At 59.2% G+C, this 57,671-nt stretch carries 46 protein-coding genes; 21 read left to right on the top strand and 25 right to left on the bottom strand.

Features of this window, described 5'->3' with window-relative positions:
• Positions 1-49 precede the first annotated feature (49 nt).
• Together BLO97_RS24695 and BLO97_RS24690 are read left to right on the top strand one after the other, a co-directional pair.
• Positions 50-1,498, top strand: coding sequence for an aldehyde dehydrogenase (locus tag BLO97_RS24695; RefSeq protein ID WP_092348666.1), 1,449 nt, complete (start codon positions 50-52; stop codon positions 1,496-1,498).
• Positions 1,499-1,639: 141 nt separating this feature from the next.
• Complete coding sequence (locus tag BLO97_RS24690; RefSeq protein ID WP_063325054.1) at positions 1,640-3,517, top strand: feruloyl-CoA synthase; 1,878 nt, start codon at positions 1,640-1,642, stop codon at positions 3,515-3,517.
• A 168-nt stretch (positions 3,518-3,685) separates the two neighbouring features.
• Here the strand turns inward: BLO97_RS24690 and BLO97_RS24685 are convergent, their stop codons facing one another.
• A complete protein-coding gene (locus BLO97_RS24685; protein WP_092142788.1) occupies positions 3,686-4,003 on the bottom strand; it encodes an ElaB/YgaM/YqjD family protein in 318 nt (105 codons plus the stop codon).
• Between the two features lie 160 nt (positions 4,004-4,163).
• Between BLO97_RS24685 and BLO97_RS24680 the strand changes: the two genes are divergently transcribed.
• Positions 4,164-4,418 carry a hypothetical protein gene (locus BLO97_RS24680; protein WP_003181187.1) on the top strand — a complete coding sequence of 85 codons (255 nt, stop codon included), beginning with the start codon at positions 4,164-4,166 and terminating at the stop codon, positions 4,416-4,418.
• 3 nt (positions 4,419-4,421) lie between these two features.
• Here the strand turns inward: BLO97_RS24680 and BLO97_RS24675 are convergent, their stop codons facing one another.
• Complete coding sequence (locus BLO97_RS24675) at positions 4,422-5,330, bottom strand: LysR family transcriptional regulator (protein WP_092348663.1); 909 nt, start codon at positions 5,328-5,330, stop codon at positions 4,422-4,424.
• A gap of 86 nt (positions 5,331-5,416) precedes the next feature.
• On the opposite strand from BLO97_RS24675, the gene BLO97_RS24670 reads away from it, so the two are divergent.
• Complete coding sequence (locus tag BLO97_RS24670) at positions 5,417-6,340, top strand: carbon-nitrogen hydrolase family protein (protein WP_092348660.1); 924 nt, start codon at positions 5,417-5,419, stop codon at positions 6,338-6,340.
• A 1-nt stretch (position 6,341) separates the two neighbouring features.
• Here BLO97_RS24670 and BLO97_RS24665 read toward each other — a convergent pair whose 3' ends face one another.
• Positions 6,342-6,812, bottom strand: a complete 471-nt coding sequence (locus BLO97_RS24665; protein WP_092348657.1) for an LEA/WHy family protein — start codon at positions 6,810-6,812, stop codon at positions 6,342-6,344.
• 307 nt (positions 6,813-7,119) lie between these two features.
• Between BLO97_RS24665 and BLO97_RS24660 the strand changes: the two genes are divergently transcribed.
• The 4 genes from BLO97_RS24660 (at position 7,120) to BLO97_RS24645 (ending at position 10,103) form a co-directional block, all read left to right on the top strand.
• Positions 7,120-7,836, top strand: coding sequence for a helix-turn-helix transcriptional regulator (locus BLO97_RS24660; RefSeq protein ID WP_072348558.1), 717 nt, complete (start codon positions 7,120-7,122; stop codon positions 7,834-7,836).
• 51 nt (positions 7,837-7,887) lie between these two features.
• Entirely contained in the window at positions 7,888-8,229 is a 342-nt protein-coding gene (locus tag BLO97_RS24655; RefSeq protein WP_072348557.1) for a nuclear transport factor 2 family protein, read from the top strand.
• 200 nt (positions 8,230-8,429) lie between these two features.
• Entirely contained in the window at positions 8,430-9,551 is a 1,122-nt protein-coding gene (zapE, locus tag BLO97_RS24650; protein WP_092142797.1) for a cell division protein ZapE, read from the top strand.
• A 57-nt stretch (positions 9,552-9,608) separates the two neighbouring features.
• Entirely contained in the window at positions 9,609-10,103 is a 495-nt protein-coding gene (locus BLO97_RS24645; RefSeq protein ID WP_072348553.1) for a GNAT family N-acetyltransferase, read from the top strand.
• A gap of 24 nt (positions 10,104-10,127) precedes the next feature.
• Here BLO97_RS24645 and BLO97_RS24640 read toward each other — a convergent pair whose 3' ends face one another.
• Both BLO97_RS24640 and BLO97_RS31730 read right to left on the bottom strand, forming a co-directional pair.
• The gene (locus BLO97_RS24640; RefSeq protein WP_092348654.1) at positions 10,128-11,867 is read right to left on the bottom strand and encodes a phosphoethanolamine transferase CptA; all 1,740 of its coding nucleotides are present in this window, start codon (positions 11,865-11,867) and stop codon (positions 10,128-10,130) included.
• A gap of 373 nt (positions 11,868-12,240) precedes the next feature.
• The gene (locus BLO97_RS31730; protein WP_170867344.1) at positions 12,241-12,414 is read right to left on the bottom strand and encodes a DUF6026 family protein; all 174 of its coding nucleotides are present in this window, start codon (positions 12,412-12,414) and stop codon (positions 12,241-12,243) included.
• Between the two features lie 250 nt (positions 12,415-12,664).
• On the opposite strand from BLO97_RS31730, the gene gnd reads away from it, so the two are divergent.
• Genes gnd through BLO97_RS24625 form a run of 3 tightly spaced genes read left to right on the top strand, consistent with a single transcriptional unit; the run spans position 12,665 to position 16,004 of the window.
• Complete coding sequence (gene gnd / locus BLO97_RS24635) at positions 12,665-13,669, top strand: phosphogluconate dehydrogenase (NAD(+)-dependent, decarboxylating) (protein WP_256572296.1); 1,005 nt, start codon at positions 12,665-12,667, stop codon at positions 13,667-13,669.
• Entirely contained in the window at positions 13,666-15,186 is a 1,521-nt protein-coding gene (gene zwf, locus BLO97_RS24630; RefSeq protein WP_092142803.1) for a glucose-6-phosphate dehydrogenase, read from the top strand. Before gnd ends, zwf begins: the two co-directional genes overlap by 4 nt.
• Positions 15,183-16,004, top strand: coding sequence for an HAD family hydrolase (locus BLO97_RS24625; RefSeq protein WP_092348651.1), 822 nt, complete (start codon positions 15,183-15,185; stop codon positions 16,002-16,004). The genes zwf and BLO97_RS24625 overlap by 4 nt, the downstream gene beginning before the upstream one ends.
• An 81-nt stretch (positions 16,005-16,085) precedes the next feature.
• Here BLO97_RS24625 and nhaA read toward each other — a convergent pair whose 3' ends face one another.
• The 3 genes from nhaA to BLO97_RS24610 form a co-directional block, all read right to left on the bottom strand.
• Positions 16,086-17,294, bottom strand: a complete 1,209-nt coding sequence (gene nhaA, locus BLO97_RS24620; RefSeq protein ID WP_092348648.1) for a Na+/H+ antiporter NhaA — start codon at positions 17,292-17,294, stop codon at positions 16,086-16,088.
• A 284-nt stretch (positions 17,295-17,578) separates the two neighbouring features.
• A complete protein-coding gene (locus BLO97_RS24615; RefSeq protein WP_092348645.1) occupies positions 17,579-18,868 on the bottom strand; it encodes a hypothetical protein in 1,290 nt (429 codons plus the stop codon).
• A gap of 183 nt (positions 18,869-19,051) precedes the next feature.
• Positions 19,052-19,318: a hypothetical protein gene (locus tag BLO97_RS24610; RefSeq protein WP_013693488.1), complete on the bottom strand. Its 267-nt coding sequence runs from the start codon at positions 19,316-19,318 to the stop codon at positions 19,052-19,054.
• A gap of 341 nt (positions 19,319-19,659) precedes the next feature.
• On the opposite strand from BLO97_RS24610, the gene BLO97_RS24605 reads away from it, so the two are divergent.
• Positions 19,660-20,985: a sigma-54 dependent transcriptional regulator gene (locus BLO97_RS24605; RefSeq protein ID WP_063320885.1), complete on the top strand. Its 1,326-nt coding sequence runs from the start codon at positions 19,660-19,662 to the stop codon at positions 20,983-20,985.
• Positions 20,986-21,053: 68 nt separating this feature from the next.
• On the opposite strand, the gene BLO97_RS24600 is transcribed toward BLO97_RS24605, so the two are convergent.
• The 9 genes from BLO97_RS24600 to BLO97_RS24560 form a co-directional block, all read right to left on the bottom strand.
• Positions 21,054-22,334 carry a transporter gene (locus tag BLO97_RS24600; RefSeq protein WP_092142814.1) on the bottom strand — a complete coding sequence of 427 codons (1,281 nt, stop codon included), beginning with the start codon at positions 22,332-22,334 and terminating at the stop codon, positions 21,054-21,056.
• Between the two features lie 46 nt (positions 22,335-22,380).
• Positions 22,381-23,127 (bottom strand): hypothetical protein, encoded by a 747-nt coding sequence (locus BLO97_RS24595; RefSeq protein ID WP_063320887.1) that lies wholly within the window; start codon positions 23,125-23,127, stop codon positions 22,381-22,383.
• 58 nt (positions 23,128-23,185) lie between these two features.
• Complete coding sequence (locus tag BLO97_RS24590) at positions 23,186-23,866, bottom strand: C39 family peptidase (protein WP_092142817.1); 681 nt, start codon at positions 23,864-23,866, stop codon at positions 23,186-23,188.
• Positions 23,867-24,102: 236 nt separating this feature from the next.
• On the bottom strand, positions 24,103-25,095 hold the full coding sequence (locus BLO97_RS24585) for a hypothetical protein (RefSeq protein WP_063320889.1): 993 nt from the start codon (positions 25,093-25,095) through the stop codon (positions 24,103-24,105).
• A gap of 59 nt (positions 25,096-25,154) precedes the next feature.
• Entirely contained in the window at positions 25,155-25,748 is a 594-nt protein-coding gene (locus BLO97_RS24580) for an adhesin (RefSeq protein ID WP_092348642.1), read from the bottom strand.
• Position 25,749: 1 nt separating this feature from the next.
• Positions 25,750-26,190 carry a hypothetical protein gene (locus BLO97_RS24575; protein WP_092348639.1) on the bottom strand — a complete coding sequence of 147 codons (441 nt, stop codon included), beginning with the start codon at positions 26,188-26,190 and terminating at the stop codon, positions 25,750-25,752.
• A 322-nt stretch (positions 26,191-26,512) separates the two neighbouring features.
• Positions 26,513-27,037 (bottom strand): AAA family ATPase, encoded by a 525-nt coding sequence (locus tag BLO97_RS24570; protein ID WP_092348673.1) that lies wholly within the window; start codon positions 27,035-27,037, stop codon positions 26,513-26,515.
• Positions 27,034-27,597, bottom strand: a complete 564-nt coding sequence (pnuC, locus tag BLO97_RS24565; RefSeq protein WP_092142826.1) for a nicotinamide riboside transporter PnuC — start codon at positions 27,595-27,597, stop codon at positions 27,034-27,036. The genes BLO97_RS24570 and pnuC overlap by 4 nt, the downstream gene beginning before the upstream one ends.
• Positions 27,598-27,854: 257 nt before the next feature.
• Positions 27,855-29,489, bottom strand: a complete 1,635-nt coding sequence (locus BLO97_RS24560) for a methyl-accepting chemotaxis protein (RefSeq protein ID WP_092142829.1) — start codon at positions 29,487-29,489, stop codon at positions 27,855-27,857.
• 274 nt (positions 29,490-29,763) lie between these two features.
• On the opposite strand from BLO97_RS24560, the gene BLO97_RS24555 reads away from it, so the two are divergent.
• Both BLO97_RS24555 and BLO97_RS24550 read left to right on the top strand, forming a co-directional pair.
• Positions 29,764-30,594, top strand: a complete 831-nt coding sequence (locus tag BLO97_RS24555) for an undecaprenyl-diphosphate phosphatase (RefSeq protein ID WP_063320894.1) — start codon at positions 29,764-29,766, stop codon at positions 30,592-30,594.
• Positions 30,591-31,010 (top strand): DUF1294 domain-containing protein, encoded by a 420-nt coding sequence (locus BLO97_RS24550; protein ID WP_092348636.1) that lies wholly within the window; start codon positions 30,591-30,593, stop codon positions 31,008-31,010. Before BLO97_RS24555 ends, BLO97_RS24550 begins: the two co-directional genes overlap by 4 nt.
• Before the next feature lie 4 nt (positions 31,011-31,014).
• Here the strand turns inward: BLO97_RS24550 and BLO97_RS24545 are convergent, their stop codons facing one another.
• Entirely contained in the window at positions 31,015-31,365 is a 351-nt protein-coding gene (locus BLO97_RS24545) for an MmcQ/YjbR family DNA-binding protein (RefSeq protein ID WP_013693486.1), read from the bottom strand.
• Positions 31,362-32,270: a LysR substrate-binding domain-containing protein gene (locus BLO97_RS24540; protein WP_072348841.1), complete on the bottom strand. Its 909-nt coding sequence runs from the start codon at positions 32,268-32,270 to the stop codon at positions 31,362-31,364. The genes BLO97_RS24545 and BLO97_RS24540 overlap by 4 nt, the downstream gene beginning before the upstream one ends.
• A 129-nt stretch (positions 32,271-32,399) precedes the next feature.
• On the opposite strand from BLO97_RS24540, the gene BLO97_RS24535 reads away from it, so the two are divergent.
• Both BLO97_RS24535 and BLO97_RS24530 read left to right on the top strand, forming a co-directional pair.
• Positions 32,400-33,008, top strand: coding sequence for an FMN-dependent NADH-azoreductase (locus BLO97_RS24535; protein WP_092142838.1), 609 nt, complete (start codon positions 32,400-32,402; stop codon positions 33,006-33,008).
• Positions 33,009-33,192: 184 nt separating this feature from the next.
• On the top strand, positions 33,193-34,230 hold the full coding sequence (locus BLO97_RS24530; RefSeq protein WP_092348633.1) for an alpha/beta hydrolase family protein: 1,038 nt from the start codon (positions 33,193-33,195) through the stop codon (positions 34,228-34,230).
• Here the strand turns inward: BLO97_RS24530 and BLO97_RS24525 are convergent.
• Positions 34,224-35,417 (bottom strand): MFS transporter, encoded by a 1,194-nt coding sequence (locus BLO97_RS24525; protein WP_175489865.1) that lies wholly within the window; start codon positions 35,415-35,417, stop codon positions 34,224-34,226. The genes BLO97_RS24530 and BLO97_RS24525 overlap by 7 nt on opposite strands.
• Positions 35,418-35,759: 342 nt before the next feature.
• Here BLO97_RS24525 and BLO97_RS24520 point away from each other — a divergent pair, with 342 nt between their 5' ends.
• The 3 genes from BLO97_RS24520 to BLO97_RS24510 all read left to right on the top strand — a co-directional run bounded on the left by BLO97_RS24520 (position 35,760) and on the right by BLO97_RS24510 (position 41,918).
• On the top strand, positions 35,760-37,751 hold the full coding sequence (locus BLO97_RS24520; RefSeq protein ID WP_092348627.1) for a hypothetical protein: 1,992 nt from the start codon (positions 35,760-35,762) through the stop codon (positions 37,749-37,751).
• Positions 37,752-37,978: 227 nt separating this feature from the next.
• Complete coding sequence (locus BLO97_RS24515; protein WP_256572292.1) at positions 37,979-40,189, top strand: autotransporter outer membrane beta-barrel domain-containing protein; 2,211 nt, start codon at positions 37,979-37,981, stop codon at positions 40,187-40,189.
• Positions 40,190-40,427: 238 nt separating this feature from the next.
• Positions 40,428-41,918, top strand: a complete 1,491-nt coding sequence (locus tag BLO97_RS24510; RefSeq protein WP_139197727.1) for a hypothetical protein — start codon at positions 40,428-40,430, stop codon at positions 41,916-41,918.
• Positions 41,919-41,962: 44 nt separating this feature from the next.
• Here BLO97_RS24510 and BLO97_RS24505 read toward each other — a convergent pair whose 3' ends face one another.
• The 5 genes from BLO97_RS24505 to BLO97_RS24485 all read right to left on the bottom strand — a co-directional run bounded on the left by BLO97_RS24505 (position 41,963) and on the right by BLO97_RS24485 (position 52,413).
• On the bottom strand, positions 41,963-43,060 hold the full coding sequence (locus tag BLO97_RS24505; RefSeq protein ID WP_170862032.1) for a fimbrial protein: 1,098 nt from the start codon (positions 43,058-43,060) through the stop codon (positions 41,963-41,965).
• Positions 43,061-43,121: 61 nt separating this feature from the next.
• Positions 43,122-45,629 carry a fimbria/pilus outer membrane usher protein gene (locus BLO97_RS24500; RefSeq protein ID WP_092348615.1) on the bottom strand — a complete coding sequence of 836 codons (2,508 nt, stop codon included), beginning with the start codon at positions 45,627-45,629 and terminating at the stop codon, positions 43,122-43,124.
• Positions 45,630-45,654: 25 nt separating this feature from the next.
• Entirely contained in the window at positions 45,655-46,416 is a 762-nt protein-coding gene (locus tag BLO97_RS24495) for a fimbrial biogenesis chaperone (protein ID WP_072348824.1), read from the bottom strand.
• A gap of 109 nt (positions 46,417-46,525) precedes the next feature.
• Positions 46,526-47,074, bottom strand: a complete 549-nt coding sequence (locus BLO97_RS24490; protein WP_063320906.1) for a fimbrial protein — start codon at positions 47,072-47,074, stop codon at positions 46,526-46,528.
• A 251-nt stretch (positions 47,075-47,325) separates the two neighbouring features.
• Positions 47,326-52,413, bottom strand: coding sequence for an RHS repeat-associated core domain-containing protein (locus BLO97_RS24485; RefSeq protein WP_170862031.1), 5,088 nt, complete (start codon positions 52,411-52,413; stop codon positions 47,326-47,328).
• 429 nt (positions 52,414-52,842) lie between these two features.
• Between BLO97_RS24485 and BLO97_RS24480 the strand changes: the two genes are divergently transcribed.
• Together BLO97_RS24480 and BLO97_RS24470 are read left to right on the top strand one after the other, a co-directional pair.
• A complete protein-coding gene (locus tag BLO97_RS24480; protein ID WP_256572291.1) occupies positions 52,843-55,329 on the top strand; it encodes a hypothetical protein in 2,487 nt (828 codons plus the stop codon).
• Positions 55,330-55,612: 283 nt separating this feature from the next.
• Positions 55,613-57,424: a hypothetical protein gene (locus BLO97_RS24470; RefSeq protein ID WP_139197726.1), complete on the top strand. Its 1,812-nt coding sequence runs from the start codon at positions 55,613-55,615 to the stop codon at positions 57,422-57,424.
• The last annotated feature ends 247 nt before the right edge of the window (positions 57,425-57,671 follow it).

The following is a 57,671-nucleotide window of genomic DNA, read 5'->3' as shown; positions in this document are numbered from 1 at the left end:
TTACACCGCTGCGATGTATTCCCGATAAAGACAATAAAGAGGAATCACCATGCTGGACGTGCCCCTGTTGATTGGCGGCCAGTCGTGCCCGGCCCGTGACGGCCGGACCTTCGAACGCTGCAACCCGGTGACGGGTGAGGTGGTGTCTCGCGTGGCCGCCGCCACTCTGGAAGATGCCGATGCCGCGGTAGCTGCTGCCCAAGCGGCGTTTCCCGCCTGGGCCGCATTGGCGCCTAACGAACGCCGGACGCGGCTGTTGCGTGCGGCCGAGCAGTTGCAGGCCCGCAGCAGTGAATTCGTCGCTGCTGCCGGCGAGACCGGTGCCATGGCCAATTGGTACGGTTTCAACGTGCACCTGGCGGCGAACATGCTGCGCGAAGCCGCTTCCATGACGACCCAGATCAATGGCGAAATCATTCCTTCGGACGTGCCTGGCAGTTTCGCCATGGCCCTGCGTCAGCCTTGCGGCGTGGTGCTGGGCATCGCCCCTTGGAACGCTCCGGTGATTCTCGCCACCCGCGCCATCGCCATGCCCCTGGCTTGCGGTAACACCGTGGTGCTCAAGGCTTCTGAAATAAGCCCGGCAGTGCACCGGCTGATCGGCCAGGTGTTGCAGGACGCAGGGCTGGGTGACGGCGTGGTCAACGTGATCTGTAACGCACCGGCGGATGCGCCGGCCATTGTCGAGCGATTGATTGCCAACCCGGCGGTGCGTCGGGTCAATTTCACCGGTTCGACCCATGTCGGACGCATCGTCGGCGAACTGTCGGCGCGCCACCTCAAGCCGGCCTTGCTGGAACTGGGTGGCAAGGCGCCGCTGCTGGTGCTGGACGACGCCGACCTGGACGCCGCGGTGCAAGCGGCGGCCTTTGGCGCTTACTTCAACCAAGGCCAGATCTGCATGTCCACCGAGCGACTGATCGTCGATGCCCGTGTGGCGGATGAGTTCATCGCCCGCTTGGCCGCCAAGATCGCCACCCTGCGCGCTGGTGATCCGGCGGCCGGCGATTCGGTACTGGGCTCGTTGGTCGACGTCAGTGCCGGCCAACGCATCAAGGGGCTGATCGACGATGCCCTGGCCAAAGGCGCAACGCTGGTCACGGGGGGGCAGTTGGAAGGCAGCATCCTGCAGCCGACGTTGCTCGACGGCGTCACTGCGCAGATGCGCCTGTACCGCGAAGAGTCCTTCGGGCCGGTGGCCGTGTTGCTGCGCGGTGACGGCGATGAAGAGCTGCTGCGCCTGGCCAACGATTCCGAGTTCGGCCTGTCGGCCGCCATTTTCAGCCGCGATACCACCCGTGCGCTGGCCTTGGCCCAGCGGGTCGAGTCGGGCATTTGCCACATCAACGGGCCGACCGTGCACGACGAGGCGCAGATGCCTTTCGGTGGGGTCAAGTCCAGCGGTTACGGCAGCTTTGGCGGCAAGGCGTCCATCGAGCATTTCACCCAGCTGCGTTGGGTGACTTTGCAGAACGGTCCCCGGCATTACCCGATCTGAAACCCGTCGCATCGCGGGCGGTCGAGCCTTGAACGCCGTCGCCCCGATGCAGGCCAGAATAATAATGACAAGGCCGCAGCCTGGTGCTGCCACGCTCCGCTCGCATCGCGACCCGAGTGTGCCTTGGTGGAGGAAATGTACGTGAGTTCCGAGTCCAGATCGTCCTCCCGACCCGAGGCCGGGCGGTATCGCCAGGTATCGATTGGTCATCCTGCCGTGGAAGTCCGGGAAGAGCGTGGCATCTTGCACATGCGCTCCCTGGAGCCCTTGGCCCCGCTGCCAGCGCGGTTGCTCGAGCGCCTGGTGCACTGGGCCAAGGTGCGCCCGGAGCAGACGTTTATCGCTGCCCGTGAAGCCGGCGGTGACTGGCGTCGAGTCAGTTATGCCCAAATGCTCGACAGTGTCCGAGCCATCGCCCAAAGCCTGCTCGGTTACGGTTTGTCAGCGGAAAAACCCTTGGCGCTGCTTTCCGGCAACGACATCGAGCACCTGCAAATGGCCCTCGGCGCGATGTACGCCGGTATTCCCTATTGCCCGGTTTCGCCGGCCTATTCATTGCTGTCCCAGGATTTCGCCAAGCTGCGTCACGTCTGCGATCTGTTGCAGCCAGGGCTGGTGTTTGTCAGTGAAGCCGCACCGTTCGAGCGCGCAATCACTGCCGTATTGCCGGCGGACGTGCCCTTGATCACAGTGCGTGGCGAGATAGCCGGCCGGTCGAGGACAAGCTTCGCCAGCCTGCTGGTCCAACCCGGCGGCGCCGAGGCCGAGCAGGCGTTCGCTGCCACCGGCCCGGACAGCATCGCCAAGTTCCTGTTTACCTCAGGCTCCACCAAGCTGCCCAAGGCGGTGATCACCACCCAGCGTATGCTTTGCGCCAATCAGCAGATGCTGCTGCAGACCTTTCCGGTGTTCGGCGAGGCGCCGCCGGTGCTGGTGGACTGGTTGCCGTGGAACCACACGTTCGGTGGCAGCCACAACGTTGGCATCGTGTTGTACAACGGCGGCACGTTCTACCTGGACGACGGCAAACCCACCGCCCAGGGCTTCGCCGAAACCCTGCGCAACCTCAAGGAAATCTCGCCTACCGCCTACCTGACCGTGCCCAAGGGCTGGGAGGAACTGGTCAACGCCCTGGAGCAGGACGATGAATTGCGCGAGCGATTCTTCAAACGCATCAGCCTGTTCTTCTTTGCGGCGGCGGGCTTGTCCCAAAGCACCTGGGACCGGCTCGACAAGGTCGCCGAACAGCATTGCGGCGAACGTATCCGCATGATGGCGGGCCTGGGCATGACCGAGGCGGCGCCGTCCTGCACCTTCACCACCGGGCCGTTGTCCATGGCTGGCTACATCGGCCTTCCAGCGCCTGGCTGCGAGGTGCGCCTGGTGCCGGTGGACGGCAAGTTCGAAGGGCGTTTTCGCGGGCCGCACATCATGCCCGGCTACTGGCGCTCGCCGCAGCAAACTGCCGAGGTATTCGACGAGGATGGTTTCTACTGTTCGGGAGATGCGATCAAGCTGGCCGACGCCAGCAATCCGCAACTGGGGCTGATGTTCGATGGGCGGATCGCCGAGGATTTCAAATTGTCTTCCGGTGTCTTCGTCAGTGTCGGGCCGTTGCGCAATCGGGCGGTGCTGGAGGGCACGCCCTACGTCCAGGACCTGGTGATTACCGCACCGGATCGCGAGTGCCTGGGGGCGCTGGTGTTCCCACGGCTTGCTGAATGCCGGCGCTTGTCAGGCCTGGGCGGGGACGCCAGTGACGCCCAGGTTCTTGCCAGCCCGACGGTGCGCCAATGGTTCGCCGACTGGCTGCGACGCCTGAACCGTGAAGCCAGCGGCAACGCCAGTCGCGTGGAATGGATCGCCTTGCTCGATGAACCGGCGTCCATCGACCGCGGTGAAATCACTGACAAGGGCTCGATCAACCAACGGGCGGTGTTGCAGTGGCGGGCGGGGAAGGTGGAGGCGTTGTATCGCGGGGAGGATGCGTCGATTTTGCGGGCGGGACCTGTGGCTTAAAGCGAGACCTTGTGGATGTGCATAAATGGCGGACTCATCCACAAACTCCTGTGGGAGCGAGCTTGCTCGCGATAGCGGTGGCTTAGTAGCAGAGAGGTTCTCTGACACACCGTCATCGCGAGCAAGCTCGCCGCTCCTCCATGAGGTTCGGGGGCTGGTTTGTGATGGTTAACGCCGTCCTAGCAACAAACCCACCACCAGCCCGAAACCGGCGGAAATCGCCACGGTCTGCCAGGGGTGGCCGCCAATATAGACTTCAGTGGCGTCGACCATGGGGCGGGTGCGCTCCCGTGCGCTGGCAACCGAATCAAGCGCTTGTTGCAGTTTCTGGGAGATCTGGTCGCGCAGGTTTTCAGCATCTTCGCCCACCAGCGAGGCACTGCTTTTGAGCAGCTTCTCCGATTCTTCGATCAACGCCTTCAGTTCGCTGAAGGCTTGATCCTTGATTTGCTCTCCATTCGCTTGCACGGTGCTTTTACGGGCCATTGAAGTACTCCTTGCTGATGATGGCATTGATCAATGGAGTGCTGCGCTTGTGCAAAAGTTGCAACGTTTGGCCTTGTCGGCGCAGCCCATCACAAATCGTGGTTAAGACGTTTCCCTGCAAGGTGTAAGATGGCGCCTATTTACGCAACAGGTAATTCCCATGAGCTTCAATCTGGCTGACAAGCCCCTGGCCGAGCGCGCCGCGCTGGAAGACGAAAAATCCCGACTTTTTGAACTGTGGCAAAACAACCTGGGCAAAGCCAAGGGCGATGCTGCCCGCTTGTTCGGCGAGCGCTCCAAACGCAAGGGCAAGTGGGCCGAGTGGGTGCGTGCCGAACTGGACGGCATGTCGCCGCCGGAGTACGCCAACATGGTACGCAGTGAAGTCAATCGACTGATGGCTGCCAACAAGTAAGCCTTAGGTGAATGTTGCCGTAATGGCCTCGCGAACCTTGAGCACTGCCGGCTCCATTTGCGTGTGGGTTCGCCATCCCAGTTCGATAGGGTAGCGGGGCAAGGCCAGGGGGCAGGGCAGCAAGGCCAGGCCGCTGAGGTCGGCGATGGCCCGGGCGGCATGGGCCGGAATCGTCGCCACGGCTTGGCTGCCCTTGAGCAGGAACGGCAACGCGGCAAAGTGGGTGGTCGAGGCACAGACTCGCCGGCTCAGGCCAAGCCCGGCCAGCCCTTCGTCGGTGATACCGATGAAACCACCTGAAGACACCAGCAGATGTTCACGGGCCACGAACGCCTCCAGGCTGAGGGATTGTTGGCCCTGCGCCAGGCTCGCCGGGTCCAGGAGGCAGGCGTAATCGCCTTCGCCCAACACCTGGCGGCTGAGCAACCGCTGGGCGAAACCGCCCGCCGTGATCGCCAGGTCAAGTTCGCGCTCCATCAGGGCCCGGCCGACGATCTGGCTGTGGGTCTGGCGGAAAATCAAGCGCAGGCCCGGCGCTCGGTCGGCCACTTCTTCGATCAAGCGTCGCCCATGGGCAATCTCGAAATCATCCGACAGGCCGACGATGACCGAGCGGCCTTCGTAATGGCTGGCATCCGGGTCGACCATCGCCAGGCTCTGGCGGCATTTATCCAGTGCTTCGCTGATCACCGGCTTGAGCTGGTTGGCCCGCAGCGTCGGCGCCAGGCCCCGGCCGGTACGCACGAATAATTGATCGTCATACAAACCGCGAAGCCTGCGCAGCGCTGCGCTGATGGCCGACTGGGTCACGCCCAGGCGTACGGCGGCGCGGCTGGCGCTGGATTCGTCATGCAGGGCTTCGAAGGTCTTGAGCAGATTGAGGTCGATGTCGGCGATATTCATAAGGTTCATATCATTTAGCAGCGTTCTGGGCTTTATTCATGATCGGCCGCTGCTTGAGAATCGGCAACACCTGATGATCAAGGAGTTGAAAAACCATGCCCAAATCCATTGTGGCTGCCCTGCAGATCGGCTCGTTGCCTGGCGGCAAGGGCGAGACCCTGGCACAGATCCTTTCCTACGAAGAAGCCATTCGCGAGGCTGGCGCGCGCCTGGTGGTGATGCCAGAAGCGCTGCTGGGTGGCTATCCCAAGGGCGAAGCGTTCGGGACTCAACTGGGTTACCGGTTGCCGGAGGGACGCGAGGCGTTTGCCCGCTATTTTGCCAATGCCATTGACGTGCCCGGCGTTGAAACCGAAGCGCTGGCCGGGCTTTCAGCGCGTACCGGGGCGAGCCTGGTGCTGGGCGTCATCGAGCGTGTCGGCAGCACCTTGTACTGCACCGCGCTGTATTTCGAACCCGATGCGGGCCTGGTGGCCCGGCACCGCAAGTTGATGCCCACCGGCACCGAGCGGCTGATCTGGGGCAAGGGCGACGGCTCGACCTTGCCCGTGATCGACAGCCAGGTCGGTCGGGTCGGCGCGGCGGTGTGCTGGGAAAACATGATGCCGCTGCTGCGCACCGCGATGTACGCCAAAGGGGTGGACGTCTGGTGTGCGCCGACGGTGGATGAGCGGGAGATGTGGCAGGTGACCATGCGTCATATCGCCCACGAAGGTCGCTGTTTTGTGGTCAGTGCCTGCCAGGTCCAGGCCTCGCCGCAGGCCCTGGGTATCGAGGTCGCGCACTGGCCGGCCGAGCGGCCGCTGATTGCCGGGGGCAGTGTGATTGTCGGCCCCATGGGCGATGTACTCGCGGGGCCGCTGAAGGACACGGCGGGGCTACTGATTGCCGAAATCGACACCGATGAGCTGGTGCGGGCGCGTTACGACTATGACGTGGTGGGGCATTACGCCAGGCCAGATGTGTTCGAGTTGGTGGTGGATGAGCGTGCCAAGCCCGGCGTGCGTTTCACGGCGTGATTCACCAGTTGGCGGCGGAGCCCGGCAGGTCGAGGGTTCCGCGGTCAACGAAGCGCAGGGTGCCGAATACGCCGCCGGCGAGCTTGCCCTTGAGCACATAGGGCAGGTTGTCCAGGCTTTGGGTCTGGCTCAGGCCCAAGGTCTGGCGCAACACCGAAAACGCCGAAATGCTCACCGGGACACTGAGGATCGCCTCGGAAAAGCGCGGGATCGAACCGCTCTGGTCACTGACCCCCGTTGCCAGCGTACGGCCGTTGACCTCCAGGTCCAGCGCCACGCCGTTGTAGTCGATCGTGGTTTCGTTGGGGTTCTGCACGCGCAGTTTCACGGCGAAACGCACCTCCAGGCCCTGGTTGGGCAAGGGTTCGATGCCGACCACATCGATGTTCAGCGGGTCCCGGTGCGGGAAGAGGGCGCAGGCACTCAGGCTGAGCAGTATCAGGAAAACGGAAAGGCCGAGGATTCTGCGCATGGATTGACTCTCAACGAATGAAAAAAACCGGAAGCGATTGAGCACGATACCCCACAGGTGCTTGTGGCGAGGGGATTTATCCCCGCTGGACTGCGAAGCAGTCCCAAAAACCTGAATCCCAAAACAGTCGGATCGGATTGAATCATCTCTTCTGGGGGCCGCTTCGCGCCCCAGCGGGGATAAATCCCCTCGCCACAATGTCCGGTTCCAGTAGGTTGCCGGGCGAGCGTCGGCGTGTGGCTCCTGACAGTTTCTGACACCAGCCTCTGCTAATCTGCGTCAACTTTTTTCTTCTGGATAGCCCATCGTGTCGCGTACCTCTCGGTTGCTCACTTTGCTGCAAGTCTTGCGGGGCAAGCGTTGCCCGGTCACCGCTGCGACATTGGCGGGAGAACTGAACGTTTCCGAGCGTACCTTGTACCGCGACATCGCCGAACTCACCGCCCTTGGTGCGCCGATCCAGGGTGAAGCGGGCATTGGTTATGTCTTGCGCAGCGGACTGTTCCTGCCGCCACTGATGTTCACCGCCGATGAAATCGAGGCCATTGTGCTGGGCTTGCGCTACGTCGATCAGCGCGCCGACGAGGTGTTGGGCAAGGCAGCCGCCGACGCCCTGGCGAAGGTCGCTGCAGTGCTGGCCCCCGATGTGCGAGACGCTTTGCGCAACCCCACGGTGCTGCCCGGCCCACCGGGTTATGGCTATCCGCAGAACACGGTGGAACTGAATGTGTACCGCCAGGCCATTCGCGCCCAGGCCAAGCTGCACATCGATTACGCCGACGTGAACAAGACCCCGAGCCAACGCTTGATCTGGCCGCTGGCCCTGGGCTTTTTCAATGAGGCGCGGGTGGTGGTGGCCTGGTGCGAATTGCGCGGCGCCTATCGGACTTTTCGCACTGACCGGATTGCCTCTGCCACCGAGCAGGGCGAGCGCTATCCGGGCCGCCGCAGCGACTTGCTGCGCGACTGGTTCGCGCTGATGAAGCTGGACGAAAGCGGACGGTTCACTCCTGACAAAAACTGACACAACGCTGTTCTAGCATGGTGCCAGATCGATAAAACAAGGAGCCGTACCATGTCCAATCCCGTCTCTTCCCTGGCCCCGGCCATCGCCGGCTACATTGCGGCGGCCAATGCCCGTGACAGTTCGGCGGTGACGCGTTTCTTCGCCGAGGATGCCAACGTATTCGATGAAGGCCAGCACCGTGTTGGCACCCAGGCCATCGCCCAATGGATGGAAGACACTGCCCGGCGCTTCCAGCCGCGTGTGGAAGTCCTCAATGTGCAGCAACGCACTGGCAAGGTGTTGGTGCAGAACCTGATCTCCGGGACATTCCCCGGCAGCCCGCTGGAGTTGCGCTACACCTTCCGGCTCGATGAGCAGGGCAAGATCAGCCGGTTGGATATCTCGATTTAGCAGTCTGCACCCTGTTATGTGAACACTATTGTGGCGAGGGGATTTATCCCCGCTGGACTGCGAAGCAGGCCCATACGGTTTGAGGCCTGGCGTCTGCTTCGCAGCCGAGCGGGGATAAATCCCCTCGCCACAGTCTGCACGGTTCTTCTGAGCGTTTCGCATGGCATACTCCCCACCTTCGTTTTCCGGACCCGGGCCGTATGACTTTCGACTCCCCCTTGAGTGCCTGGCAGCATGCCATCGAACACCACGGCTTCGTCCAGGACGAGGCCCAGGAACTGGCCATCATGACACTGGAGCAATGCCACAAGGCGTTGCACGAAGGTCGCAAGGCGATCAAGGGCGTTTATCTCTGGGGCCCGGTGGGACGTGGCAAGACCTGGCTGATGGACCGCTTTTATGAAAGCCTCAAGGTGCCGGCCCGTCGACAACACTTCCACCATTTCATGGCGTGGGTGCATCAGCGTTCGTTCCAGCTCACAGGGACGCCGGATCCTTTGCAGGCCCTGGCTCGGGAATTGAGCGCTGAAGTACGGGTGCTGTGTTTCGACGAACTGTTCGTCAACGACATTGGCGATGCAATCATCCTCGGACGCCTGTTCCAGGTGATGTTCGAGTTGGGGATGGTAATGGTCAGTACCTCCAACCTGCCGCCGGAGGAGCTCTATGCCAACGGCCACAACCGTGAGCGTTTCCTGCCGACCATCACCGCGATCAATCGATATATGCAGGTCGTGCCGGTGAACGGCTGGCAAGACCATCGCCAGCACCCAGGCCAATTACAGCAGCGTTATTGGCTGCGCGATCCCGGGCAACCTGATCCGCTGGGTGACGTCTTCAACCAGTTGACCTGCGGGCAAGCGTCGAGCAGTGCGCCGATCGAGGTCGGTCATCGCCTACTTGAACCGGTCCAGGCCAGCGACAGCGTGCTCTGGAGCCGTTACCCCGACCTGTGCGAGCAACCGTTCTCGGCGCTGGATTTCATGGCGCTGTGCGACCGCTTCAGCGTCATCCTGCTCAGTGACGTGCCGTGCCTGAGCGCCGAGCAGCGCGAAGGGCGCATTGCCCGTGGCACCGAAGACGGCGTCGAAAGGGTCGAGGCCGGTGATCGCGAATTGCCGCAGTTGTCGATCCATGACGATGGCGTACGGCGCTTCATCGCCCTGGTCGACGAATGTTATGACCGCAAGGTGCCGTTGTGCCTTTCGGCTGCGGTGCCGATGGATGAGTTGTACACCGAGGGCTATCTGCAATTCCCGTTTCGCCGTACCCTCAGCCGCCTCCAGGAAATGCAAATGCAACGTTTTGGTCAGCAAGCCTGACCTGTATCCCGCCGACGGCGTCGAGCCAGCGGCACTAACGAAGTGAGATGGAAGGTCATGGAAGAAGCCAAGGACATCCTTGTACTGCAAGCCAGCTACACCAACCCGGTCCACGCTGAAGCGATCTGCCATGTGCTCAATGGCTATGCGCAGGACCCGATGGGCGGGGGACATCCCTTGCCGGCCGAGGTGCTGCTGCACCTGCCTGAGGAACTGGCCAAGCGCCCTCATGCCTTCAGCGTGTTGGCTTTCGTCAACGGCGAACCGGCGGGGCTGGTCAATTGTTTCGAAGGTTTTTCAACCTTTGCCTGCCGGCCACTGGTGAACATCCACGACGTGGCGGTCATGAAGGATTTTCGCGGCCTCGGGTTGAGCCAGAAGATGTTGCAGAAGGTTGAGGACATCGCCCGCCAGCGTGGTTGCTGCAAGATTACCCTGGAAGTGCTGGAGGGCAATGCCGTGGCCCAGGCCAGCTATGCCAAGTTCGGCTTTGCCGCCGGCATGTTCGACCCGGCCCACGGGCCTATGGAATTCTGGATCAAGCCCCTGTAAAAGCGGGCTTCTGATGGGTTTCGGTTATTTCTGCACGACTGCGGTCGTCGGTGCCTTGGGTTGCATCAGGCTGAAGTCGATCAGGGCCTTGCGTGGGGTTTGATAGGGGTCGCCGATCAGCAGCGGCCGGGCCTTGAAGTCATCGCTGACCAGGCTCTTGCTGCGGTCCAGCTCGTCAAAACTCAAGCCTGCCAGGTCTGCCCAGCTGTGAATCAGGTGCGAGCTGCTGTAGGGACGCGACAGGTCGCCGGCAAAGTTCCAGTCATGGCTTTCGCGCCACTTGGGCGAGGCCCAGGCCATGAAGGGGATGGTGTACATCGGCGCGGTCGGCTTGCCTTCGTTACGGCCCAGTGTGTCGTGGCCGGCGGAGTCGAACACGTCTTCACCATGGTCGGACAGGTACAGCAGGAAGCCGTTGGGGTCGGTCTTGGCGTAGTCCTTGATCAGGCTGGACACGACGAAGTCGTTGTACAGCACCGCGTTATCGTAGCTGTTGTAGGTCGGGACCTGATCATCACGCACGCCTGCCGGTACGCCTTGGCGATCGGTGAACTTGTTGAAGGTCGGTGGATATCGGTACTGGTAGCTCATATGGGTGCCGAGCAGATGCACCACGATCAGCTTGCGCGGGGCGCTGTCGGCCAGGGCTTTGTTGAACGGCTCAATCACATCGCCATCGTACTGCGCGGCATTCTGATTGCGGTTGTTGTTCAGGTACACCTGCTCGTCGGCCTGCTGGGAAAACGTCGTGAGCATGGTGTTGCGCTTGGTCATGGTCTGCTGGTTGGTGATCCAGAAGGTCTTGTAGCCGGCCTGTTTCATCATGCTCACCAGCGACGGGGTGCTCAGGTACAGGTCCGGGTTCTGTTCGTCGGCGAACGTCAGCACCTGCTGCAGCGCTTCGATGGTGTAGGGGCGTGGGGTGATGACGTTATCGAACACCGACAGCTGGTCCTTGAGCTTGTCCAGCTCAGGCGTGGTTTCGCGCGGGTAACCGTAGAGGCTCATGCGCTGGCGGTTGGTGGATTCACCGATCACCAGCACCAGAGTGGCCGGTTGGTCGGCCATGGCGTCCTTGAGGTTGCGCAGTGGCGCGATCTTGCTGGCGCTGTGGAGCATGCCTTGCATGTTCTCCAACTGTTCACCGTAGCGACGATAGGCCACCAGCATCTGCCACGGGACGGCCGGCTCGATGCGATTCTCGAATTTCTCCAAGCCACCGGCGAAACTGCCGGTGCGCAGGGTTTGCTTGACCAGCGGATAACCGGCCACGGCGAGCACGATGACGGCTGCGGCGACCATGGCCTGGCCCCGGGGCAGGTACACCGGGCGCAGGCGGGTCCAGAGCCAACAGCCGACGGCGGTGTGGGCCAGGAACGCCGCCACCATCCACCAGGCAAAATACTGTGTCAGGTACTCGCCGGCTTCAGACACGTTCGATTCGAACATGATGAAGATGACGCTCTGGGAAAACTCTTGCTGGTAAATGAAGAAGTAGCCCAGGCTGGCCATGGAGCAGGCCCACAGCACCACGCCGATCAAGGCGGCGAGCACGCGCGTGCGGGCGGGGAAGAGCAGCAGGGGCGCCAACCACACCGCGCTCATCACGAACGCTTGGCGAAAGCCGGTGAAGCCGGAGGTGTCGCTCAACAGAATGAGCAGTTGGGTGATGCCAGAGAAGTACCAGAAGAACAGAAACAGCCAGCCAAGCCCGGCCCAGTCGAAACCTTTCGCAGTCGTTTTGCTGCGTTTGAACAAACTCATCAAGCGCTCCAGCCTTTGTCGACGAAGCTGTCGGCACCGGATTGGTGACCGCAGGCATACGCCGAGCAACCTTAAAGGCGGAGAGTATTACGAGTCGGTTGTGAAAACTTTGTGAGTTTTTCGGATACAAAACGCACGTGAGGTGCGAATGCACCTGTGGCAAGGGGATTTGTCTCTAGGGGCGGGACCTGTGGGAGCAAGGCTTGCCCGCGATAGCCGCGCCGCGGTCGTACCGCTGAACCGCGTTATCATTCATCGCGGGCAAGCCTTGCTCCCACAGATAGAATTCTCGCCGCAAGTGGGCACGGCAGGAATACATGGAAGTGACACTGTTTGACCAGCGTCACTTCTTCAACCGTGCCTCCGGGGACGGTTACCGAGCCAGGGACTGGTTCTGGTGGGGCAGCTGTGCGTATTGCAACTGCATGCGCAACTGCGTCACTTCATCAAGCAGTAGATCGCGTTCTTCCTTGAGTAGGCGCAATTCATCGCGACGAATGGTCACATAAAGGGTTTGGGGAGGACGTGCGGTAACGACAGGGCCCATTGCTCACCTCGCAAATGGCGTACATCAACTATAGAGATGTCGCCAGTATTTGGTCGACACCTCTACTATCGGCGCCGATTCTGATTTCTTTTGCTTGTGATTGGAACTTTTTTATTTTTCATGGTCGCTGTGTCTTCGGCCGGATCTTGAGCGTTATCCCTTGTGATCGCTCGAATTACCCGGAAACTATGCAGCAATGCTCTGGACTAACCTCCACGTGTCGTACGAGCTAAACCTTTGACTTACCTTTATTTGTAGTAGGGAGCATCAGCACATGCAACTCGGGATCATTGGACTGGGCCGCATGGGCGGCAATATTGCGCGGCGCCTGATGCTCAATGGGCACACCACCGTTGTCTATGACCGCAATGCCGCTTTTGTCGAAAACCTGCGCCAGGATGGCGCCACGGGCGTCGCGGACCTGCCGGCACTGGTCGCCGGGCTGGAGAAACCACGGGCGGTCTGGGTCATGCTGCCAGCCGGCGCGCCCACCGAAGACACCATCAACGTCCTCAGCGAGCTGTTGGAGCCGGGCGATGTAATCATTGACGGCGGTAACACGTACTACAAAGACGACATCCGTCGCGCCCAGGCCCTGTCGGAAAAAGGCCTGAGCTACATCGATGTTGGCACCTCCGGCGGCGTGTGGGGCCTGGAGCGCGGTTACTGCATGATGATTGGCGGCGATGCCGAAGTGGTGAAGCGCCTGGACCCATTGTTCGATAGCCTGGCCCCAGGCATGGGCGACATCCCGCGCACCCGTGACCGCAAATCCGACGATGACCGCGCCGAACGTGGCTACATCCACGCGGGCCCGGCCGGTTCGGGGCATTTCGTGAAGATGATCCACAACGGCATCGAATACGGAATGATGCAGGCCTTCGCCGAGGGCTTTGACATCCTCAAGACCAAATCCAGCGAAAGCCTGCCAGCGGAGCAGCGCTTCGACCTGAACCTGGCCGATATCGCCGAAGTCTGGCGGCGCGGCAGCGTGGTGTCGTCCTGGTTGCTGGACTTGACCGCCGATGCGCTGGCCAGCGATCCGAAACTGGACGGCTTTTCCGGTGAAGTCGCCGACAGTGGTGAAGGGCGCTGGACCATCGAGGCTGCCATCGAGCAAGCGGTGCCGGTTCCGGTCCTGTCCAGTTCGTTGTTTGCCCGTTTCCGCTCGCGCCAGCAAAGCACGTACGGTGACAAAATGCTCTCGGCCATGCGCTTCGGCTTTGGCGGCCACGTGGAGACGCCGAAAAAATGACCTCGATCGGCAGCAAATCCAAGGCAGAACCCGCGCCGCCGACCACGTTGTTTCTGTTCGGCGCCCATGGCGATCTGGTCAAGCGTCTGCTGATGCCGGCGCTTTACCACCTCAGTCGCGACGGTCTGCTGGGCGATGGGCTGCGCATCATCGGGGTTGACCACAACGCCATCAGCGATGTGGATTTTGCCAAGAAACTCGAGGACTTCATCCGTAACGAAGCGGCGAGCAAGGGCGGCGATGCCGACCGGGCGCTCGATCCGGTGCTGTGGGCCAAGCTGGCCAAGGGCATCAGCTACGTCCAGGGTGATTTTCTCGATGAGAGCACCTACCAGGCGCTGGCGGCGAAAATCGCCGCCAGCGGCACCGGCAACGCGGTTTTCTATCTGGCGACCGCGCCACGTTTTTTCAGTGAAGTGGTCAGCCGCCTCGGTGCGGCAGGGCTGCTTCAGGAGCAGGAAGGGGCCTTCCGTCGCGTGGTGATCGAAAAGCCGTTCGGCTCCGACCTGCACACCGCCGAAGCGCTGAACGCTTGCCTGCTCAAGGTCATGAGCGAGAAGCAGATCTATCGCATCGACCATTACCTGGGCAAGGAAACGGTGCAGAACATTCTGGTCAGCCGTTTCTCCAACAGCCTGTTCGAGGCGTTCTGGAACAACCACTACATCGACCACGTACAAATCACCGCCGCCGAAACGGTCGGCGTGGAAACCCGTGGCAGTTTTTATGAACACACCGGCGCCCTGCGGGACATGGTGCCCAATCATCTTTTCCAACTGCTGGCGATGGTGGCCATGGAGCCGCCAGCGGCGTTTGGTGCCGACGCCGTGCGTGGCGAAAAGGCCAAGGTCGTCGGCGCGATCCGGCCCTGGTCGGTGGAGCAGGCCCGGGCCAACTCGGTTCGCGGCCAGTACACAGCCGGTGAAGTCGGCGGCAAGGCGGTCAACGGTTATCGCCAGGAGGCCAACGTGGCGCCCGACAGCAGCACCGAGACCTACGTCGCCCTCAAGGTCATGATCGATAACTGGCGCTGGGTCGGCGTGCCGTTTTACCTGCGCACCGGCAAGCGCATGAGCGTGCGGGACACCGAGATCGTCATCTGCTTCAAGCCCGCGCCATACGCGCAGTTTCGCGACACTGAAGTCGACGAACTGCAACCTACGTACCTGAGAATCCAGATCCAGCCCAATGAAGGCATGTGGTTCGACCTGTTGGCCAAGCGGCCGGGGCCGGCACTCGACATGGCCAATATCGAATTGGGATTTGCCTACAAGGATTTCTTCGAAATGCAGCCATCCACGGGTTACGAAACCCTGATCTACGATTGCCTGACCGGTGACCAGACGCTGTTCCAGCGCGCTGACAACATCGAAAACGGCTGGCGCGCCGTGCAGCCGTTCCTCGATGCCTGGCAGCAGGACGCGGCATTCCAGCCCTACAAGGCCGGTGAAGATGGCCCGGCGGCCGCCGATGAATTGCTTACTCGCGACAGCCGCGTCTGGCATGGCCTCGGATGAGTGATCAGTTGAAGCATCCCATCCGCTTTTTGCTCAGTGACATGGACGGCACGTTGTTGCTGCCCGACCATAGCCTCAACCAGCGCACCATCGAAGCCGTTCGTTCATTGCGTGAAGCTGGCGTGCTGTTCAGCCTGGCCACCGGACGACCGCCCCGGGCCATGTTGCAGCAGATCGAGGCCCTGGGCGTCGACCTGCCCACGGCGGCATTCAATGGCGGTACGCTGGTGCATCCGGACGGCAGTTTCCTCGCCGTGCATTACCTGCCGCCTGAGGCCGCGCTGACCACGCTGGCGTTGTACGCTGATCAACCCGGTATCGAGGTCTGGGTATTCGCCGACGGCGACTGGCTGGTGCGTGACGCCAACGGACCGATGGTGCCAGTGGAAACCCGTGGCCTGGGTTATCCGCCGGTGCAGGTCGACAGCTTCGAACCCTACCTGGAGCGGATCGACAAGATCGTCGCCACCAGCGCCAATACGGATCTGCTGGTTGAGCTGGAGGCTCGCTTGCACCCGCTGCTCAAGGGCCAGGCCCAGGTGTCGCGTTCGCAACCGATCTACCTGGACGTGACGGCGATGCAGGCCAACAAGGGCGAAGCACTCTTGACCCTGGCGAAGTTCCTGGATGTGCCACTGGAGCAGACAGCGGCCATGGGGGACGGTGGCAACGACCCGGCGATGTTCCACCGCGCGGGCTTGTCGATTGCCATGGGGCAGGCGGAGGAGGCGATCAGGCGTCAGGCGGATGTTGTGACTGGCGCCGTGACCGAAGACGGCGCGGCCGTGGCGATCGAGCGGTACATCCTGCCGCGCTGAAATGAGGGTTTGCTGTCGTATCCAGTTCCATCCGGGTGCGCACAGGGTTGGTCGCACCCGGACATTTTCTAGACTGATGGCTCAGACTCGTAGTGCTCGAGAGTTGGCATTCATCAAAACGATGATCCCCAGAATGGCTGCGAGGGTAGACCCCAAGAGCACCCCGACTTTAACTTCATCTACCAGATGCGGCGCGCCTGGGAAGGCTAGCGCCCCTATGAACAGACTCATGGTAAAACCGATGCCACAGAGCAGGGCCACCCCATAAAGCTGAAGCCAGCTGGCTCCTTCAGGTAGCCTGGCCAAGCCGCAACGTATGATCAGTGTTGCCAGGCCGAACACCCCAAGCTGTTTGCCAAGCAACAGTCCCAGAGCAACCCCTAGCGGAACCGGATCGATCAGATTGCTCGGTGAAATCCCAGCGAGCGATACGCCTGCGTTGGCGAAACCAAAGATGGGTACAATCGCAAAAGCTACCCAGGGATGCATTTTTTCCTCAAGGTAGAGAAGCGGTGACTTACGTTCATCGACGGGATTACCCAGCGGTATAAAAAAAGCAAGAATGACGCCGGCCAACGTCGCGTGGATACCGGACTTGAGCATGAAGAACCACAGCAGTGCGCCGACAATCAAATAGGGGGGCAGTCTTCTCACTCCGCAGCGATTGAGCACTACCAGCAAGGCAGTCGTCCCCAGAGAAGCTAACAACATGTTGAAGGACAGATCGCTGGCATAAAAAAGCGCGATGATGAGCACAGCCCCAAGATCATCGAGAATCGCCAGGGCGGAAAGGAAAACTTTCAGGGATACAGGGGCGCGCTTGCCGAGCAGAGATAATACGCCTAGGGCAAACGCGATATCGGTGGCAGCCGGAATGGCCCATCCGCTCATGGTTTGCGCGTTGCCCCAATTGACCACGCTATAGATCAAGGCAGGCACCAGCATCCCACCCAGCGCTGCGAATCCAGGAAGAGAGCGCTGGCTCCAGCTTGAAAGTTGGCCCATCAACATTTCGCGCTTGATCTCAAGGCCAACCAGCAGGAAAAACACCGCCATAAGGCCGTCGTTGATCCAATGCTCGATCGACAGCCCTAGGGCATCGATTTTCAGCAGCGAAAAATAATCGGCTGACCACGGAGAATTCGCGACCGCGATTGCGGCCAGAGCTGCTCCCATCAGGACCAGGCCGCCGGCCGATTCTGCGGCGAAAAATCGGGATAGGAAAGCTCGGGCGGACGCTGACTCGCGATTGTTTTGGTTTTTGTTCACGCGCGACGGTTCTGCACTCATAGGCACGACTACTCCGCGATGGCGGCCCGACCTTCGCTAGATTTAACCTGTCCTGCCGCGGCTTGCGGTGACACCCTCGGCGCTATTCTACACAACGAGCACGCCGCAAGGTCCAGCGTTGTCGCATTCGTTGCTGAATATGACGAAACTGTTCAGGGGCTCGGGTCTATCGGATCGGCCAGTTGAGCCGGCTCGGTTTGGGCGCTGCTTGGCATTTGGTGCAGCTGATTTGGATATTGGTACAGTCGATGACACTCAGGCTAAGTTCACCCACGACAATCTGACTACGACCAATACCGCGCAATCACTGCTCGATAGTGCCCGTGGAGTGAATAACCTCCCACCAGGATTTTGCCGTCAGCCTGCACCGCCAGGGTGGTGGCCGTGTCCAGGCTGTAGCCGAGCCGAGTGCGAACCCAGCCCTTGCCCTGGCCGAAATCCGGGTCGAGGCTGGCATCCGGCAGATGTCGGGCAAGTACGAAGTCGGCCTCGATACCGCCGATCGTGGCGCCGGCGGTCACCAGTTTTCCGTCCGCTTGAAGCTGGGCGGCGGTCCACTGACTGGCAGTGCGCCCGATCGCCATGAGTTGGCACTGACCCTGGTTGCAATGACGATCCGGCTTGCCGTCGGGGCGCACTTTCAGGGACAGGCTATGCATCGGATCACGGCTGCTGCCGAACACCTGCAGATCACCGGCCGCATCCTGAACGATTTGGCTGACCATCACGCTGTGCCCCTGGGCCAGGATGGACAGGAAGCCGTTTTCGCCAAAGCTGTCATCGAGTTGGCCGCTGCTGTCATAACGGGCAATCAGGCCATGCTGGGGCAAGTCGATGGCGCCGCCGACTACAATATGGCCGTCAGCCTGGAGCACCAGGCAGCCGAGCCAGGTATTTTTCAACAAGCGTCGGACCATCACGAAACCGCGACCGTTGAATGAGGAGTCCAATGCCCCGTCGGGCAAGAGCCGGATCAGTACGCCGACATGGTCGGAGAGTTGATAGTGGTGATTGGCGAGCACAAGGATCCGGCCATCGGCCTGCACTTGCATGTCGCAAGCCTCAAGTCCCGGCACGCCGGGCGGTAGCCAGGGGTCGCGCAGCCCTTGGGAGAGATTGCCGCAAAGCCTGATGATGTGCCGGCCGGCATTGCCGAAGCTTTGAACGGCGCAACCTTGCTGGTCGAACAGCGCCAGGGCGGGAAGGGTGTGGTCGTTGCTTTCATAGTGCAGGCCGGACAGCAGGATATGCCCATTGGGCAACACGATCACCTTGCCCGCCGTCGCTTCGAAACCGTGTTCAAACGCGCCGATCACGTAGCCGCGGGTGCCGAAGTCCGGGTCAATCTCACCGTCGTGGCTGAGTCGCGCCAGCCCGAACCGACTGCCGTGGGCCGTCTCGATCCTGGCTGCCACCAGGATTTGTCCGGCATGATCGAGCGTCAATCCGGTGGTCAGGCTCGAGGTACTGTCTTCGAAATGAACCCAGGCTTTGCCGTTGGTGGCAAAGCCTGGGTCGAGTTGTCCGGCGTGGGCCATGGCCCTGGGGGACACAAACGCGAACTGATCGAGCATGCCTGCCTCTCCTTGCGTGTCGAGCAGCCCGAAAGGGCGACGACTGCATGAGGGCAACATTCAATCCCTGAATGTGACAATGCACAACTGTCATGTTCTACGGATACAGCGGCAATTCGTGCCATAACGATGGCTTTACAACCCAGAGCCAAGCCTGCAATGGATAACAGGCTTTACCGGTGGTTATTCAGGCATCGACCAGGATTGCAATGTATAGCCTTCCTGGCTCAGTTCGGCACGGGCCTGTTTCAACAGATCGGCCAGTTGGACCGGGTCGGTATAGGCGCTGCTTGGAATTTGGGTGCGGCCAATATGGGTATTGGTGCGGTCGATGACGGTCAGGCTAAGTTCACCGTTACCGTCTTGTGGAGCCCAGGCCACGCATTGGAAAGGACGGAATGCGCGGTCGGCAATCAAAAGAGCTTCGTTGATACGGAGCGGGGCGTTCATGGCGTTTTCTCTTAAGTGTGCCCAAACAAATGATGTGCCGTCGGTTGGGCGTACCGTGCGGCTGGTTACTTGTACTGATGTCCCGAACCCGCAGGCGGGTCACACATTATTTAAATAAATTTCGATTTTCTTTCAGACCAGGCTTTTGGGCTTTTGTTTGAAAGCACCCTGAAACAAACAGACTTGAGATAACTAACCAACCGCCTGCTTATAACCAGTTTGAAGCGACCTCGATAATCAATTGATACAAGGGGGCGTCAACTTCTTGCTACTGTTACATGCAGGTTTGCCAAACGACTGTTTCTAATCATATTTCCTTATTTTGACGCCAAGGATCAGTCATGATCGAAGCCAGTACGTCACGTCGTCTGCTCGTGGTTGATCCCTGCGATGATTGTCATCGCCTGTTGCCAGGTCTGCGCACCATTGGCTGGGATGTGGACAGTTGCTCCCTCGAACACGCCAGCGATCGGACGTGCGACGTCGGCCTTTTGCGGTTGCAGCCTTTTCATCTGGAGCGCCCGGAAGCGGTCAAGGAGTTGATCAGTCGTAGCGGCACCGAATGGATCGCCGTGCTCAATCAGGAAGTGTTGCGCCTGAAAAACGTCGGTGATTTCGTCTGCGAATGGTTTTTCGACTTCCATACCTTGCCCTTCGACGTGTCCAGGGTCCAGGTGACACTGGGCCGGGCGTTTGGCATGGCGCGCCTGCGGGGGCAGGGCTCGATCCACATTGATCAACCCGAACATCAACTGCTGGGCGACAGCAAGCCGATTCGCGAGCTGCGCAAATTGTTGAGCAAGCTGGCGCCCGCCGAGTCGCCGGTCTTGATTCGAGGGGAGAGCGGTACCGGCAAGGAACTGGTGGCGCGTACCCTGCATTGTCAGTCTCACCGGCGCAACAAGCCGTTCATCGCCATCAACTGCGGTGCCATCCCCGAGCACCTGATCCAGTCCGAGTTGTTCGGGCATGAGAAGGGCGCGTTCACCGGGGCTCACCAACGCAAGATCGGGCGGATCGAGGCGGCCCACGGCGGGACGTTGTTTCTCGATGAAATCGGCGACCTGCCGTTGGAGCTACAGGCCAATCTGCTGCGTTTCCTGCAGGAAAAACACATTGAGCGGGTCGGTGGCAGCCAGCCGATCGCGGTCGATGTGCGGGTCTTGGCGGCCACCCATGTGGACCTTGAGGCGGCCATCGAGCACAAGCGGTTTCGCGAGGACCTGTATTACCGCTTGAACGTGTTGCAAGTGGTGATGGCGCCGCTGCGCGAGCGTCATGGTGACCTGGCGATGCTGGCCAGCCACTTTTCCCATTTCTACAGCCAGGAAACCGGTCGCCGTCCTCGCAGTTTCAGCGACGACGCGCTGGTGGCGATGGGCATGCATGACTGGCCCGGCAATGTGCGCGAGCTGGCCAACCGCGTCCGTCGCGGTCTGGTGTTGGCCGAAGGGCGTCAAATCGAAGCCCGGGACCTCGGCCTGGCCAGCCACCAGGGCGTCGCGGCGCCGATGGGTACGCTGGAGGACTACAAGACCCGCGCCGAGCGCCAGGCCTTGAGCGATGTGCTCAACCGTCACAGCGACAACCTGAGCGTGGCCGCCAGAGTGCTGGGCGTGTCCCGGCCGACATTCTATCGCCTGCTGCACAAGCATCAGATCCGCTGACTCAAGCCCGCTCCCACAGGGGGGGCATTGCCCTTGGGATATGTGCCCGTCACATATCCCTGAGGGCATTAGAAGTAGTACGGGAATTTCAGGCTAAAGGTGAAATCTGGTGCGTCGTCGGTCAGCCCGATGGACAGGTTGGGTACGATGGTCAGGTTGTCGGACGCGGCGACGGTCATGCCGATGTTGAAGTAGCCGGCGTTGGCGTCGCTGGAGGTCACCGACTCCCAGTCGCCACCGTCCTGTTTGAGCTTGCTTTTCTTTTGGATCAGGTCAGAGACCGAGAACGACATGCTCATCTTCTCGTTCAAGGCAAAGGCGATGCCCGCGCCGAGCTGGAAGCTGTCGCCGATCCGCACCTTGCCTGGGACCTTCTGGTTGACTGTGGAGCTGATGTCGTCGAACGATTCTTCGAAGTTATGGGTGTAGGAGAGGGTGCCGAACAGCACCGCCGGATCGAAGGTCTTGACCAGCGAAAGCCCGGGCGTGATCGACCACACGCCGTTGCCGGTGGGCAGGTCATCGGGCACGAACAGGTTGGTGTTGGCCTGGGATTGACGCAGCTTGATGCCAAACGGGTCCTTGCCGGTGGGGGCCTTGACCCGCAGGGTGACCACCGCGTCTGGAGCGTTGATCGACTCATCCATGAACTTGTAGGCGATGCCGAAGTTGACGTCGCCGATGGTCGGGTCGCGGGTCACGGTTTCTTCGCTGGTGACCCCGGCCGCGCCGTTGTTCGCGCCGCCTGACTGATACGTGGATTCGCGATAGACCACCGGCACGTTGAGGTCGAACTGCCAGCGATTATCGAAGTTATAGCGGCCGGTGAGGTCCAGCGTCCAGGTGTCGGCCTTGATCCGGTCGAGGTTGATGTTGCCCAGGAAAATCGAATCCAGGGCCAGGAAGCCGTTGAGGATCAGTTGCCGCGTGTCGTAGCGTGAATAGGTCACGCCGGTCTCGAAGCTGAATTTACCGCCGCCGAAGAAGCCGCTGGCCTCGTCATAGAGATTGGAGACACTCTGGGCCGGTTGGGAATCATCGGCCAGGGATTGCCCATAGCCGCTGCCGCCGGTCGTTGTCGCGCCGCCGGCCACGGTCTGGTTGCCTTTCATGTCGGCCGGGGATTTGGCCAGGCGCTTGGGCTGTGGCGTGGCGGGTTGATCCTCCACCTGGCGAACCCGCTGTTCGAGCACCGCCAGGGCTTTCTGCTGGACCTCGTATCGTTGCTTGAGCTCAAGAAGTTCCTGTTTCAGCGCCTCGATGTCTGCATCCGGGGCCGCGTGCAACACGGCCGCCGGGAACAACGTGCTTAAACACATCACAGCGCGCAACGATACGGATCGATACATGAAATATGCCGTCCCTATTTGCCCAATGATCGGAAAACAGCGTAGTTCAATAACCGAGGTTACGGAGGCCGCGCAGTTGGGTCAGATTGCAGTCCAATGCCCCGGCACTGGGGCCGTTGTTGTTCAGCACCACGTTGAGCTGCGTCATGTTGTTGACCAGGTTGCTATTGCCCAGCAGGCGAGTGTTTTGCAGCAAGCCGCCCTGGGCCACTTGCTGCAGGGTGCCGCCCTGGTTGTGGCTGGCCTGGATCGCCATTTGCACGCCATTGCCGGTGGCGGTGACCGCGACGCTGCCGGCGGCGTTGCTGCCGCTGATGGTCTGGCCCTTGGTCAGCAGTTGGCCTTGGGAGGGGACGAGCGCAGGCGCCTGGTTGCTCTCTTTCACATTGATGTTGACGTTGTTGTAGGCCGTGTTGCCGTCGCCGGCGGCACGCACGCTCTGGGTCACGCCCTGGCTCGTGCCAAGGCCAGCACCACCGGTAATGTTGCCGCTGCCCTGTTCCGGAGCGCTGCCGTTACCGGTCTGCTTGATGGTCGAGACGTAGAATTCGGGTTTGACGGTGGCGGCCTGGATCTGCATGGTGCTGGTGGCGCCGATCAAGTCGCCGCTGGCGTTGCGCCAGGTACTGCTCATGACGATGCCGAAGCTGATGACTCGGCCAGGCATGACATAACGACCGCGCAGCTCGGCAAGCTCCTGGTCCTTGACTTCGATGGGTTTGAAGCCGGCATGGGCAAAGCCCGAGGCAGTCGCGAGCAGGCAGGCCAGCGACAGCCAGTGTGAGGTTTTCATGTGCTGCTCCCGGAGCGTCCTGCTCCTTTTTGTACTTATTGTTGGCAGTAATCGGCGATTAGAAAAAGTCGCTCTGTATGAAACCGAAGTCCATCAGTTCCGCATCCCTGACCGGGTTGAAACCGTCCAGCTTGTTACGGGCTGTCAGGGGTTGAGGAGGGCTGCGTAGTGCATTGGTCTTGTCATAGCCCGGGCCGACGATCGCAAAGACGATGCCGTTCCAGCCTTTGACGAACTCATCGTGGGCGTAGCGCTTGTGCCCCAGCACCGGGTCGCCGATGTAGACCCATTGCTTGTCGGCCCGCTGCAACACCACGAAGTGCTTGTAGCCGCGTATCTCCATCAGGACCACCACCGGGATCGTCACCGCTTCGAGTTTCTCAGGCGGTATCCGGTAGCCTCGGGCGCGCATGCCGATGGTTTCCACGTAGCGCTTCATGTCCAGCATGGAAAACCCTTGGGTGCGAACCAGGTTCTGGTCGGCATTGACCAGCATGCCTTTGATGACGTGCTCTTCATCGACGTCAAGCCAGTAGGCCTGGCGCAGCACCGTGGCCAGCGCGGCGGCGCCGCAACTGAAATCGGTTTTCTGCTCGACGATGTCGCTGAATTTGCGTTCGCGTATGCTTTGCACCGGTTTGTAGACCAGCATGCCGCCAGGCAGGGCGGCGACCGGCATCTGCGCTGCTTCGGCCACGCAGGCCAGGCAGAGCAGCAGGGAAACGGCAGTGACACGCATGATCAATACGCCTAATGAACATCCAGGGAAAAAAAGCCCCTTTGCGTGTCATGTCGTTCATTTCAAAGCGTTGAACTGAGTCCGTGGCGAGGGAGCTTGCTCCCGCTTGAGTGCGAAGCACTCATAACCAGTGGGTCTGCTTCGCAGCCCAGCGGGAGCAAGCTCCCTCGCCACAAGAATCACTCACGTCCTGAGTGGACAGCATTACCGTTGCCGGGGCTTCGTTTCATGCGCGCTTACATGCAGGCTTTGCAGCCGGCAGCGATGGACAGCGAGTTGCTCTGCTGGTTGCCCACGCCTGCCGACACGTTGGCGCCGCCGTTACCGGAGAAGCCGTTCATGGAGTTGGTCATGGTGGCGTTGTTGATCACAGGGTTTTTCCAACCGTCACGGGTCAGCACCTGCTGGGTGTTGCTGCCGGCCAGCTCGAAGGTCCCCACGGCGGAGAACTTGAACTTGTCGTCATCGTGACCGCCGCCATAGCCGCCGCCTCTGTTGTCCCAGCCGCCGTGATCGTTGTCTTCGGCGGTACCGGTACCTTTGGCCTTGAACGTGCCGGAGGCGCTGTAGGTGCTGGTGAGGGTGTCGGTCTTGTAGGTCCGCACGCCTTTGTTGTCGACCACTAGGCCGGTGGAGGACTGGTCAGCCGCGGCAGAGGCCTGTGCGACACGGCCCCCGGATACAGCGATGGCCAGGTTGTTTTTCTGTTGGTTGAAGTTCCCGGCGGTCACGTTGATGCCGATGTTGCCGGAGCCACTGTTGCCTGCATTGGTGAGCGAGGCGTTGTTTTGCGTCGAGTTGTTCTTGACGTAGTTGTTGTTATTGACCTGCGTGGCGCTGGAGGCGGCGACAGCCGAGCCGAAGATAAAGCTTTCGTCGGCGGTGGCCAGGGCGGCGGCGTTGTCCTGCTGGTTGCCGTCGCCGCCGGCAATGTTGGCGCCCATATTGCCGTTGCTGCCATTGAGCGAGTCAGTGGCTTCAGCGGTGTTTCTGGTGGCCTGGTTGGTCACCACGTTACCGTCGCTGTTCTGCTCATCCAGCACCGTAGCCCCAGCGCCGGCATTGATGGAGAGCAATTGATCCAGCGTCGGCCCTTGCTGATGGCCATTGCCGTGACCGTGACCATTGCCATGGCCATTATTGTTGTCGTTTCCTCCAGCCTGTGCCGCCATTGTCATGACCGCGGCGAGAGCGAAAACCAATGGTTTGAGTGCCATTGTAGGTTTCATGGTGTTTCTCCTTGCGTGTCGTTGGTTAAGTGTCAGTACTTTCTTATGTAGCCTCCGGGTCAATCCGCGACTCGGATGCTCAGGGTGTTAGCCATGCGGTTTCCCACCCCTGCGCTCTGGTTCACCTGGATTACCCCTCGGCTGCCGGTGAAGGCCTGGTCGCTGGTAACGACCTGGCGACTGCCGGTTGGGGCGCCAGTTGCTCCTGAGTTCGGTAGCAACGCCACGTTCTGTTGAGACAGGGCGCTGTCGTCAATGCTCTGCGGATGGGCACTGATGCCCACCCGCATGACATTGGCCATCTGGTTGTTGGCCCCGGCGGACTGGTTGACGCCCAGCACACCGTTGCCGTTGGTGAAGGAGCGGCCGCCGATACGGGCGGTGGCGGTCATGGAAGGGGCTGCCTGCGTGTCGACGCGTTGCTGCACGCGGGTGCTGGCCTGGGCGTGGCTGCCAATGGCGATGGCCCGGGTGTTGGTTTGCTGGATCTGGTCGCCGGCGGCTTGGTTGACGTTGAAGTTGCCGGTGTAATGGCTGCCGGAATCCTGCAGGTTGGCGTTACTGACCACCGCAACACCTGGATCGGCAAATACGGTGAAAGAACTGAGCAGGGAAAGCATGAACAGGGCGAGCAGAAACAGCACGGGCTTCATATCACTGACCTCCCGCCAGCCGACCCAGCGGGGCCAGGCCGGAACTCAGCGAGCGGTTGATGGTGCCGGAGATCGCGCCGCCGCCACCGTGACCGGCATTCATGCCCGGCATGCCGTTGGGATTGGTCACGACGTTCAGACCTTGCACGCCAGTATTTGGGTTGACGGTGTTGCGGATCGACGAGCCGCTGGCCACGCTGGCAAATTCGCCATCGCTCAGTTCGGTGCTGGCGGTCGCCTGGTTGATTCGTTCGGAGGGGTTGGCATTGACGGTGGTTGGATAGGGGTCTTTACCACCGTTGCGACCAATTGCGATGGGCTGCACGTCGCGGTTGAGCACAATGACGCCGTTGCCCTCGGCCTGCGCCGGCAGACTGAGCGTTGCGCTGGCGGCGCAGCCGGTTAACAGCAGGCACGTCAAACTTTTCTTGAAAGTCCCCACGGCATCGATTCCTTCTTCGGTGGGCTGGCCCTTGTCAGCGTTGCGAAGTGGGAGAGCATGTGTTGTGCCGTGTTTTGAAATGACTTGCAGTTCAAAGGGTTAGAGTTTTTTTGTATGACCCGCCGGTCGAATCTGTTTCATCCGTGAGACAACCCTGTGGCGGTTAATGGCCGTGCGCTATCGTTTGGCTATGGATCCAGGCTGTGGGAGGGGAGTGTTTCAAGAAACTAACAGTGAGGATGACAATTGTGTGAAAGGGCGCTGGGGCAGGGTTTGAGGGGGGGCAGGTGTTTCAAGAACGCAACACATCCCTCGCGATACGTCAGATTTCGAGCAGTCGGGTCACGGCGGCGAACACCTGGTCCCGACGTTGCGTCCAATCGCCTTCAATCACTTGGAAATGCCGTTGATGCCGAACCAGCCAACGCTCGATCGCTTCGAAGAAATCCATGCGTTCTGCCAGTTCGGGTTGGCAGCGCAAACCGTCGCCGGTCCATTCGACTTGCTCGGGGCTCAGCAACAAGTGCAGGTCATAATGGCGGGCCAGCAGGGCCGGCTCGAGCCAGTCCGGGCAGTCGCCGAACAGGGTCTGGCTCCAGAGGATGTTGCTCAGCAGGTGCGTGTCGAGGATCAACAGCGCCGGCCGGCGGGCACGCGCCTCATCTTCCCAGACCAATTGGCCGGAGGCGATGTCGGTGATGTCCGCCAGGCAGGTGTCGCGTTGGGTCTGCTCCATGAAATGGCGTACGTACTCATCCACCCGCACGCCACCAAAATGTTCCTGCAATTGCGCCGCCAGCCAACTCTTGCCGCTGGATTCCGGGCCGGTCAGCACCACCACTTTCATGCGCGCAGGGCCGGGTCGGCGCGCCATTCCCGCCAGCCTTGCACGGCCAACAGGGTGAACAGGGCATAGAGCGCGGCAGTCAGGTGCAAGCCTTTGTAGATGAACAGGCCGACGAAGATCACGTCCAGGGCAATCCACAGCGGCCAGCATTGCACGCGTTTCTGCGCCATCCACCACTGGGCCACGAGGCTGAAACCGGTGAGCGCGGCATCGAGCCAGGGCTGGGCGGCATCGGTCCAGTGGGCCATGGCGGCGCCCAACAGCAGGCTGCCTGCCGCACCGATAGCCAGGCCGGACAGCACTGACGCCCCACCGAGACTGCTGACCTGGCGTCCATCATGATTGTGCCCGGCACGGGTCCATTGCCACCAACCGTAGAGTTGCAGCACTGCGTAGACAACCTGCAGCAGCATGTCCGAGTACAACTTCACCTCGAAAAAAATCCAGCTGTACAGCAACACCATGACCAGGCCTATCGGCCAGCACCAGGGGTTCTGCTTGACGGTCAACCAGACAGCGATCACGCCGAGGGCTGCGGCAAACAGTTCAAGCCCGGACATGGCGGTTCCTTGGGGAATAGAAGAGGGCGGCGATTGTAAACGCTATGGCGTGGGCAGCTCCAATACCAATGTTGAATGTGCCGTCGCTATCGCGAGCAAGGATTACGTTCGTTCCCACGCTCCTGCGTGGAAATGTCGCCAGGGACGCTCCACGTTCCGCTTCTGGAGGTGACGCAGAGCGTCACGGGATGCATTCCCACGCGGAGCGTGGGAACGATCTAATCCAAAGCCCGCTCCCACAGGGGGGCTACCGATCTTTAGACCCGGAACTGCGTGAGCAACCCGTTCAACTGTTCACTCAATGCCTTGAGGCGGGTGCTTGCCTGGCTGGATTGTTCGGCGGCCATGGCCGTGCTGTGGGACAGGCCGGCGGCCTGGGTGACGTTCTGGTTGATGTCTTCCACCACATGGGCTTGTTGCAACGTGGCGCTGGCGATGGAGGCGTTCAGGTTGTTGAGATTGCGCAGGGCCTGGCCGATGGCGTTGAGGCTGGCACCGGCCAGGCCGGCCTGTTCGATGGTCAGTTGCGAAGCACGGCTGCTGTCGCCGATGACTTTCACGGCGGCTTCGGAATGGGTTTGCAGGCGCTCGATCATCGCCTGGATCTCTGCAGTGGACTTCTGAGTACGCTGGGCCAGCAACCGCACTTCATCGGCGACCACCGCGAAGCCCCGGCCCTGTTCGCCGGCGCGGGCGGCTTCGATCGCGGCGTTGAGGGCCAGCAGGTTGGTCTGCTCGGCAATGGAGCGAATTACCTCCAGCACGCTGCCAATCTGGGTGCTTTCACTCGCCAGGGTGCGGATCACTTCCACCGCCTGGTCGATGGTCTGGGACAGGCGGTCGATCTGCTGCAAGCTGCCATCGATGTTGACCTGGCCTTGCTGGGCCTGGGATTCGGCGTCGCGCATCTCATTGGCCGCGTGCTCGGCGTTCTTGGCCACGTCCTGCACGCCATAGGTCACTTCATTGATCGCGGTCGCCACCAGCTCCATTTGTTGCGACTGCTGCTGGCTGCGTTCCTGGGCCTGCGCCGCGTCGTTGCCCAATTCACTGGAGGATTGCCCCAGCGCACTGGCCGAAGCTTGCAGTTGGGTCACCACTTGCCGCAACTTGGCGGTAAAGGCGTTGAAATGCCGCGCCAGTTGAGTGACTTCGTCCTGGCCGTGGGTGTCGAGGGTGCGGGTCAGGTCACTCTCGCCGCTGGCGATGTTGGCCATGGCGTTGACCGTTTCCTGCAACGGGCCGACGATGCTGCGCACGATCAGGGTCAACAGCAGGCCCATGAGCAGGGTGATGACCAGTCCAACCACCGAGGCCTTGATCACCTGGGATTGAAACTCGGCCTGGACGTCATCCACGTACACGCCTGAGCCGATGATCCAGCCCCAGGGCTCGAACAGTTGGACGTAGGAGGTCTTGCCCACCGGGGCCTCGGCGCCCGGTTTCGGCCAGAGGTAATTGATCATGCCGGCGCCCTTGGACTTGGCGATGGCAACCATCTCGTTGAACAGCGCATAGCCGTTCGGGTCACGGATGGCCGAGAGATTCTGGCCTTCAAGCTTCGGGTTGGTCGGGTGCATGATCATGACCGGCGTCAGGTCGTTGATCCAGAAATAATCAGCCTGGTTATAGCGCAGGCCACGTACGGCGCTGAGGGCCTGCTTTTGCGCGGCGTCACGGGTAAGGGTCCCGGCAGCTTCCAGGCCTTGGTAGTAAGTCAGCACGCCGCTGGCGGTCTGTACCACATGCTGGGTTTTCTGCACCTTGGCTTGGTAGAGGTCGCTGTGGATCTGTTTAAGCATCAAGGCGCCGAGCGTGAACAACATCACGATGGCCACGACCAGGATGAGCCACAAGCGTCGGCTGATCGACACACTGCGCAAGCTATTCATACGCTGTCACTCCGGTTTTTTTATTCTTGTCATATCGACGGCCGGCACTGTAGCGCCCGGCCGCTATCGGTCATTGACCTGAGTCACAACGCGGCAGCGTTATCAGGGCTCGTCTGATAGGATTTCGGCCCCGCAGCGCAAAACCTGAGCCGGTTCTCATTTTTCATTGGTTTTTTTTGAAAGGTCGCGGTTATCGTGCACCCGCTGCGGGGGACCTGCATGACACTTGAATATTGATAAGACCTGCATGAACAGCGTCTTTTTTGGGGGATGAATGGATTTGTGGACCGCCTTTTCGGCACTGATTCTTGGCGTAGTAGAAGGCTTGACGGAGTTTCTGCCGATTTCCAGCACGGGACACCAGATCATTGTCGCTGACCTGCTCGAGTTCGGCGGTGAGCGTGCGATGGCGTTCAACATTATCATCCAGCTCGGCGCGATCCTGGCGGTGGTCTGGGAGTTTCGCCGCAAGATCTTTGACGTGGTGCTGGGCCTGCCGACGCAGCCCAGCGCCCGCCGCTTTACCGCCAACCTGCTGATCGCCTTCCTGCCCGCCGTGGTCTTGGGCGTGCTGTTCGCCGACTGGATCCACCACTACCTGTTCAACCCGGTCACGGTGGCCACCGCGTTGGTGGTGGGCGGCCTGGTGATGCTCTGGGCCGAGAAGCGCCAGCACCAGGTGCACGCCGCAACGGTGGACGAGATCTCCTGGAAAGATGCCCTGAAGGTCGGCCTGGCCCAATGCATTGCGATGATCCCAGGCACCTCCCGTTCCGGCGCGACCATCATTGGTGGCCTGCTGTTCGGGCTGTCGCGTAAAACCGCTACCGAGTTTTCGTTCTTCCTGGCGATGCCGACCATGGTTGGCGCGGCGGTCTACTCGGGCTACAAATACCGTGAACTGTTCGTCCCGGCGGATTTCCCGGTGTTCGCCATTGGCTTCGTCACCGCGTTCATTTTCGCCATGATTGCGGTCAAGGGCCTGCTGCGATTCATCGCCAGCCACAGCTACGCCGTGTTCGCCTGGTATCGAATCGCCTTCGGCCTGTTGATCCTGGCAACCTGGCAGTTCGGCTGGGTGGACTGGACCGCTGCCAAGCCATGAACCAATCACGCAGCCGCAAACACGCCGGGCGCAATGCTGAAGGCACCGTGCAGCACCTGCGGCTCAAACTGATGCTGTTTGCGCTGCTCTGTGCCTTGCCGTTGTTCGGTTCGCTCCTGTTGGGGCTGCGGGCGGTGTCGTGGGTGCCGATGGTGGCTTATGGCGGCGTCAGCGTGGTGGCATTCCTGCTGTACTGGAGCGACAAGCGCAAGGCGCGCGCCGACACCTGGCGCACCCCGGAGAATGTGCTGCATGCGGTGGAGCTGGCCGGCGGTTGGCCCGGAGCCTTGCTGGCCCAGCAGCTGTTTCGCCACAAGACTCGCAAAGTGTCGTTTCAGGTCGTGTTCTGGTTCATCGTGCTGTTGCACCAGGTGTTCTGGATCGACCAGTTGTTCCTGGGCAGCTATCTGTTCTGAATGACTAGAGCAACAAGCCCACCTGGGTGCGCTTGGGCAATTTGCTGACCACCAATTGGTGTGAGCGTTGCAGCAGGCCACGCAACTCTTCGGCCCCCAGCGGGTAGGGCACTTGCATGATGACCCACTGGGCCCGCGCCAGGTAAGGCGCGGGGTGAATGCCCGGTCGGTCGCAATGGCCCAGGAACAGATCCTTGTCGACCTTGAACGCCAGCGAGTCGCCTCGCAGGCCCTGCAGGGCGAACATCTTGTTCCCAGCAATGGAAAACACCCGCACGCCGCCCCATTTGTAGTCCTCCCTGGCGCCGGGCAGGCCCAGGCAAAACTGCGCGACATCCTCTTCGCTCAACCTCATATCGTTCTATCTCCACAGCCCTCGAAGGCTTCCACCAAATGATCGATCCATGCACGCACCGCTGGCAGCACGCCACGCCGATGCGGGTAGACCGCCTGGAGCCAGCCATCGGGCGATGACCATCCAGGCAAGAGTTCCACCAGTGTGCCGTCCTGCAATTCCTGCTCGCAATACATGCTCGGCAATAAGGTGAAGCCCAGGCCGGCGAGGGTGCAGGCCCGGCGCACAATGAAGTCGTCGATGCCCAGGCGGGCTTCCAGGCTCAGTTCCACCCGCTGCCCATCGGCGCTGACCAGGCGCAGGTGCACCTGGCGATCGGCTTCCAATGCCCCCAGCACCGGCAGTTGCTTGAGATCGTCCGGGGTTTCGATCCGCCGTCCTGCGACAAAGGCCGGGCTGGCAACCATCATCAGTCGCGCCTGGCGCAGGCGCCGGGTCATCAGCAAGGGATCCTCGTCCCCCAGATCGCGCACGCGCAACGCCACATCGATGCCTTCGCCGATCAAGTCCACCCGCCGGTTGAGCAGGGTCATATCCAGTTGCACCAAAGGGTATTTCACCAGGAAGGTTTCGATTATCGCCGGCAGGAACTGGTGGGCCAAGCCCACCGGACTCGACACCCGCAGTCGGCCGCGGGGTTCGCTGGACATGCTCGCCACTGCCTCGTCGGCCATCTCGGCCTCCAGCAACATGGCCTGGCAATGGCGCAGATAACGTTCGCCGACCGCGGTCAATTTCAATTGGCGGGTGGTGCGCTGGAGCAACCGGGCGCCGAGGCGTTCTTCCAGCTCGGCGATACGCCGCGACAACCGCGACTTGGGAATGCCCAGCGCGCGCCCAGCCGCCGCGAAACCGCCGGCTTCGACGACTTTGGCGAAGTAATACAAGTCATTGAGGTCTTGCATGTTGAACTCGATTGTCCTGTCAATGGGACAAACTATCGCATTTATGCTGACTTATCGATAATTGGTCTCATATGTAGGATGGTCGCCAATTGATCGCCCGGTTGCGGTCCTCATTTGGAGAGCATTGATATGAAACTACTGCACATCGATTCGAGCATCCTCGGTGACAACTCCGCTTCCCGCCAATTGAGCCGTCAAGTGGTTGAAGCCTGGAAAGTTGCCGAGCCAGGCATCACCGTTACTTACCGTGACCTGGCCGCCGACGCCATCAGCCATTTTTCCGCCCAGACGCTGGTTGCCGCCGGTACCAGCGCCGAATTGCGTGACGCTGCGCTCAAGTACGAAGCCGACCTTAGCACCGAGACAATGGCAGAGTTCCAGGCGGCGGATGCGCTGGTCATCGCCGCGCCAATGTACAACTTCAGCATTCCGACCCAACTCAAGGCTTGGATCGACCGCATTGCCGTGGCCGGCCAGACGTTCCGCTACACCGAAGCTGGCTTCGAAGGCCTGTGCGGTGGCAAGAAGCTGGTGATCGTTTCCACCGCGGGTGGCTTGCATGCCGGCCAGCCAAGCAGCGTGGGGCACGAGGAATACCTGAAGGTGATGTTCGGTTTCCTGGGCATCACCGACATCGAATTCGTCCGTGCGGAAGGGCTGGCCAAGGGCGATGACATGCGCAATAAGGGCATGAACGAAGCCCAGGCGCAGATCGGCGAACAGTTCGCCGCTGCGTAAAACCTGCGTAAAGGCAGCAAGCGCTTCGGGCAACCTTCGTAAAACCCTGTATTCTCGTCGTCATTGGATGGTCGGGATGCAGGGTTTTACTGCATTCGGCGCCGAGGATTCTGGCGCAGGATATGCACGGCCAAGCGTGCGAGCGACGGGGCCTTCCCGTGCGCTGGTGAAGGTGGATGATTCGATGATACGTTTTGGTGCGGCGCTGCTGCTTTGCTTGTTTGCCAGTCTCGGTCCAGTGCAGGCCGCACCGGGCCCACATCCGCATTGGAGCGCCGGTTTCCATGAGCTGAGTTTTCTCGATCCGCTGGATCAGCAACCGATGCACGCCATCGCCTTCTATCCGTCCACCGACCGGGAACAATCCAGCCTGCTGGGTGGCTACCAGATCGATGCCGCGCCGGACGCCCAGATCGCCATCGGCCGCTTCCCGCTATTGATGTTGTCCCATGGCAACACCGGCACGCCGTTGGCCCTGCATGACCTGGCCACCTCCCTGGCACGCAAGGGGTTTGTCGTGGTGGCGGTGATTCATCCCGGCGACAATGCCCAGGATCACAGCCGGCTTGGCACCCTGAGCAACCTGTACGGCCGGCCGATCCAGATTTCCGAAGCCATCACCGCCACGCTCAACGACCCGATACTGTCGCCGTTCGTCAGCGCCGGGCAGGTCGGGGTGATCGGCTATTCGGCCGGTGGTGAAACCGCGCTGATCCTGTCCGGTGCGACGCCGGACCTCAATCGCCTGCGCCGCTACTGCGTGGAACGGCCGGACGATCGTGACGCCTGCAACACTCAGGGCGAACTGATTGCCGACCGCGATGACCTGCAACCCGTGGCCGACCCCAGGGTCCGGGCGCTGCTGCTGATGGCACCGTTGAGCCTCAAATTCGGTCGTCATACGTTGGCCGATGTCCATGTGCCGGTGTTGCTGTACAGCGGCGATGGCGACAAAATCGTGGCTTTCGACAAGAATGCTGCCGCTCTGGCCCGCAAGCTGCCCAGCGCACCGGATTTCAAGACCTTGGCCGGCGCAGGCCATTTTGTCTTCCTCGCACCCTGCACCGATGAGCAGATCGCCGCGATGCCCGCGCTCTGCACGGACGCTGACGGTGTCGACCGCAAGGACATCCACCGCACCATGATTTCCGAGGCCAGTCGCTTCTTCGGCGAGGCCTTGGGCAAGCCAACCCGGGCGGGGATGAGGACAGCCGATCAATAAGGTGTGTTTATAGCTCGGCGACGCAGCAGCAGAGTCAATCCCAGTCCAGTGACGGACAACAAGGCGGCGCAGAAGAAGATCGACGAATAGCCCAGGTTCAACGCCACCGCCCCCATCAGCGGACCGGCAATCGCCAGCGCCAGGTCAAAGAACACCGCATAGGCGCTCAAGCCGGCGCCGCGACTGGTGTTCGGCACTTGCTTGATGGCCTCCACCCCCAGCGCCGGGTATACCAACGATAGCCCGAAACCGGCCAGCCCAGCACCGACCAGGGCGAACGCGGTGGACGGCGCCAGCCACAGCAATACCAGCCCGAGGGTTTCGATGCTCATGCAGGCAATGGCCGAGTTGAAGCCGCCGAAACGGGCAATGCTGGAAATGAACAGCAACCGCGCGAGGATGAAGCAGACGCCGAATACCGTCAGGCACCACGCCGCGCCGGTCCAGCCGCGACTGATATAGAACAATGTGATGAACGTGGTGAGCGTGCCGTAGCCGATCGACGCGAGGCTCAGGCCCGCCCCGAACGGCGCAATGCGCCCAAACACCGCCCAGAAAGGCAAGCGCTCGCCACGAATGACCGGCACCGACGGCTTGTTGCGAATGATCAACAGCGCCGCCCCGGCCAGCAGCGACAATGCAATACCCAGGCTGGCAAAACCCAATTCACTGACCATCACCACCCCCAACGGCGCGCCAATAGCGATGGCCCCGTACGAGGCGATGCCGTTCCAGGAGATCGAGCGGGCCGTGTGCTCCACACCCACCTGGCCCATGCACCAACTGATGGTGCCCACGCCAATCAGCCCTTGGGCCACGCCAAGCAGCAGGCGCCCAACAATCAGAATCAACAGGCTGGGCAGGGGATAGCTTTGCAGCAAGGTCGAGAGCAGCGTCAGCACGCCGCTGAGCACAATCCCCGACAGCCCGTAGACGATGGCGCGCTTGGTGCCGACGCTGTCCGACAGCCGCCCGGCCATGGGACGGCTGAGCAGGGTCGCCAAGTACTGTGAACCGATGGTCAACCCGGCCACCACCGCGCTGAAGCCCAGCTGTTCGTGCACATACCCGGGCAGCACGGCAATCGGCAGGCCGATGCAGAGAAAGGCGATGAAGGTGTAGAAAACGATGGAGACGATCTGCAGGGTGATCGACAAGGAACTGGGAGCAGAGGAGGGCGTGGGCATGGGGCTCGTTCGCGGGCGGCGGTAAGAGAGCCTCATCATGGCGCGAGGTGAGGATAAAAGAAAGCAGGCTAACTAAATGTGCTGGCACGGGATGCGGCCCGGGCTTGGCGAATAGTCCCTTGGTTTGAACCCCCGGCTTTTCTGGCGGGCAGTCGCTGCTCGGGCTCTGTAAAAGGACGACCTGTCAACTCTGACAGTATCCAAGATATGAAAGAGGGCGTTCAATCAGTCGCAGGCCCTATTGGTCGATGTGAAACGCTTCGAGATGTCCATGGGCATTGTGTGCCGAGCTTTACGGCGGTAGCTCCAATCACGACGGTCTGAATATCAGGAGAATCGGATATGGCAAGCGTGGACAAGAAAACCAGTGCGGCGCAGGCTCGTATTGACTACCTCGCGCAGCGACGTGAACAGCATTCAGGGCCCAAGGCTTTGGATCCTCCTGAGCTTCTGGCCAGGGTGGTTGATAGCACAGACGGTACGCTCCATGGCGAAGATCTGGATAGGGATCTGCAAGTCAAATTCTTGGGTTTCTCTGACTTGCCGGCACTTCCGAATGATGAGTCGATCATGTATTTGCAGTTCGCTTCGGGTGCGACGCCTGCTGAAGCAGACTATGAAGACGTTGCTGAAAGAAGCTTTTCTTATCCGGTCGACCCGCAAACCGCTTTTCCGTTTGAACTGACCCTTGAGCGCAAGCACTTTGCCATCGATGGCGTTTATACATTCAGAGCGCGTTTATATAGTTACAACTTCGCCCACGACAAGTCACTACCCACCACTCGTATTTTCGATAGCACGCCCCCCTATAACCATAAGGAGCCCGAACCGTTAACCATTACGTCTCCCATCACCGATGCTGTTTTGGCGGCTAATCCTCTTGGGGTTCCGGCGATCCTTGACGAATATGACGACCGCGCGGCAAGCGATGAATATTTTCTGTATTACGGAACACTCCCGTTGCCGGATAACCTGCCCGGTACCCCGCCTACGGTCACAGGTTTTGTACCGAATGACCTGACATTACGGATACCTGTCGACGTCATTCAGAGGGTGGGGGATGGTGGCTGCTATGCGGTGTATGCACTGCGCGACAAAGCGCAGAATCGCACTCCGCTGTCTGACCTAACCCGCTTGGGCGTGGCCTTGGGCACTTGGCCGCCCCCTGATCTTCAAAGAGTCGAAGTACCGCAAGCGACATTCAAGGGGTTCCTCGATTTTCAAGATGCTCTGGATGGCGTGGATGCAGTCGTCAAAACCTATACGGGGCGAAAGGGGACCGATTACATTGAGGTGACCTGGGGAACGACAGTGCTTCCTTTGGAAACCATGGGTTTGGCCCCAACCAAGAGCATCCGCATCGACCCCGACGTGCTGCGAAGCGAATACGGCGCTGCGACCGGGCCGATTAGTATTCAAGTAAGTTATCGCGTATTGCGAGGCACGGAGCCTTATGGTTCGGACATTGAAACAGGGATTACGGTCGTGACCAATTTTTGGCTACCGGGGCCCACGCCCACCGATCCTTGGCCTGATCCGATCAATGGTGACATCCCATTGGGTGACGTCTTTGGCGAGAATTCAACAACGCCTAACGTTTTGACCCGAGCGCACAATAATAAAAATGCCAACTTTGTATTTAAGTTGTACCCGAATGTGCAGGCGGACGAAATCGTAAAGATTTACTGGAACGGCGAGCACGTCGTCGAAGCCGATTATACGGTCTTGCCCACTGATAAAGAGGGCTATGAAAAAACGCAAGTCATTCCGTGGCCCTACATCCACAGGGGCGGCAATGGCGACGAGGTGCCGGTGTGGTACTGGATCAATTCTCCCAACTCTCCCAACCGCCAACGTTCGGACGACACGCCGGTCGAGGTGAACGCGGTCATCTTCAAGCCCGCTGCGCCGACCTTTCCCGATAAAAGTGGCCCGTTCTTGAATTGCGATTCGCTCTATGGTCCCGACTACGCCATTCGTGTGCAAGTGCCTGATCTATCGGGCCCGCCTTACAACTTGGGCATCGGGGATGTGGTGACCTTGCACTGGGTCGCGCTGGCGGGTACTGCTGGAGAAACGCCGATCGATGGGGCCGAGAAGGATGAACCGGTCACCCTGGATGACACAACCTGGCCGGTGACAGGCTTCATCTGGCTGGTAAAACCCTACGAAAAGCACCTTCTGCCCACGTATGACCCATTTGGTCCGGGGGGCAGTGAGGGGCGAGGGCGAATCACCTACTCCTATGTTGTAGATGGAGAGACGATTACTTCTGAGGAGAGCGAGGCGCGGGTGACCATGTTCCTAGGTAACGGCTCGTGCCCACTCCCTTGATCATCATCACGTATCCGGCGGTGAAGGTGCGACCCCTTTGCCGCTGGAGTTAGGTCTGTTTACTTTTGCGTGATCAAAGAAGGAGTTGTCGGTAGAGAATCAGAAAAGTCCTACATATGCCCACAGGGCTAATCTATAGACTCGCCGGCCGTATTAAGTGTTGCCCGGCGAGTTGCTAGCCTGGATATGACACTTGGAATTAACTTTCCTTCTCCAGGGAATCAAGCATGATATTTTCCAATCGCACGTTTGCATTAAACCCTATATCGCGGTGTCTTGCGCTGGCCTCCGTTGCCCCGTTTATCATGGTCTGTCAATTCACTCAGGCCCGTACATTGACGGACGAAGACCTGACCATTGGCGCTGGGGGCCGTCCCGACAATTATCAGCTGTTTGGTAACTCCACCCTGACCGCCAATGGTGCCTCCACCCAGGATATTCAGGTGGCTATCGGTGGCACGGTCAATCTAAATGGCACGACAGTCACAGGTGGATCCAGTAACGGCGTGCAGTTGGTCGATAGTGCTGCAAACATTGCCGCCAACAGCACCGTGACCAGCAACGGTATAGCGCTGGCCTTGACGGGCAATGTGTTGGGGGCCAAAGCCACGGTCACGGACAGCTCGCTCATCGGCGGCACCCGCGGCGCCTCCCTCAGTGCTGCAAGTGAGCTGACGCTGAGCAACGCCACGGTGACTGCAACGGGTGCCACGGGCACGGGTATCGTCAGTTTCGGTGGCACGGTCCAGGCCAGCAACAACACCCGAATCACGGGCGGTCAGAACGGTGTTGTCTTGCGTAATGACATCTCTTCGGTAAAGGGAAACCAGCTAACGCTGGATGCCAGCCATGTCGAAGGCCTGAATGGTGCGGCCATCGTCGTGAGCAGCGTTGCCGGACTCCCTGATCGCGAAGCGGTGATCGACGTGAGCAATGGCTCGACCCTCAAGGGCAGCGATGGTGTGATGCTGCAAGTTACGAACGATGGCATGGCGGCGCTGAATGTCGATAACAGCGTTCTGCTCGGTGATGTGGTGGCCGAAGCGGGCAGTATCGCGAAGGTGGCCTTGAGCAACTTCGCCACCTTGACCGGGCGCCTGGAGAACGTCGATACCCTGGCGGTCAACAGCTCGGGCAAATGGGTCATGGTCGAAGACAGTCAGCTAAAGAATCTGTCGATGGCAGGGGGGGAGGTTCAGTTTGGTCAGCCTGGCAGTTTCTATACCTTGTCGGTGGAGAATCTCAGCGGTAACGGCAACTTCATCATGCATGCGGATTTTTCCAACGGGCAAGCCGATTTTCTGAATATCACGGGGACAGCAACCGGTACTCATACGCTTGACGTGGCCAGTACCGGTGTGGAGCCGACGCTGGCCAACCAGCGCATCCATGTCGTCCACGCAGCCAGCGGCGATGCTGCGTTCTCGTTGATCAATGGCCGGGTAGACTTGGGTACTTATTCTTATGATTTGCTCAAGGATGGCGCCAATGACTGGTATCTCGATGGTGCGAGCAAAACCATCAGTCCTGGTACGGCGTCGGTTCTGGCGCTGTTCGATGCCTCGCGTACGGTCTGGTATGGCGAACTGAGCACGTTGCGTTCGCGCATGGGCGAAGTGCGGATGAACCAGGGGCAGTCTGGCGGCTGGATGCGGGCGTATGGCAACCGCTTCGACGTTTCCGCCGACTCCGGAATGGCCTATAGGCAGACCCAGCAGGGATTGGCTTTTGGTGTGGATACCCCCGTGCCGTCAGTTGGGGATGGACAGTGGGTGTTTGGCCTGATGGGTGGTTATAGCCGGTCCGACCTGGACCTGATTCACGGGACCTCGGGCACGGTCAACAGCTTTTATGTCGGTTCTTACGCCACTTGGCTGGACGCCGAGAGCGGTTACTACTTCGACGGCGTGCTCAAGTTCAACCGCTTCCAAAATGAGTCCAAGGTCAGTCTCAGTGACGGGGCACAGGCCAAGGGGCGGTACAACACACATGGATTGGGCACCACGCTGGAGTTTGGTCGGCATATCAAGTTGGACGACGGTTATTTCATCGAGCCTTTTGGGCAAGTCTCGGCGCTGGCGGTTCAGGGCAAACGTTACCAATTGGATAATGGCATGGCTGCCGATGGCAACCGGAGTTATTCCTTGCTGGGCAAAGTGGGTGCAAGTGCCGGTCGGGATATCGACCTGGGTAATGGGCAGATGCTTCAGCCTTACGTCAAGGCAGCGCTGGTCAACGAGTTCGCCAAAGACAATCAGGTCAAGGTCAATAGCACAAGCTTCAACAATGACCTTTCCGGTTCTCGCCTGGAGTTGGGAGGTGGCGTTGCCATGAAAGTCGCGGATAAAGTGCAAGTGCACGCCGACGTCGATTACAGCCAAGGCAAAAAGATTGATCAGCCATGGGGAGTAAACTTCGGCGTGGAATACAAGTTCTGATCAGCTTTGTTTAAAAGGTCAGCTCCGTGGATTGTTTTCACGAGACGGTATGAGGGTTAGTCAAACGAGCAAGGACCGTAACGGTCCTTGTTTCATTTTTCATGAACTCTTTTTTGGAGTCTGTCAACTGAGCAGTTCTGTTAGTACTCAACGGTTTGGTTTTGGAATCTAATGGGCTTCTCTGGACAGTAGTGGCTTTGGAGGCGTGGTTACTCATGTGTTGATAGGAGGGTCCATGATGTCAAATTCGAAAAACTCCAGTACGTTCGGCAAAAACCAAGTCCCGATTTACGATCCGCCTACGGTCGTGGCGTTGCCTAATATCGACGGAGGCGAAACCAATCTGCTGCATAAGAGCGCCCTGGTAGCGCCCTTGCCCATCACTATTCCCAAGTGGTTGAATTCCTGTCCCAAGCCCCATGAGCCGGAGTGGGTCACGCTGTATTGGGGAGACGATGATCTGGAAACAAAGACCTGGACCGCCGAGGTGCCCGACGCGGATCGGGTATTTTATGTTCCCGTCCATTTACTCATCCATGGTGTACATTCACTTTATTATTTTCTACACCTGTACAACCTGGCCGAGGCTGACTCTTTTGATCTTACCCTGACCATCGATACCCTCAAGCCGCTGCTCAACCAGACCGACGACCTTGCGCAGTTTCCTGAAGCGGTCCTGACAGGTGGGGTAACGGCCCAGTATCTAGAGCAGAACAACAATCAAGTGAAGGTCGGTATCCCCCGTTATGATGAGCAGCGGGGTGGCCCCAAGGTCGGCGATATCATTACCTTGTATTTGAACGAAAAAAACGGAACCGGAGAGCCAGATCAGCTAAAGGTCGGTGAATTGACTGTTCCGCACCCGGTACCCAACGTTCTTGAGGGCGTGTATGAGGGGCAGGCGTTTCTCGACTTTGGCGATCGTGTGGGGTATGCGCGATATCGTGTCGAAGACCGGGCGGGGAACATCAGTGAGTTGTCGGGGCGGGTTGAGCTGGATGTGAAGGCTGCACCGACACCGCGTGATCTGTCCTATCCATGGGTGAGAGAAGCCTCCGGCAACCCGCAGGCCAGTCGGCTCGATCCGAACCTTGCGGCTGTCGTTAATAATGGCGTCATTGTTGCCATCCCTCAAAACGCGATCATCTCGGATACGGAGACCGCCGCCGTACTGTTTGGTGAAGAAGGTGGTTTCGGATTCTATCGCGCTGACACACCCATCGTCACAGGAGGGCGGGAGTACCGCATTCCCAAGGAGTATGTCGCCCGAAACCTGCGAAAAAACATACCGATAATCTTCGAGGTGACCGGTCCCAATATTCCCACACCGCTTGTGTCTCAGACGCACAGCCTGACGATCTCCAGCCTGAGCGGCGGGTTGCCGGTCCTTCAGTCCACCAGTTTTAATGCGACGACGTTGAGCTTGGCCAACATTCCCGAGGGCGGGGCGGCTGTTCTCAGGCTGGGTAGCTGGAAGTACATGGCGACGTCACAGTTCCTCAGGGTCGAGATGAGGGGATTGCTGAGTGCGGGAGGCGCTCACACCGTGACGATTCTCGATGCTCAGCCTGTGACTTCGGTGGGTGAAATGCAAGCAGGACAGATACTCAAGACGGAGCTTCGCAGATTTCAAATCGGTGAAAAGCTCACCTTCATCGCGAAGGTCAGCTTTGACAATAAGCAGACCTGGCACGACTTTCCAAGCATAGATCCTCAATTAACCAACTGACCCTTGAGCATGAGGTATTACCGTTTCAGCGATGCGCCTCGCGCTCATTTGTAGGTCATGGTGAAGTTCAACGCGCCTTTGGCCACACCGGGACCGACGTGAGGCGCTAACTGGTAGAAGCGTGCGTTGAAGTCCAGCACCGTCGTGCCGGATGTAATGGGCACCAGGGGAACCTCCATACCCAGTGCGACAGGGGTCAGGCCGTCGCCCCTGAGTATCTGAACACCTACGCCCGATGCTCCAGAGTCTGCGGTCAGGCTGAAAACGCCGTTGTTTTCATCGACGGGGACGGACCCCAGAACACCATCGAGCTTGATCGTTGCGACGGCGATATTGCCATCTGACGGGTCGGCTTCGCAGGCGCTGAGCGTGATGGTAAAAGGCGCAAGGGTTGTGCCGAAGCCGGGGCCTGTGAACTCGGAGGTGTCCCAGGTCCCTAGTGGCACTGGATTGACGCTTACCGGGTTGCCCGAGATGCCGCAATGAGCCTGAATCACCGTGCCCACGGGGCCTACGCCGAACCCTTTGCCGACGCCGGTAAAGGTCCCGCTGAACAGTTCGCGGCCATCCAGTGGGTTGGGACCGGTCGGAATGGGGCCGGTTTTGATCAGGGTGGTGTAGGTCCGCAGGTTGCGCAGTGTAAAGCGTATGAACGTGGTGATCTGGTCCTGATAGCCATCGAAGGGCACGATCGGGCGATAGGTCGGTCCGCCGATGGGGATGAAGGTGTTGTTGCCGCTGCCATCGAAGGGAAAATCCAGGCGGATCAAGGCGCCCACGCCGGGAACATTGGTGTTGAATACCTTGCCGTTCACATCGAACCCGTCAACCGGCGGCAACTGGCCGGCGAACAGCGGGGCGGTTGGCTGGGCCTGGAAGTTGAGGATGGTGCCGGGGGTATCGACGCTGCAGTCCAGTTGCGAACCACCGCCGCTGGTGAAGGTGTGTTTGTTCAAGGTGCCGATGACACTTCCTACGGCAGCGTCCCGAGGGACATAAAGCGTGCCCAATTGAGGCTGGAAATTCAGGGGGCCACTTCCGGCCTCCCACCAGCAAGTATCGGCGGCGGCGAATGCGGATGAAGTCGGGCTGCCGGTGACCAGCACCAGGGATGTCAGCAGCAGTCGTGTCGATTGTTTCATGGTGTTTCCTGTGGGATCGGGCATGACAATAGGCTGTTTGCCAGTGGCTGGGTGGCGCGTGTCAATGGCATGTCAGCGCCTGAATGCGGTAGCCCTGCACCTGCTCCATCGTCTGCGGATTGACGTCCAGCCGGCATTGAGGGGCGTCGCCCGGTGCCCAGCGCACGTTAAGTTGTTGTGGCTCGGGCCCTACAGAGAGCAATACCTGGCCGGCCTGGCCCACGGTACCCAGAACAGTGCCCTGGGCATCGCTGACCTGAGCCCCGAAAGGCAGGGCCTGGCCGTTAGCCGTCTGCCCGCTGATCAGCAGGCGATTGATGGTACGCGCGGTGAAGGTGGTCTTGACCACGGCCCCGCGGCGTGGGACGACTTGCGCTGTGCCATTGTCGATCTCGATTTCAGGCCCCAAATCATCCGTTTGCAGGGACACCTGGTTCATTCGATAGGGCCGCAGGTAAGGGACCAGCGCGAAGCCTTGGGCGTTGGTTTTCACGCCTGTCGCGTTCTTGACTCCCACACCGGGGATATCCGGTACTTCAACCAAGGCCAGCGTTTCTCCCAGGTACGGGCCGGCTTCAATACCATCGGCATGAAGCAGCAATGCGCCGCTGGCGTTCAGTGAGGTCGTGCGGTAGTGGCTGCTTTGAGTGATCCCGGCGCCGACGCTGCCAGTGGTCCCTTGATAACCTAAAGCCAACTCGGCTGACTGTCGCTGTTGCGAGTCGTGGCTGATGCTGGTTCGATAGTTGAGCCGGTTCTCAAGACTGTTACCACTCAGGCTGGCCCTCTGGCTATGGCGTCCGGCGTTGTTCTGTACGTCGAACGTGGCAGTGCTCGAAGGCATGAAGTCCAGCGGCAATGATACGCTCAACCCCATTTGGCGCTGCTCGCTCATGTTGCGTTTGTCGTTATCTCTGAGCGATTGCAAGGCATAGACGTTATAGGTCACGCCTTTGTGTTGGGTATTGAAGTTGAACTGGAACTGGCGTTGGGTGTTATTCGTTTGCCAGTAATCCTGGTGCGAGAACGTCAGGTTGACGGAGCTGTGTTTCCCGATTTTCTGGTTGATTGCCGCTTCGAGACGGCTGCGTCGGCTGCCGAAAAAACGGACGTCGTGCTCGCGGTCGCGCACAGCTTCGTCGAAATCGCGGTAACCCTCGGTGGAATAGCGATAGCCAGCGAAACGCAGCTGGGTCCCGCTTTGGAATGATTTGCCGTATTTGACCGAGTAACTCTTGCCTTGCACGTCCTGGCTTGCCTGCGTATCGGAGTGACTCAGGTCCAAGGCCAGGGCGCCCAGCGCACCCAAGTCCCGGGAGGCCCCCAATGTGACGGCTCGATAAAAGTCGCTGCCCATCGCGCCGCCATATAACGTCGTGCTCCAGCCGAGCCCCCAGGCCAGCGTACCTTGCCAGAGCAGGGGGTGGTCACCCTCGCTGATGGCGTTGTAATGCCCGACTGTCGCGCTGTAACGCCAGAGACCTTCGCGCAAAAGATTGCTGAGTGTGGCGTAAGGCTGCGTGTAGCGATGAACCTGGCCATCGGCTTCGGTTAATACGATTTCCAGTTCACCGCTGCCGCCCACGGTAGTGAGATCATCGATTTCATAAGCGCCGGGGCTGACATAGGTGGAGTAGATCGGGTAACCGTTTTGCAGGACTTCGAGCTTGGCCCGCGTCTGGGCCACGCCTCGTATGACAGGGGCATACCCCTGAAGGGCATCGGGCAGCATGTCTGGGTCCGAGGCAATGATCGCGCCCTTGATGGGCAGGCTCCTGAACACATCGCCCCGGGTAAAGGTTTCACCCAGGGTCAGATTGGCTTGCAAGCCGGGAAGATCGCGCTGGGCATAGGTATAGGCGCTGCTCCACTCGCGTTGGTTCTGTTCGTTGCGGCGTAACGTCTGGTTGCTGCGCAAACGCCAGGCGCCCAGATTCAGCCCACTGTTGAGGTACAGGTCATCACTCTGGCTGGAGCCGCCTTGTTGATGATTGCTCTGCTGCGCCGACACCTGGTAATTGATAAAGGCCGCGTTGATTCCGTGATCCCAGCGCTCGGGGTCGGCATAACCTGACTGATTCCTGCGCATGGCGATCTGAGGAACCGAGAGTGACAACCACAGCTTGGCGCCTTCGAATTCGATATTGGCCCCGGGGATTACGCTGGCCAGGTCGATGCAGTCGGTGTTCAGCGCTTGGTTGTCGGCCAGGCCGTCGAGACGTACGCCCAACTCTTGAAGCAAATCGGACGATAGGCAGGGCAGCAGGTCGCCCTCGGGGCTGAGGCTGAAGTCGAGCTCACGCAGGCCAAAGGAGCGCCGGTTGATTTGAAGTTCGACCCGATAGCGCCCCGGTCCAAGGTCCTGACTTTGGCCCAGCGCACTGAGTGCCAATGCCCCGGCATCGCGGGTGTATTCCGGATGCTGGCGCAGGAAACCGGATTGGAATTCAACCGTCGCATCGGCCAGTGCGGGTGTGATATCGAGCAGTGCCGTACTGGCACCCAGGGCGACCCAGTGAGCCAGGCGTGCTTCGCCGCCGATACCCGAGCGTTTCAAGAGTCGAGTCATTAAAAGTGTCCGAGAGCGCATGGCGTCACAGTGTTGAAGGGAGCTGCACGGGGGCGGTCAAAGGCGCGCTGAAAGCGCCGTAGTCATTGACTGTGGCGAAAGTGACCTGCAAGCCGGCTGTCGGTTTGATCCGGCCCAAGGCAAATGTCTGGCGTTGCAGCGGTGCCGACATGGCCGGGTTATTCAGTTCTTCGGATTGGCGCTGGTCGCTGACTTCAAGCCGGCTGAATGAAACATGGAAGGGGGTTGGGTTGTAGACCACCAACTGCGCCGAGCCGTTGACCTGCTCAATCGACCACAGCAGATCCTTGAGGCGGGCTTGCGGGTTGTCCTTGATTTGGCTGGGGCGATAGAACAGTTTGATCCGGGTGCGCAGGGCGATATTCAGGGCGTTGGCGTGGCTGGTATCGGCCTGGGGAATTTCCTGGACGTTGAAATAGAACAGCGATTCACGGTCCGTCGGCAAGGTGTTGGGGAGTGCATTGATCTGCACTTGTTGCTCCTTGCCGGGGTTGAGCCGGAACAACGTGGGTGACGGCATGAAGGGGACGGCGGTGGTGGTGTCGTCGGCAGCGGTGTTTACCCAGGTTTGAACGGCAAATATATTCTCGCTGGGGTTGGCGATGATCAGCGAAACACTGCGTTTGTCACTGTCGAACACCACGCGGGTGCCGCTCAGGCTCAGCGCCGCCTGACTCTGGGCACTCTGGAAAAACAAGATCGACAGTGCCGCGCAGGCACCTAGAATTGACCGCGCGGCCCCAGGCTGCTTGATGAACGTGAACATAGAAAAGTACCGGTGGATCAGGCGCGGGACTGCGCCTGAGGTGCAGTGCGCTTGCGCCACGGGGAGTCCGGCTTACAAACCGGCAACTCATGGCGTGCGCGGGCGGAAATCAGATGATGTTCACAAGGAACATGATGTGCGCCGAGGCAGGTCCCGGCGTTACCGTGGCAGCGGTCGAGCGATAACGGGCATGGAAGAGCATGTCGGTTTCGCCGCCGGCGACCAGGTTGTACGCGACGGAGCTGGTGCCGGGTGCGATGGCGGCGCCTGACTTGTCGCGGATCGCGATGGATACGCCCATCGCATGGCCCGGTGTCGGGGCAACGGCAAAGTAGTCGCCGCTGCTGTCGGCGGCGCCGTTGAAGGTCGTGGTGGCGGTTTGGCCAGGGGCGATCACACAGCCTGAGCCGCCTTTGACGCGCAGGACAAAGTCCTTGCCCAGCAGTTCATCCCCGACCTGGGTGAAGTGACTGGCATCGACACTGCCCATGTAAACGGTATTGCCGATGGTGCCATCGCCTGGGTTGACGACTTCGATGGGGCAGGTACTGGCGGTGATTTCACCTTGGAAGTGGATGGTACCGGTGTTGGCAAGCGCCGCGGTGCCTGCCAGGCTGGTTGCCAGGCCAAGGCACAGGGCGAGGGAGGTTTTTTTCATGGTGGGAATCCAGTGGACGCAGTGCTCGGCATTCAAGGCGTGAGACCGGACGGGGCGCACTGCGATTTGGCCGGTGTCGATAAGGTCTCTCTGGATAAGTTTAAGAAGCGGCGTGGGGGGCGGGATATGAGAGAGTTCTCATTGTGAACGTGGGGCGTCAGGGAGGTGGGACAGAATGTTTCGGGGGGCATGCACCAACCGAGACCGAGGTGTTCTCGGTCAGGTTGGTGTTCAGGTGAGTGAGGGGGGAGTCACGCAATTCTCAAATTTTCATTGATCAACTCGATCAAAAATGTGTTCTTCAGATGTTTCGGTGCTCCGCTGGCCCCCAATATTGTTTCGAATGTTTTTTCACCGTGCATATTTCCCGCGTTAGCAGCGGCGTTAACGCTGGCTCCTTTTCTTTTTGCTGCCACTGCGACGGCGAGCTGGTCCTGCGCAGTTGCAACGGGGCTGTTCTGAGGACCGCCGGTTTTATTGAGTGTTACCCCCTCTTTAATCTGCTCTAATAAAGTTCTTTGCGGGTTGCCAAGCCCATGTGCTTGCGGCTTCGGCGAGGGAGGGGGAGCGGGAGGAGAAGGGGGCGCTGCAGTTTGTCCTGCCGAACTCACCTTGGCTGAATTGCGATAGTAAGACAGGTTACGCCTCAGTACCGCTCTGGGTATTTCCACGGGCACGGGTGTAGGTGGGAGTTCCGCGGCCCCGCTCATGACGAGCGCGTTGGACCACTTAGACGTCTGGTTTGCTAGAGCGCGTCCTATAGTGTAACCACCGACAGCGCCAACCAAGCTAATTCCCATGCCCGCGTAGTCCAATATCTGGCCCACCAGCAAAGCGTCCTCATTATCATCGGGTGTTGCCGCTTTGATCACCGTAGTAACGAACCCCAAACCTACGGCAGTCACTGATGCTACGTTAGCAATCACAGCGGCAGCCAATGCCAGGCCACTCAGACCGCCTGTGGGGACCCAGGTAATGACAGCAAAGATTGCCGCAACGACAGTCACGGCGGCGCTGATAGCGACAGTGACCCAGTTTTTACTTCGTTTGTACGCGCCCGGAACCCGATCCTCATCCGGGTGTTTCATGCGCGAGACCGAACTCACATGGCCAGTCGGGTCCTTGAAGCGAATCGGGTTACCCAGGCAATAGCAGTAGGGGTTGACGCCACCGGCACCGAAAGGGCTGAAGGAGTCCGGGCTGTGAAAGCGCATCAGCACCGGGTTGTAGGCGCGATAACCGTTGCCCAGCAGGTACCAGCCACTGCTACTTTCCCGCACCTCGCCATTGAAGGCCCGAACGCTCAATAACGGTTCTTCGCTGCTGCGCTCGCCGTAGGCGCTATAGATAGCGGCGCGTAACGCGGCACCTTGGCATTCGCCCAGTACACTGCCATTGGCATCGGTGAACAACAGCAGGTTTTTCGACGGATCACCCGGTTGGTGTTGGCCCAGGACCTGGTCTGCGGCGGTGAAGAAGTGGGTCTGTGCGGCGCTCTGGACGGTATAGCTCAGTTCGTCACCCTGGTAGAGGCGCAAGGATTTCGCCTGGGTACCCTCCTGGGAACTGATCAGGCGATCATGCCCATCGTACTGGTATTGCATGACCGGTTGCTGGCTGACGGAGCGCACTTCCAGCAGGCGGCTCTGGCTGTCGTAGCGCAGCAATTGCCCCTGCTCATCGTTACGCATGTTGCCATTATCGTCGTAGTCGAAGGTCTGTTCCTGCGTGGGGCCTCCATCGAGGCTGCGGGTCATCCTGACCAGGCGACAGGGGTCGTCGTCGGCGTAGAAGTATTCGTTGACCTCGCTGGCCCCTCCCGAAAACTGGCTCACTCGTAGGGTGATGTTGTCCAGGTCATCGAAAACGTACATTTGTTGCTCGATGGCGCGACCGGCTTCATCCTTGGGCAAATCCCGGCCCGAGCAGGTATGGACGCTCAAGCGGCCACGGTCGTCGTAGTCGAACGCCTCCAGGAGCAGGCTGTTCAGAAGGCCTGCCTCCTCGACTTGCAGATGACGTGACTTGAGCTGCCCGTCGGGATACCAGACCTGCTCGATGGTCCGTGTCGAATGCCCCGGCAATGTGATCGTCCGCAGGATTTCCTGATCCTGATCGTCATACGTCAACTCGGTGATGAGTGTGGTATTGGCGTCAGTATCAACGCTGGTGGTTTTGCTCAAGCGACTGAGAGCATCGTATTCGAATGTCGCTTCCAGGCCACCCTGAACGCTGCGCGTAACGAGTCCCGCGCTGTCGTATTCGTAGACGTTTTCGACGGTGTTGAGGTGGTTGATATCCAAGCGCTTGCGCAGTTGTCCGCCCGATGTGCTGATGTATTGGGTTTCCCAGGACAATCCCTGCTCATCGACCCATTGCTCACTGCGCACCTGGTTGGTGATGTCGTATTCGTAGTGACGCGAACCTTGCTCGTTCTGCGCCTTGACCAGACGAGCCGAGACCGGGTGGTAGTCAAAGGCGCTCTGTGCATCGGGCGAATGAATGGCGGTGGGCTGATCGGTCAGTTGCAAGTTTTTGTATTCATAGGTGATCACCGCGCCGGCGGCGGTGGTTCTCGTGTTGGGTTGCAACTGATCGTCGATGTAGCCGAGCGTTTCGCTGCGCATGCCGGTCTGGGTTTCGGTCAGGCGTTCCAGGCCGTCGAAGGTCTGGGTGCCGATCAACACGGGGGCGGGTGAACTGCCGGAGGCGGGTTTCACCCACAGTGCCGTGGGCAGTTCCGAGCGGCTATGGGTGGCATACTCGCGTGATACCACACACTGGTCCGGCAAGGTGGTGGTGACCATGCGGGACCAGGGGTCATAGCTGTAAAGCGTCTTGCGTTTGAGTTCGTCGACCTCTTGTGTGCAGTTACCCTGGCCATCGTACTGGTAAGTGCGGGTGGCAAGCACCTGGCCCTGTGCATCGAGGCTGGCTGTCTGCGCCGGTTTGTCCAGCGAGTTGATGCGGGTCTCGCTTTTGCCACTGATCATCGGAGAGTGGCGAGGGCCTTGCCGCCAGCGGGTCTCCACCAGACCGTTCCAGGGAGATGGGTGACCGACGGCGATGCCGATGGGGTTGAATTCGGTGTGGGCCTGCACACCGTCAGGGCCAGTGACACAGGACTGTTCGCCCCAGTCGTCATACTCATAGGTGGTGGTGTAGGCGAAGGAGCGTCCTTCAAAATAATCGTAGCGGGTTTCTTCGATCAGCTCGCCCAAACCGTTGTAACGAGCCTTCCAGGTTTGTTCGACGCGCGTGGGGTTGGTTTCGCTGACATTATCGCGCTCTTCATAAATCTGGCGTCCCAGTCCGTCAATTTGGGTTCGGGTGGTGATTCCACGTGTGTTGACGGCATCTCGCCCACTGAAGTGCCCCACGCCGGCAGAAGGAAAATACCGATAGGTGCGTACAGCCTTGAATTCGCTGCTTCGGGGCGCCGTGGTTTCACGAACCAGCCGTCCTAGTTTGTCGTACTCATAGCTGATTTCCATGTCGCTCGAGTGCAACAACAAGAGCTTTCCGGTCAGTGCCGAAGTTTGCTCGATATTGACTTTCTTGACACCGTCGAAATCGGTACTCAAGGTCGTGGTGAGCTGGATGGCGGGTTCGGGGAAGTCGACGCCGAAGAGTCTTTTGTAATCAGTATCAGTGTAGGTGGTGGCGCCATTGAGGCGTACAGCCTGCCGCGACAATTGACCATGACGTAAAGGGTCGTTCAGGTCAGTCCAGTATTGGTAAGTGGTGCTCTGCAACGCCTCCTCTCGTTCCTCGGGGGTGCCGGCATCATGCACTTGAACCAGAACTTGCTCGTCGAGCGTGACGGGCCTCGCGAGCGGGGTCCTGGCCAGTGGAGGTATTTCGATGTAGCGGTAGTGGGTCCGCAAGGTCGGGGCCGGCTCGTGGTCCGGTGCGGGCGTCACCGTGCTGCTCTTGACTTTGCAGACAAACCCATAAGGGTTATCGGGGAAGTCCTCTTCGCCAGAGGCGCGATAGTAGACGTTGGTGGTGGTGATGCCACTGGCCTCAACGTGGGTCAGTTCATTGCCGGAGCTGTCGTAGGTGTAGGTCTCTGTTTCTGCGCGTTGACGTGTCGGGTTGCTTTTAAGCCGCCAGCGATTGATCACCTGTGTAGGCAACTGATAGGTATTCGGTTGATCCAGCACCGAGCCGTTGCGCAAAGGGTAAACGGTTTCGGTTTCCTGGATGTTGTCACCTTGTGTCGTGGTCTGGAGTATGAGCGAGTGGAAACGGTTGAACGTGCGTTTGACACTGCGCACAGCTTTTCCCGCCAGGTAATGGGTTTCCACGGTGCTGTAGTCGTAAGTACCGCTCTGATAGATCAGCGGGTCCTTGTTGTCGGTGCCCCATTGGATCGGCAAGGTGTTGCCCAGGAAGTTCTTATCATCCGGATAGGTGTATTCGACTTGCACCTTGTCCGGGTTGTCAGGGGCGCCATCGGGATAAATCTCGTGACGGCTGACACGTGGCAGGTAGCGGCCTGACGGGCCGGGGAAGCTGTGTTCGCTGTCATAGACGATCAGTTCACTACCGCCCAACGGGTTTTCCACCTTGGTCACCACGGTGTGCCCATGTTTGATCTCGTAGTCGAATCGCCAGTAACCCCGTTGGCCGGACTCATCGGCAGGCAGGGCAATGGTGCGGGCATATTTCAGCTCGCCCGAGTCGAAAGTCATCGTATAGCGCGCCCGCGCAGGGAGCGCTTCATCGACATTGGGGTAGAGATCCAGATCCAGTTTGCCGGCGTCGCGCCGCACGCTCAACAAGGGGATTCCCGCGTCGTCGTTGACCGATTGCAGCAGCGTGTGTCCGTTGAATGAGGTATAGGCAAGGACCAGCCTGTGGCCCAGGGGGCTATAGATTTCGATCGGAACGGCGACGCGGTCGCTACCCATGCCGCGCTCTCGCAAAATTTCCACGGTGCCGGTCTTGTGCACCAGCATGAACTGTTTCTTATCTTGAAATGGCGTGTATTCGAAGAATCGGAAACTGTCGAGTTTTTTGGTCTCCATCAGCAGTTCCCCATCCACGCCATTGGCGGTCACGGTGTGGCGTTCGCCTGTGCTCGTGGATAAAACCTGCTTGTTCATATCGTATTCGGACAGCTGCACATTCCAGCCGATGCCATAGCCGCTGTCCGTTGTGTTGAGAGCGCTGAAAGCCAATGCCAGCGAAAACCCCGGGCCGCGCAAATCGTTGCCCTTGAGTTCGGGTAAGTCGAGGGATATCCGGTATTGCCCGGTACGTGGGTCAACGCCACTTTGCAGCGACTGCATGAAGTTGAATGCGTTGGAGGGAACGGAAGTATCGGCACTCATGGGGGCACACCTCAATGAGTCATCGAAAGCCATAATGAATGGCGCCTTTTAACGGCAGGGCTACGGCGAGTTGTCGATACGGTAACAGTCTGCAGAGCGCCAGTAACCTAACAGTTCTGATAGTGGTCGGCGCCATCGGTCAGGGGTAAAACGTCTTTATCGCTGCATGAAAACTCAACGAGGGTGGCGAACCGTTGGGGAAGAGTCCCTGCGTCTGTTTTTTATGTGGGCTAGCGCTTATGGCGCCTTGAACGCACTATTTTTTTGATGGAAAGACTGATTGTCGTTGAAGGACACGGTTCGGTAATCGCTTTTTGCTGTTCTGGCGATCAGATGGTTTTGTGACGTTTATCTCGATAGGAGGCGCTCAGTCGTGAGTGTGCGAGACGGCTCGGCTCACCGTTGATTTTGACATTTGAGGGTATGGCAATGGCAACTACCTATACGTTGGCAGAGCTTCTGAGCTGGATGAAGGATCAGGATCGCATGAGCAAATGGGATGCGATTGTGGCCATGGAACGCAACAAAACCAATCTGCTGCTGATTCAAAACTACATTGATAAGTTCAGTTTGGGCAGCTATATCCCGTCCATTACCGGAGCCATTGCAACAGGTGGTATTGGTGGCAGTTTTCGGGAATATATTCAAGATTTTGTAATGGATGTACCTCGTTTGTATTTCGAGGATACCGGTCTTGATAATTCGAAGGCCAATCTGCGGATGGCCGTTGTGGCCGGTCGTCAAGTCTCCATCGAAAAAGACGTGACGGTGTGGCATGTCACGCGCATCTTGGATTATGACCCGCTGGACGGGCCGAGCTTATTCCTCGACCTGTTATTGCCCGAGGTGTCGGGAGAAATTGCCGACAATGGGAATATCCGCCTGGACCTGAGCAAAAGCGATAACTTTCGCTTGACGTTTGCCGAAACCCAGACCGAACAAGAGCTGGCCGGCAGAGTTTTCAAGGCCTTGTTTAATCGATTGGATGATGAACAGCGTGTCTGGACCTTGGGCACGATTAAGCGGGGCAGCAACCCCATGATGCAACCGCGTTCTTTCGGCTTGCGCACGCAGCGGGGTGGCCAGGAGGGCGAGGGAGCGATGCTTGCCTTCGTGCGCATGGAGGGTAGACATGAGGGAGACTTTCCTGGTGCGAGCAGTGGTTTTCGTTACTTGATCCCGAATGACGCCGGAAGAGATTACTCTGCCACTGTATTGGTAGGGCGAGGCCGAGTAGTTATTGCTGAGTTGGTTCGATCGCTGGGGGAAATGATTGATCACGATGATTTTGATTATGTTTTTGATGACGATAACAGAGATATTGTCGTGACGGCTAAAGGGGGGGGGATTAAGATTCCGCGTGGGACATTTAATCATCGTTTGGAGATGACCACCCTGTTGGGTCCAATATGGGCGGATCTTGAGGTTAGTCATCCTGAATTTCTTCTGGCGGCCAGTGAACGTCTGAAGGTTGAGCTGCATGGGCAACAGATCAGCGTCCGGTGGCTATGTGCCGGGACTGTTAGAGCTAGCATGAATGTCGTAGCAACTAATTATGAGGGGCTTCAAGAGCTCATAGATATATATCCGAGCAAGAGCTTGTATTACCATTTAACCGTCACGGCGTATTACCAATTGATTGATGATGGCGCCGGTGGTACGTTGAAAAGAATAAGGTATGATGTTGAAAGCAATGTAGATCCTGAGTCGGGTGTTGATATTTTTAAGTTTGGCGATGCCGTTAAGCGTAAGTTGAGTTTGGCAGATCCAGTAGATCCTATAGCGGATTTAGTAGGCAAGCTGTTAATCTTAATGGGGCTGTTAATGGTACAGGCTGCTGAAGTTTTACTTAATTTGTTGGCGACGGATGCGTCGGGGATGATCGCGGGTGCAATCAAAGAGCAGTTCCCTACGGGCCGCGTTGTGTCGGGATTTATTGCGGAAAATCTTGCGCTTAACTACGGCGAAACCATTCAGATGCTCAATTTACAGTCCCCTTATGATGTCGGCCTGTTCGGTCGCATCAATCCCGCTCAAACAACGTTCGCCATCACCACGCCGGAACCCCGCATTGCCGCCGGCACACCGCACTATGCTTTTGAGGTTTTTCCTGAAAGAACCGGCCTGAAATGGACTGTTGGAGACCTGCAGCGTCGTGCTGTCAGCGCAGGTACGATCGATGAAAATACAGGGGTCTACACACCTCCGGCAGCGAGTCAGATCGAGGGGCGTTTCACCCGTGTACGGGTCACCGCAACCGACCCTGTTACTCAGTTCAGCAGTTCTGCCTTGGTGACGGTAGTCCGCTCGCGCTTGACGATCAATCCACTGATTCAGATTTGCGATAAAGACGAGCGTGTACCGTTAAAGCTTGGCTATCTGAAGGACGATGAGGACAGCCCTGCGCCTACGGTGGTCATCAACAATCCGGTTCCGGGGGAGAGCGGTTCTATCGAATCCAATAATGGCGTTTACACCTATGTCTCGAATAAAGAAGTCGTCGAAGGGAAAACCTATGTGATGGATGAACTCGTGGCGACTTATAAAGGGTATACGGCGTCGGTTTACATGGTGGTTACACAGACAACTCCCGCGATAACCATTCAAGTCCCTGACAGCTTGAAAGGTTTGACAGAAGTCGCTTTAAGAGCCATAGCCAATAACAGGGATATTACCGAACACGTTGAGTGGAGTATTGACTTCAACGGCCCCGGCTCATGGCACAGCGAAACCCCAGGCGTCTATAAGGTTGACGAAATGGCCCCGCAGGCTTTCGTGTTCATCAAAGCGTCCTGGGACTCGGTGGTTATAGGTGTTCTTGAAGGTCATCTACTGCTAGCGCTGCCCTTGCTCGATATTCCCGATGTGCCGCTGAGTGTTGCCGAGACTGATGGCGAGACAGGCCTGGCTTATTGATCTGTATAACGACTTGCTTGCAACCCATTTATTAAAGCTCCCCATGGGCTCGACGCCTTGGTGCAATGCAATAGCGTTGTAGTCGACATAATCGTCGGTCATGACATTGCCGCGATAGCCATAATGAACGGCGCTTTTTAACGGGAGGGCTACGGCGAGTTGTCGATACGGTAACAGACTGCAGAGCGCCGGTAACCTAACAGTTCTGATAGTGGTCGGCGCGATCGGTCAGGGGTAAAACGTCTTTATCGCTGCATGAAAACTCAACGAGGGTGTCAAACCCATGAATACAAAAGATGCCCCGCCGGCTCCCCACATTCCGCTACTCGGTCGCGATAACGTGATTGATCTGGATGTGTTGGGAACAGACGACTTGTTGACCTATGTGCAGTATCCAGGGCTTGCAATAGGTCATGGGATCGAACCCAACTGGCGAGGGCGCAGCCCGTTGGGCGAAGCGATCGATGAAACCAACTACCAGGATGTCGATGACCGTTTGGAACATGACGAGAATGGTCATCCAAGAATGCCGATAGTGATTGAGAACGCCAAACTCATCGGCCTGGATCAGGGCGAAGTGTTTTACTCCTATCGGCAATCGGATGGCGGACCGCTGGGGGAAGAGTCCCGGCGTCTGTTTTTTTATGTGGGCAAGCGCGTCGGTATCCTGAGCTTGCCTGTGGCGCAGATGAAGGAATCTCACGCATTGTGCGTGGACCCAAGCGCCATCGCCGGCCCCGCGCTCATCTCCACCGCGCCTTATCAGGCGATGGCCGAAGGTGATGAGCTTACTTTCACCTGGGTGGCCCATCGCGCTACCGGAGGGACCCCTACGACCCATACGATACGCCGGACATTGAGCGCCGATGACGTGGGTAAAACCCTGGAGTGGTCTTTGCCCAAGGCACAACTCACATTGATCCAGAACGGTGGTCATGGGGTTATGCAGTACCAGGTGCAGTACGCCGATCCACAGGATCCGCTCACGCCCGAATCAACTTCCGCCGAACAGACTATTACGGCAGTGGACACCCTTGAGCCGTTGTTGCCCGAACTGATTGTCGCGGGTGCCGACAGTGGCTCGATCGACCCGGCACGACACCCCGATGGCTTGCCCGTGCAGGTGCCACTGTATGGCAGCCGGCAGCCGGGTGACGTGGTGACGGTATATGCGCAAGGCGACACCAACCTGCTCGCTACCGCGCTGCTGGATGTGTCGGCGGTCGAGAGCGGGATTATCACGCTGGTCCTCGAACACCGCTGGTTACAGGAGAACAACGGCAAGGTTGTCGAGCTGCTTTATCACTATGCGCGGGCAGGGGCTTCGTTCAGCTCGCGCCCGTTGACGCTGATGGTTCGGCGCCCCCTTGAGCTGTATGCACCGAATGTGGATAAGGCCAATCTTTACGATGACGACGGGTCGGGCGTGGTCAAGGGGTGGGTGAATGCCGCTGATGTGCTGACCGGGGCCGTCATCGATATCCCGCAGGACTCCGTGATTGGCAACGATGACAAGGTCAGCATGATCTGGGACGGCTTTGGCGATCCGCTGGTGGTGACGACACCCTCGATCGGCAACGACAGGCGATTCAACATTCCCCGTACGGCCGTACCGATGAATGTGGGGAAACATGTTTTGATTCATTACGAGGTTCTGCCGCCAGATGAAGCCGTTCCTCACGCTTCACCGTTTTATGATCTGGAAATAAGAAACTTCGACAGTGGTTGGCCGCGGATCCAGGCGGAAAGGCCGAAACTTAGCGGTGGCTCTATCAAGTTAAGCGAGATCACCGACCCGGTCATGCTCTTTAAATTGGAAAGCTGGTATTTCATCGCAGAAGGGCAACTTCTAAAAATTCAGGCAAGCGGCGTATCGTCAGCGACAGGCCAGGTAGTGACTAATACGATGCGTGACGAAACGCAGCCCCTTACCGACGATGAATACTACGTTGGATATATATTGCCAGCGCTTGATAAGGGCTTTTTAGATTCGCTGGTAATGGCTGAAAAACTTTCTGTCTTGGTTCAGTTGAGTTACGACCAGGGCAGCACTTATAAGAAGGTGGATGAACGGCTGTTTCTTCTGGCGCCCTGAACGCACTATTTTTTTGGATGGAAAGACTGATTGTCGTTGAAGGGCACGGTTCGGTAATCGCTTTTTGCTGTTCTGGCGATCAGATGGTTTTGTGACGTTTATCTCGATAGGAAGCGCTCAGTCGTGAGTGTGCGAGACGGCTAGGCTCACCATTGATTTTGACATTTGAGGGTATGGCAATGGCAACTACCTATACGTTGGCAGAGCTTCTGAGCTGGATGAAGGATCAGGATCGCATGAGCAAATG

It is taken from the genome of Pseudomonas sp. NFACC05-1 (assembly GCF_900100135.1).
Classification (GTDB): Bacteria; Pseudomonadota; Gammaproteobacteria; order Pseudomonadales; family Pseudomonadaceae; genus Aquipseudomonas; species Aquipseudomonas fluorescens_Q.
This window is presented reverse-complemented; position numbering and strand designations above follow the sequence as displayed.

What these genes read in the sequence shown, in the direction of transcription:
- BLO97_RS24695 (WP_092348666.1), top strand. Translation starts at nt 50, where the DNA reads ATGCTGGACGTGCCCCTGTTGATTGGCGGCCAGTCGTGCCCGGCCCGT.
- BLO97_RS24685 (WP_092142788.1), bottom strand. Translation starts at nt 4,003, where the DNA reads ATGGCCCGTAAAAGCACCGTGCAAGCGAATGGAGAGCAAATCAAGGAT.
- BLO97_RS24680 (WP_003181187.1), top strand. Translation starts at nt 4,164, where the DNA reads ATGAGCTTCAATCTGGCTGACAAGCCCCTGGCCGAGCGCGCCGCGCTG.
- BLO97_RS24675 (WP_092348663.1), bottom strand. Translation starts at nt 5,330, where the DNA reads ATGAACCTTATGAATATCGCCGACATCGACCTCAATCTGCTCAAGACC.
- BLO97_RS24670 (WP_092348660.1), top strand. Translation starts at nt 5,417, where the DNA reads ATGCCCAAATCCATTGTGGCTGCCCTGCAGATCGGCTCGTTGCCTGGC.
- BLO97_RS24665 (WP_092348657.1), bottom strand. Translation starts at nt 6,812, where the DNA reads ATGCGCAGAATCCTCGGCCTTTCCGTTTTCCTGATACTGCTCAGCCTG.
- BLO97_RS24655 (WP_072348557.1), top strand. Translation starts at nt 7,888, where the DNA reads ATGTCCAATCCCGTCTCTTCCCTGGCCCCGGCCATCGCCGGCTACATT.
- zapE (WP_092142797.1), top strand. Translation starts at nt 8,430, where the DNA reads ATGACTTTCGACTCCCCCTTGAGTGCCTGGCAGCATGCCATCGAACAC.
- BLO97_RS24645 (WP_072348553.1), top strand. Translation starts at nt 9,609, where the DNA reads ATGGAAGAAGCCAAGGACATCCTTGTACTGCAAGCCAGCTACACCAAC.
- BLO97_RS24640 (WP_092348654.1), bottom strand. Translation starts at nt 11,867, where the DNA reads ATGAGTTTGTTCAAACGCAGCAAAACGACTGCGAAAGGTTTCGACTGG.
- BLO97_RS31730 (WP_170867344.1), bottom strand. Translation starts at nt 12,414, where the DNA reads ATGGGCCCTGTCGTTACCGCACGTCCTCCCCAAACCCTTTATGTGACC.
- zwf (WP_092142803.1), top strand. Translation starts at nt 13,666, where the DNA reads ATGACCTCGATCGGCAGCAAATCCAAGGCAGAACCCGCGCCGCCGACC.
- BLO97_RS24625 (WP_092348651.1), top strand. Translation starts at nt 15,183, where the DNA reads ATGAGTGATCAGTTGAAGCATCCCATCCGCTTTTTGCTCAGTGACATG.
- nhaA (WP_092348648.1), bottom strand. Translation starts at nt 17,294, where the DNA reads ATGAGTGCAGAACCGTCGCGCGTGAACAAAAACCAAAACAATCGCGAG.
- BLO97_RS24615 (WP_092348645.1), bottom strand. Translation starts at nt 18,868, where the DNA reads ATGCTCGATCAGTTCGCGTTTGTGTCCCCCAGGGCCATGGCCCACGCC.
- BLO97_RS24610 (WP_013693488.1), bottom strand. Translation starts at nt 19,318, where the DNA reads ATGAACGCCCCGCTCCGTATCAACGAAGCTCTTTTGATTGCCGACCGC.
- BLO97_RS24605 (WP_063320885.1), top strand. Translation starts at nt 19,660, where the DNA reads ATGATCGAAGCCAGTACGTCACGTCGTCTGCTCGTGGTTGATCCCTGC.
- BLO97_RS24600 (WP_092142814.1), bottom strand. Translation starts at nt 22,334, where the DNA reads ATGTATCGATCCGTATCGTTGCGCGCTGTGATGTGTTTAAGCACGTTG.
- BLO97_RS24595 (WP_063320887.1), bottom strand. Translation starts at nt 23,127, where the DNA reads ATGAAAACCTCACACTGGCTGTCGCTGGCCTGCCTGCTCGCGACTGCC.
- BLO97_RS24590 (WP_092142817.1), bottom strand. Translation starts at nt 23,866, where the DNA reads ATGCGTGTCACTGCCGTTTCCCTGCTGCTCTGCCTGGCCTGCGTGGCC.
- BLO97_RS24585 (WP_063320889.1), bottom strand. Translation starts at nt 25,095, where the DNA reads ATGAAACCTACAATGGCACTCAAACCATTGGTTTTCGCTCTCGCCGCG.
- BLO97_RS24580 (WP_092348642.1), bottom strand. Translation starts at nt 25,748, where the DNA reads ATGAAGCCCGTGCTGTTTCTGCTCGCCCTGTTCATGCTTTCCCTGCTC.
- BLO97_RS24570 (WP_092348673.1), bottom strand. Translation starts at nt 27,037, where the DNA reads ATGAAAGTGGTGGTGCTGACCGGCCCGGAATCCAGCGGCAAGAGTTGG.
- pnuC (WP_092142826.1), bottom strand. Translation starts at nt 27,597, where the DNA reads ATGTCCGGGCTTGAACTGTTTGCCGCAGCCCTCGGCGTGATCGCTGTC.
- BLO97_RS24560 (WP_092142829.1), bottom strand. Translation starts at nt 29,489, where the DNA reads ATGAATAGCTTGCGCAGTGTGTCGATCAGCCGACGCTTGTGGCTCATC.
- BLO97_RS24555 (WP_063320894.1), top strand. Translation starts at nt 29,764, where the DNA reads ATGGATTTGTGGACCGCCTTTTCGGCACTGATTCTTGGCGTAGTAGAA.
- BLO97_RS24550 (WP_092348636.1), top strand. Translation starts at nt 30,591, where the DNA reads ATGAACCAATCACGCAGCCGCAAACACGCCGGGCGCAATGCTGAAGGC.
- BLO97_RS24545 (WP_013693486.1), bottom strand. Translation starts at nt 31,365, where the DNA reads ATGAGGTTGAGCGAAGAGGATGTCGCGCAGTTTTGCCTGGGCCTGCCC.
- BLO97_RS24540 (WP_072348841.1), bottom strand. Translation starts at nt 32,270, where the DNA reads ATGCAAGACCTCAATGACTTGTATTACTTCGCCAAAGTCGTCGAAGCC.
- BLO97_RS24535 (WP_092142838.1), top strand. Translation starts at nt 32,400, where the DNA reads ATGAAACTACTGCACATCGATTCGAGCATCCTCGGTGACAACTCCGCT.
- BLO97_RS24530 (WP_092348633.1), top strand. Translation starts at nt 33,193, where the DNA reads ATGATACGTTTTGGTGCGGCGCTGCTGCTTTGCTTGTTTGCCAGTCTC.
- BLO97_RS24525 (WP_175489865.1), bottom strand. Translation starts at nt 35,417, where the DNA reads ATGCCCACGCCCTCCTCTGCTCCCAGTTCCTTGTCGATCACCCTGCAG.
- BLO97_RS24520 (WP_092348627.1), top strand. Translation starts at nt 35,760, where the DNA reads ATGGCAAGCGTGGACAAGAAAACCAGTGCGGCGCAGGCTCGTATTGAC.
- BLO97_RS24515 (WP_256572292.1), top strand. Translation starts at nt 37,979, where the DNA reads ATGATATTTTCCAATCGCACGTTTGCATTAAACCCTATATCGCGGTGT.
- BLO97_RS24510 (WP_139197727.1), top strand. Translation starts at nt 40,428, where the DNA reads ATGTCAAATTCGAAAAACTCCAGTACGTTCGGCAAAAACCAAGTCCCG.
- BLO97_RS24505 (WP_170862032.1), bottom strand. Translation starts at nt 43,060, where the DNA reads ATGAAACAATCGACACGACTGCTGCTGACATCCCTGGTGCTGGTCACC.
- BLO97_RS24500 (WP_092348615.1), bottom strand. Translation starts at nt 45,629, where the DNA reads ATGACTCGACTCTTGAAACGCTCGGGTATCGGCGGCGAAGCACGCCTG.
- BLO97_RS24495 (WP_072348824.1), bottom strand. Translation starts at nt 46,416, where the DNA reads ATGTTCACGTTCATCAAGCAGCCTGGGGCCGCGCGGTCAATTCTAGGT.
- BLO97_RS24490 (WP_063320906.1), bottom strand. Translation starts at nt 47,074, where the DNA reads ATGAAAAAAACCTCCCTCGCCCTGTGCCTTGGCCTGGCAACCAGCCTG.
- BLO97_RS24485 (WP_170862031.1), bottom strand. Translation starts at nt 52,413, where the DNA reads ATGAGTGCCGATACTTCCGTTCCCTCCAACGCATTCAACTTCATGCAG.
- BLO97_RS24480 (WP_256572291.1), top strand. Translation starts at nt 52,843, where the DNA reads ATGGCAACTACCTATACGTTGGCAGAGCTTCTGAGCTGGATGAAGGAT.
- BLO97_RS24470 (WP_139197726.1), top strand. Translation starts at nt 55,613, where the DNA reads ATGAATACAAAAGATGCCCCGCCGGCTCCCCACATTCCGCTACTCGGT.